Source organism: Bartonella sp. AP280QHHD (assembly GCF_042196125.1).
Taxonomy (GTDB): Bacteria; Pseudomonadota; Alphaproteobacteria; order Rhizobiales; family Rhizobiaceae; genus Bartonella.
In genome coordinates this window covers 236,339-284,806 of the sequence record NZ_JBHIPQ010000015.1, presented here as the reverse complement: position 1 = coordinate 284,806, position 48,468 = coordinate 236,339, and the positions used below count along the sequence as shown (strand labels likewise).

31 protein-coding genes and 3 pseudogenes (1 of these 34 running past the window's edge) are annotated in these 48,468 nt (G+C 39.4%); 19 read left to right on the top strand and 15 right to left on the bottom strand.

Translation table 11 applies throughout. The annotated features are described in order from the left end of the window. From ACFIMK_RS02305 to ACFIMK_RS02275, 7 genes are all read right to left on the bottom strand, one after another. A partial coding sequence (locus ACFIMK_RS02305; RefSeq protein WP_375682921.1) for a TrbC/VirB2 family protein occupies positions 1 to 227 on the bottom strand: 227 nt, incomplete at its 3' end. A 79-nt stretch (positions 228 to 306) separates the two neighbouring features. Then, positions 307 to 627 (bottom strand): VirB2 family type IV secretion system major pilin TrwL, encoded by a 321-nt coding sequence (gene trwL, locus ACFIMK_RS02300; protein ID WP_375682920.1) that lies wholly within the window; start codon positions 625 to 627, stop codon positions 307 to 309. 78 nt (positions 628 to 705) lie between these two features. Continuing rightward, positions 706 to 1,020, bottom strand: coding sequence for a VirB2 family type IV secretion system major pilin TrwL (gene trwL / locus ACFIMK_RS02295; protein WP_375638243.1), 315 nt, complete (start codon positions 1,018 to 1,020; stop codon positions 706 to 708). 82 nt (positions 1,021 to 1,102) lie between these two features. Next, positions 1,103 to 1,426 (bottom strand): VirB2 family type IV secretion system major pilin TrwL, encoded by a 324-nt coding sequence (trwL, locus tag ACFIMK_RS02290; protein WP_375638244.1) that lies wholly within the window; start codon positions 1,424 to 1,426, stop codon positions 1,103 to 1,105. Then, entirely contained in the window at positions 1,389 to 1,688 is a 300-nt protein-coding gene (gene korA, locus ACFIMK_RS02285; RefSeq protein WP_375613158.1) for a KorA family transcriptional regulator, read from the bottom strand. The genes trwL (ACFIMK_RS02290) and korA overlap by 38 nt, the downstream gene beginning before the upstream one ends. Before the next feature lie 117 nt (positions 1,689 to 1,805). Continuing rightward, positions 1,806 to 2,435, bottom strand: coding sequence for a TrwN protein (locus ACFIMK_RS02280; protein WP_375613159.1), 630 nt, complete (start codon positions 2,433 to 2,435; stop codon positions 1,806 to 1,808). Next, positions 2,435 to 3,049, bottom strand: a complete 615-nt coding sequence (locus tag ACFIMK_RS02275; protein WP_375638245.1) for a hypothetical protein — start codon at positions 3,047 to 3,049, stop codon at positions 2,435 to 2,437. The genes ACFIMK_RS02280 and ACFIMK_RS02275 overlap by 1 nt, the downstream gene beginning before the upstream one ends. A gap of 128 nt (positions 3,050 to 3,177) precedes the next feature. On the opposite strand from ACFIMK_RS02275, the gene ACFIMK_RS02270 reads away from it, so the two are divergent. After that, entirely contained in the window at positions 3,178 to 3,465 is a 288-nt protein-coding gene (locus ACFIMK_RS02270) for an H-NS family nucleoid-associated regulatory protein (protein WP_015857007.1), read from the top strand. A 1,573-nt stretch (positions 3,466 to 5,038) separates the two neighbouring features. Here the strand turns inward: ACFIMK_RS02270 and ACFIMK_RS02265 are convergent. Further along, positions 5,039 to 6,316, bottom strand: coding sequence for a ubiquinone biosynthesis hydroxylase (locus ACFIMK_RS02265; protein ID WP_375682919.1), 1,278 nt, complete (start codon positions 6,314 to 6,316; stop codon positions 5,039 to 5,041). 743 nt (positions 6,317 to 7,059) lie between these two features. Between ACFIMK_RS02265 and ACFIMK_RS02260 the strand changes: the two genes are divergently transcribed. The 7 genes and pseudogenes from ACFIMK_RS02260 to ACFIMK_RS02230 all read left to right on the top strand — a co-directional run bounded on the left by ACFIMK_RS02260 (position 7,060) and on the right by ACFIMK_RS02230 (position 16,819). Next, a complete protein-coding gene (locus tag ACFIMK_RS02260; protein ID WP_375638247.1) occupies positions 7,060 to 9,501 on the top strand; it encodes a DNA translocase FtsK 4TM domain-containing protein in 2,442 nt (813 codons plus the stop codon). A gap of 721 nt (positions 9,502 to 10,222) precedes the next feature. Next, positions 10,223 to 10,483: pseudogene (locus ACFIMK_RS02255) on the top strand (DNA translocase FtsK); the annotation flags it as partial. A gap of 121 nt (positions 10,484 to 10,604) precedes the next feature. Next, the gene (locus tag ACFIMK_RS02250; protein WP_375682658.1) at positions 10,605 to 11,213 is read left to right on the top strand and encodes an outer membrane lipoprotein carrier protein LolA; all 609 of its coding nucleotides are present in this window, start codon (positions 10,605 to 10,607) and stop codon (positions 11,211 to 11,213) included. Between the two features lie 33 nt (positions 11,214 to 11,246). Beyond that, a complete protein-coding gene (locus tag ACFIMK_RS02245; protein ID WP_375682657.1) occupies positions 11,247 to 12,062 on the top strand; it encodes an exodeoxyribonuclease III in 816 nt (271 codons plus the stop codon). Between the two features lie 61 nt (positions 12,063 to 12,123). Next, positions 12,124 to 13,604 (top strand): annotated as a pseudogene (locus ACFIMK_RS02240) (efflux transporter outer membrane subunit). Continuing rightward, positions 13,601 to 14,827 carry an efflux RND transporter periplasmic adaptor subunit gene (locus tag ACFIMK_RS02235; protein ID WP_375638250.1) on the top strand — a complete coding sequence of 409 codons (1,227 nt, stop codon included), beginning with the start codon at positions 13,601 to 13,603 and terminating at the stop codon, positions 14,825 to 14,827. The pseudogene ACFIMK_RS02240 and the gene ACFIMK_RS02235 overlap by 4 nt, the downstream one beginning before the upstream one ends. Before the next feature lie 3 nt (positions 14,828 to 14,830). Continuing rightward, entirely contained in the window at positions 14,831 to 16,819 is a 1,989-nt protein-coding gene (locus tag ACFIMK_RS02230; RefSeq protein ID WP_375682918.1) for a MacB family efflux pump subunit, read from the top strand. Between the two features lie 1,177 nt (positions 16,820 to 17,996). Here the strand turns inward: ACFIMK_RS02230 and ACFIMK_RS02225 are convergent. Further along, positions 17,997 to 18,183 (bottom strand): annotated as a pseudogene (locus ACFIMK_RS02225) (integrase); the annotation flags it as partial. 726 nt (positions 18,184 to 18,909) lie between these two features. On the opposite strand from ACFIMK_RS02225, the gene ACFIMK_RS02220 reads away from it, so the two are divergent. Beyond that, on the top strand, positions 18,910 to 23,868 hold the full coding sequence (locus ACFIMK_RS02220) for a DEAD/DEAH box helicase (RefSeq protein ID WP_375682917.1): 4,959 nt from the start codon (positions 18,910 to 18,912) through the stop codon (positions 23,866 to 23,868). Between the two features lie 1,355 nt (positions 23,869 to 25,223). On the opposite strand, the gene ACFIMK_RS02215 is transcribed toward ACFIMK_RS02220, so the two are convergent. The 5 genes from ACFIMK_RS02215 to ACFIMK_RS02195 form a co-directional block, all read right to left on the bottom strand. Then, positions 25,224 to 25,892, bottom strand: a complete 669-nt coding sequence (locus ACFIMK_RS02215) for a YdcF family protein (protein WP_375632077.1) — start codon at positions 25,890 to 25,892, stop codon at positions 25,224 to 25,226. A gap of 4 nt (positions 25,893 to 25,896) precedes the next feature. Continuing rightward, a complete protein-coding gene (locus ACFIMK_RS02210; protein WP_375611715.1) occupies positions 25,897 to 26,850 on the bottom strand; it encodes a cell division protein FtsX in 954 nt (317 codons plus the stop codon). After that, entirely contained in the window at positions 26,843 to 27,502 is a 660-nt protein-coding gene (gene ftsE / locus ACFIMK_RS02205) for a cell division ATP-binding protein FtsE (RefSeq protein ID WP_273723097.1), read from the bottom strand. Before ftsE ends, ACFIMK_RS02210 begins: the two co-directional genes overlap by 8 nt. A gap of 535 nt (positions 27,503 to 28,037) precedes the next feature. Further along, complete coding sequence (gene acs / locus ACFIMK_RS02200) at positions 28,038 to 29,981, bottom strand: acetate--CoA ligase (RefSeq protein ID WP_375682916.1); 1,944 nt, start codon at positions 29,979 to 29,981, stop codon at positions 28,038 to 28,040. A 2,005-nt stretch (positions 29,982 to 31,986) separates the two neighbouring features. Next, positions 31,987 to 32,676, bottom strand: a complete 690-nt coding sequence (locus ACFIMK_RS02195) for a YggS family pyridoxal phosphate-dependent enzyme (RefSeq protein ID WP_375682653.1) — start codon at positions 32,674 to 32,676, stop codon at positions 31,987 to 31,989. A gap of 166 nt (positions 32,677 to 32,842) precedes the next feature. On the opposite strand from ACFIMK_RS02195, the gene leuS reads away from it, so the two are divergent. Then, the gene (leuS, locus tag ACFIMK_RS02190; protein ID WP_375682915.1) at positions 32,843 to 35,485 is read left to right on the top strand and encodes a leucine--tRNA ligase; all 2,643 of its coding nucleotides are present in this window, start codon (positions 32,843 to 32,845) and stop codon (positions 35,483 to 35,485) included. After that, entirely contained in the window at positions 35,472 to 36,080 is a 609-nt protein-coding gene (gene lptE / locus ACFIMK_RS02185) for an LPS assembly lipoprotein LptE (RefSeq protein ID WP_375628707.1), read from the top strand. The genes leuS and lptE overlap by 14 nt, the downstream gene beginning before the upstream one ends. Here lptE and fsa read toward each other — a convergent pair. After that, the gene (gene fsa, locus ACFIMK_RS02180) at positions 36,077 to 36,730 is read right to left on the bottom strand and encodes a fructose-6-phosphate aldolase (protein ID WP_375668291.1); all 654 of its coding nucleotides are present in this window, start codon (positions 36,728 to 36,730) and stop codon (positions 36,077 to 36,079) included. The two genes, lptE and fsa, sit on opposite strands and share 4 nt — an antisense overlap. Positions 36,731 to 37,880: 1,150 nt before the next feature. Here fsa and ACFIMK_RS02175 point away from each other — a divergent pair. From ACFIMK_RS02175 to ACFIMK_RS02140, 8 genes are all read left to right on the top strand, one after another. Next, positions 37,881 to 40,076: a primosomal protein N' gene (locus ACFIMK_RS02175; RefSeq protein WP_375682914.1), complete on the top strand. Its 2,196-nt coding sequence runs from the start codon at positions 37,881 to 37,883 to the stop codon at positions 40,074 to 40,076. 930 nt (positions 40,077 to 41,006) lie between these two features. Continuing rightward, complete coding sequence (gene atpH / locus ACFIMK_RS02170) at positions 41,007 to 41,588, top strand: ATP synthase F1 subunit delta (protein WP_375638257.1); 582 nt, start codon at positions 41,007 to 41,009, stop codon at positions 41,586 to 41,588. After that, a complete protein-coding gene (gene atpA / locus ACFIMK_RS02165; protein WP_375611722.1) occupies positions 41,588 to 43,123 on the top strand; it encodes a F0F1 ATP synthase subunit alpha in 1,536 nt (511 codons plus the stop codon). The genes atpH and atpA overlap by 1 nt, the downstream gene beginning before the upstream one ends. A gap of 20 nt (positions 43,124 to 43,143) precedes the next feature. Further along, positions 43,144 to 44,055 (top strand): F0F1 ATP synthase subunit gamma, encoded by a 912-nt coding sequence (locus ACFIMK_RS02160; protein ID WP_375611723.1) that lies wholly within the window; start codon positions 43,144 to 43,146, stop codon positions 44,053 to 44,055. Between the two features lie 19 nt (positions 44,056 to 44,074). Continuing rightward, on the top strand, positions 44,075 to 45,700 hold the full coding sequence (atpD, locus tag ACFIMK_RS02155; RefSeq protein ID WP_375638258.1) for a F0F1 ATP synthase subunit beta: 1,626 nt from the start codon (positions 44,075 to 44,077) through the stop codon (positions 45,698 to 45,700). Positions 45,701 to 45,808: 108 nt separating this feature from the next. Further along, on the top strand, positions 45,809 to 46,225 hold the full coding sequence (locus ACFIMK_RS02150) for a F0F1 ATP synthase subunit epsilon (protein ID WP_375638259.1): 417 nt from the start codon (positions 45,809 to 45,811) through the stop codon (positions 46,223 to 46,225). Positions 46,226 to 46,247: 22 nt separating this feature from the next. After that, entirely contained in the window at positions 46,248 to 47,876 is a 1,629-nt protein-coding gene (locus ACFIMK_RS02145) for an MFS transporter (protein WP_375638260.1), read from the top strand. Between the two features lie 30 nt (positions 47,877 to 47,906). Beyond that, positions 47,907 to 48,468, top strand: partial view of an HlyD family secretion protein gene (locus ACFIMK_RS02140; RefSeq protein ID WP_375611727.1) — the 5' portion only. 446 nt of this gene lie beyond the right edge of the window; 562 of the gene's 1,008 nt are visible here — the first part of the coding sequence; its start codon is at positions 47,907 to 47,909; the stop codon falls past the right edge of the window.

The window sequence follows — 48,468 nt, the reverse complement described above, 5'->3', positions numbered from 1 at the left end:
CGGCCTGCGTAACCAATTGCTAAGCATAAAAGTATAACAGCAGCAGCGACAGGAATAATCACTTTTAAATCTGTCTGTAAAGCTGTTAGAGCGTCCGATGCATTTGTTAAAACCGATGGTTTGGCTTGTGCATGAGCAGAACTATTTATAAAGAACGCAATCATAGCAGCAGAAAATGCGATGATTTTGTTGTTACTTTTCGATTGAATACTAATTAATTTTTGCATATTTGACTCTTATTAAAATCTAGATAATATTTTTATATGAACAAACATATTGTATTTTATAATTTATATAATGCTATTATTACGCTGTTTTAAATAGTAGTGAAACAAGTTGGGCTGCAGAACCTGCGATGACAACACCGATTGCCCACCGTACAAATGTGTCTTTTCCGATGTAGCGTCCTGCATAACCAATTGCTAAGCACAACAGTATAACGGCAGCAGCGATAGGGATAATCACTTTTAAATCTGTCTGTAAATCTGTTAGAGCGTTCGATGCATTTGTTAAAACCTTTGCGCTGGCGGCGTAAGCAGAACTATCCATAAAAAACGCAGCCACAGCAGCAGAAAATGCGATGATTTTGTTGTTACTTTTCGGTTTCAGATTAATTAAACTTTGCATATCTCACTCTTATTAAAATTCTAGATAATATTTTTTATATAAATAAACATATTGTATTTATAACTAATGCTATTGTTACTATTTTGTAAATAGCAGAGTAACAAGTTGGGTTGCTGAACCTGCGATAACGACCCCGATTGCCCACCGTACAAATGTGTCTTTTCCGATGTAGCGTCCTGCATAGCCAATTGCTAAACATAAAAGTATAACAGCAGCAGCAATAGGGATAATTGCTTTCAAGTCTTTCTGTAAAGCTGTTAGAGCGTTCGATGCATTTGTTAAAACGGATGGTTGGGCATAAGCAGAATTATTCATAAAGAACGCAGTCACAGCAGCAGAAAATGCGATGATTTTGTTGTTACTTTTCGATTTGAGATTAATTAAATTTTGCATATCTCACTCTTATTAAAATTCTAAATAATATTTTTATACAAATAAACATATTGTATTTTATAATTTATAATTAATACCATTATTACGCTGTTTTAAATAGCAGTGAAACAAGTTGGGCTGCTGAACCTGCGATAACGACCCCGATTGCCCACCGTACAAATGTGTCTTTTCCGATGTAGCGTCCTGCATAACCAATTGCTAAGCATAATAGTATAATAGCAGCAGCAATAGGTATAATTTTTTCAATATCGCCTTGTAAACCCTTTAGAGCTGTCTCCGCATTTTTTAAAGTTTTTGCTTGGGCTTGTGCATGAGCTGAACTACCCATAAAAAACACAGTTAAAGCTGCAGACAATGCAGCAATTTTATTACGAGCTGTTGTGTGAAGAATATTTAATTGTTTCATGTTCTTTATCCTGATTAAGATTAAAACTCCCACAAATGACCCCTCTTTCATGAAGAAACTTAAAGAGATATTTTGGATCAGCCCAAGTTCTTAGTTTTCCTCTTTGTGTAAGTAATGTATATTTATTTGGCTTTCCGGTAATTGGATCATCAGAAATAAATGTGAAATACCATTCTCTTTCTGAAAGCATCACGACTGTAATCTCACGTGCTGCTTTTTGACTAAATGCCATATCAACGCTGTTTTGTTCTATCATTTTCATTATCTTTGCCCTCAATTAGAAGAGATTTTGTTCAATCTTACTAATTAGAGCTTTAACATTTTCTTATCTACCTTTCATTATAATATCCTATCAAAATTCTAGGTTTTCGTGAAAATATCAGTCATCACTCAGTGATCTTCTCGATGAAGAAAAATCTTCAGCTGAAAAAGCATCTCTGGCGCTACTTTCTTTATGTGTAAATGCATCTTCTTCTCCTTTTGAAGAGAGAGAAAGAGAATCTACTTTAGTTGTCTGTTCTGGTTCTTCTTTTTTAAGCTTTACAGGCTCCTGCAAGTCTTCATTTCCTCGTACAGCAGCTTTTACTCCAATATATGAAGTAACTTTTTGCATACGGGTGTGGCTTGAGTTTTCTGTATTGTAAAAATTCAGCACAGACTGCAAAGTCGCTTTTTCAAAGACGCACTTTGATGTTGTTTGTTCATAGCAGTAAGTTAAAGCGCTTTGTGCAGCTGTAAGATTTCTGCAAAAATCAAATGCATCAAAAAGAGAAAACAATTTCACATTTCCAACACCAATTTGCCCTAAAATTATGTTAAAATTATGTTCACTCTGTTCAGCTGTTGCGATTGTTTCCTTAAGCTGAGATGATTGATAGAAGAAGTTATCTTTATCATCTGTTACATAGACATTGTCCCGCGCTTCTTGTTTGGCGATAACTGAAAATGCTATGGGGGGCGTATTGGATATGTATGCAGCAGCAAAAAATGTGAAATCTGGAACAATCATTAGCAATACACCTTATTACGAAGAATTTTATTAATACAAATGCTAATTCTGTGTTGTGCTTTTTCTCGTTGTCTTTTGATTTTATAAATTTGCAGAATGAGATTGTTTAGCTTAGAATATTCCTTGTGATTATTGCTTTGTTTTCTTCTAAGAATATTTCTAATATATGCGAATATCCAACCAACAAGATAAAAGTGTGGAATAAAATAGAGCACATTACGCCAACCAATATTATTCGAATCACGAAGAAAGGCGCTGCTTTTAAAAAATAATAATCTTTGATACTGTATTGAAGCTGCTTGTTTTATATAATCCTCTAGTTGCAAAAATCTTTTCAAAAAAAATTTATACGAAGTAAAAAGCCGTTGTGTATGAGGGGAGGTTTTCTTGTCATAATGAACTACACTATCATTATACAGAGAGGGCTTGTTCTTTGTTGCATATTGCCATAACTTATAGAGTGACGATTTATATTTACTTTTGACTACTGATTCATAAGATTCAGAGAGGTGTGATGGCGCTTGAGCACTGCATTTAGTAGTTTCAGCAATTGAACTGAAAAAAGATGCAGTGGTGGTAACTGATATACCAATAAACAGCTCTTTGTGGTCCAAAGCACATCTCCGTCAAAGTGATATATGTATCGTAATTTTAATTTCGATAATAAATAGACAGAAATTGTCTATAATTGTGTTTAAAATATGGCAAGAAAAGATTCTTTTTTGCAAGGGGAGTAATTAAGGTGAATGATCTCAAAAATATGAATTTTGATGAGCTACAAGAGATGCGTACACAAATCGATGTGGAATTAAAAAAACGGCAAGCAAAGGAAAAGCAAAATGCGCGACGAAAAATTCTTGAAATTGCTAATGCCCATGGAATTGATATCGCTGATCTTGTGAGCAAAGAGCGCCATTATAGAAATCCCAATAACCAATGGGAATTATGGAATGGGCGTGGACGTAGACCTAAGTGGATTAAAGAGTGGTTGGAGAATGGGTATACACTTGATGAACTCGAAGTAACGTAACACGTGTGCGATCTTTACAAGATAAGGGAATACCAAGGAATGTAAATGCAAGAAGTATGCTCTTTTGGGTAATTTAATTGTATAAATATACTGAACGAATATATTAAAGTATTGAGTTACCAAATACAATGATAGGGAGCGTGAACAATTTATTTAAATGCAAAAGGTCTTGTTGTCATAATCTGGCAAGCATAATGATGATGCCAGATTGGAATATTGTAATTGCTTTTGGCATGTGAGAGAGGGGGGATATTTTACTTCTTTTTATCGTTTCATTAACGTTGCTCTTTTTAGTCTATGTAAATAAATAGTTTTATTGATTATTTACAAAAATGGTCGAAATGAGAATAATTTATTGCATAGGGATTTTAACTCAATATGTAAAATGATAATTTTATCAATTAATATGTTAATAAATTAGCATACTTATATTTTTGAAATACTGTTCTGTAGAACAAGCCTGATGTTATAGATTTTGTTTGGTCTTTTTTCTGTAAGATTATATATGAGGCATTTACTTTATTTATCGTTCGTTTAGTTGAGATGAGTGAGTGTGTAGAAAAATGGAAAATTTCTATGGCTGTTATGGGTTTTATAGAATTTATGACATATTTCTGAGCGTTTGTGATTAAAATTCATTTATGAGCGTTTATGAATAATGAATAAAGAGTGTATTTGAAAATAAAAGGATTGGATCATTTCTATTGCGGTTTATCTTCTTTTATGGTGTAAAATAGGGGGGTATGCAGGTTTACAATTGTGTGTGATGGTATAGAGTGCGGAACACTTTGTTATATATCGGAATATTTTTTCTAAAATTGTGTGGTATTCCACAATAAGTTAAAGAGTTTGTCTGAGAAGCAGAATGCCCCAAACGGAATACATTTATGTTTCCAATTTACGCGCTTTTTTAAAAGAAAATTTTTCAATGCAACTAAGCTTATTTTATGGCGCTTCTCATGAATAGTATAACGTAAAAGCCCCTATGATCATATAAAATTCATTGTACACCACCATTTTTACTTCAATAAAAAGTATAAGCCGGCGTCCTTATACACTTTACTCGCCTCCAATATTGCTAAAGTCCTTAGTTCTTGAGAGAGGGAGGCTTTTGTCGCTTTGTTTAATTGTTTTATTTATACGACACTTTCGCTTGTGATGTGCAAGCGAATGATTTTGATTGCTTCAACATGAGAGAGATTTGAAATAAGGGTATTTTATGATCTTTAGATTTCTCACTCAATATGAGAACAATGAACTTATTATTATAAATAAAAGTGTTGTGTGCTAAAAAGTCTTGTTTATTTTATTATGCCGTGAAATGGCTTCTTTTAAGGTGTGGTGATATAAAGCAACAACCTCTTTGAGATATTAAACGTTTTTTTCAGTGCGTAGTGAATACTCTCATAATGTAGCTTGCTTGTCGAGTTTTATGTTAAGTGAAATATGGGAGGAGGAAGTCAAGAAAAAATTACTCGACAGGAATCCGGTTTGTAAACAGATTGGATGAGATAGGAATTTTTTGTTCTTTGAAGGAGGAAGGGAAAGGTTGTAAAATAGTATGAATTTTTTCTTAAAGTGGGAAGCCGCGTAGAAGACGTGGGGCATTTGGAGAGAGTCCGGCAGCTTCTTGAATGAAGTATTTTTTTATTTTTGGTGCTTGATTAATGATTCCAAGGCCGGTATCGCGGAGCATCCGTAAAAGAAGGCTATCATTAGAAAAGAGTTTATTAAGCCAATCATTGCTTAAAGCCATACGGACAATTTCAAAACGTCTCCAGCTTTGATAGCGCTCTAAAGCCGTGAGGGAGCCAATGTCAAGACCTAGTCGTGCTGTTTCAATAATCACTTCAGCCAGCGCAGCGCTATCGCGTAATCCTAAATTGAGTCCTTGTCCTGCAATGGGGTGGATGGTATGGGCGGCATCGCCAACGAGAGCAAAACGTGGTTTAACGCATTGACGTGTTAAAGAAAGGCTCAAAGGAAAAGCTTGACGTTCGCCATTCCAAGAGAGTTTGCCTAATCGATGGCCAATACGTCTTTCGAGTTCTGTTTCAAAAATAAGTGCATCAGCTTTGAGATAATATTGCGCAGTTTTATGATCTTCATTCCACACAATGGCGGATCGGTTGCCTTTAAGAGGGAGAAGAGCAAAAGGACCGGCAGGTAAAAAATGTTGAATTGCTTGACCATTATGGGTTTTTTCATGTTCAACTGTGCAGATGATTGCTGTTTGTTTATAGGGATGAGAAAAGTTTTTAAGATCTGCTTTTTGGCGTAATTTCGAATGGGCTCCGTCAGCTGCAATAAGCAATTTTGTTTGCCAAACCTCTTCATTATTTAAAGTGACGGTTGTATGTTGGTCTTCTTGATGAAAATCAATGACACGGGTGTTTGTAATAACAGGGATATTGAGATCTTTGACACGTTTTTTTAAAGTGTTGATGAGTTCTCTATGCTCTACCATAGCAGCAAAGGGCTCGCCGGGATTAATGTCGCCTTCAAAGGTTAAAAGAGTGGGTTTGACAGGATCATTTGTGCTTGTATCTGTGATGATCATTGAATGAATGGGTTGCGCATAGAGTTTTATAGATTCCCAACATTGTAATTGTTTTAACATACGAATAGAAGCAGCAGCAAGGGCAATGGTTCGTATGTTAGAAGCAGGGGGATCTCCTTGTGGAGCAGCATCAACGATTTTTATTTTCAGATTAGGGGCTGTTTGCTTGAGTGCTATCGCTAGGGCTAAACCGACAGCTGCCCCCCCTGCAATGAGCAGATCACATTGTTTAGTTTTATGAGATTTAATTTTTTTATTGGGTTGTACGTCTTTATTGCGATTAGAACACACAATACTTCTTCCATTGTTTATAGTTTGCTTTCTTTTAAAAAGAATATCTTTTTACATTGCCTAAAATATCTTAACTTTTACTTTTCTCTCTGCTTTACAAAAACGAGGTTTCTTTTTAGCGCCAATCTGATGACAGATTGGTTTTTCAGAGTTTTTCTGCTTAATCATTTATGTGATTCATCTTACAGATTTATCGGATAAGCTTTTTTAAATATCTTCTTCAATTCTTTTTACACTTGGTTGATAAAAAAGAAAACTAAAAATAAACAAAGATGGTCGTGTATTTTTTAAGTTGTGTGAGTTACTTCAGTATGCTTGTCCTGAAGGGGGACATTTCGTTAGTATGATAGATAAAAATAGATAAAAAATTGTGGTCATTCGTGATGGTTAAAACAGTATTCATATTTCGCCGTTATCATGATGTAGCGTAAAAAATATTATTTGTTTAAGAAGGTGCCTATAGCACCCATGTAACACTTTACACATAAGGTGTTTTTTGGTTGATCGTGTGATAAATATTCAGGGAGAGCTTTTTGTGCGCCTTATGAAGGATTATCTCTTAGGGTGGTGGTATATGAATGATATGAAGTGGTTAGAAGGTAGAACGCGCTAGATAAGAAGTCGGATTGTTTACAGGCTATTTGTTTACAAATTGGTACAGAGTTTAAGCTTCATCCTTTTTTAAGAGAGAGAGGGAGTTATAACTCTTTAAAATATAAAATTTTTGTATTTGGAATTGATAGATGCACCGAAGTTCTTCTCCTTATGATTCATTAGAAGTGCGAAATTCTCAAGGTTCGCGTCTTATTGAGATGTTTTTACGTCAGATAGGAGTATTTATTGGGCTCGGGCTTTTGGGCTTTATTATTTTTTGTGTGTTTGCTTTGGCGACGTGGAATGTTGCGGACCCATCTTTAACTCATGCAAGTACAAATGAGGTTACAAACCTTATGGGGTGGATGGGGGCAATTTTTTCAGATTTTATTATGCAGTTTTTTGGCTTGGCAAGTCTTTCTGTTTTGTTGCCACCGTTATTTTGGTCTTTTCTCTTGTTGGCGCAAAAGAATATCTACAATTTGACTTTACGCTTTTTTTTATGGGTGCTATCAACGATTTGTTTTTTAATTGCTTTTGCTCTTATGTCACCTATTGCTTCTTTTACTTATTGGCCATTGCCAATGGGATTGGGAGGGGTTTTAGGAGATAAAGTTTTAAGTGTTGCTTCTTCAGTCTTTCCTCTTTTTCTTTCTCCTCCTTACACGGTGTTTTTCAGTGTTGTTTTTATTCTTTTAGGTTTTTTCACCGCTGCTTTTGCTGGTAATGTAATATGGCGGCGTCGAACAAAGAAAAGAAAAGAAAAAAGCATTCCAAAAGACGAAATCGTTAATCCAGTCTTTGAGTTGGAAGAAGATACGGAATATGCCGCAGAGGAGGATCGTGAAAATCATGGTTTTTTTGCGACAACTTGTGGCGCTCTTTTGCATCTTTTTTATTTTTTACAAGCGCGTTTTTTTCGTTTATTCTGTTTCAAAAGGCGTTTTCAGAGTAAAGGGCAAGGAAAGCCATTTGATCGGATTGAGCCAACTTTTTTAGGTGAAAAAGTAAAGTGTGAGGAAAATCAAAATAAAGCCTATGTTTCTCCTGTTAAAAATCGAAAGTCTTTAACAGCTTCTTCAAAGGGTGGTTTTGTTCTTCCTCTTGTAGATTATCTTTCGGTTCCACCACCGTCTGTTAAGGATGCAAAACTTTCTCCTGCTGTTTTAAGAGCAAATTCTCAGGAGCTTGAAGGGGTTTTGTTAGATTTTGGAGTCAAAGGAAAAATTATAGATGCTTGTCCTGGACCGGTGGTAACTTTGTACGAATTTGAACCGGCTGCAGGCATTAAGTCCTCCCGTATCATTGGTTTGGCAGATGATATTGCACGCTCGATGCGTGCGATTTCGGCGCGTGTTGCGGTGGTTCCAGGACGTAATGTTATTGGAATAGAATTGCCCAATGCAAAGCGTGAGATGGTTTATTTACGAGAAATGTTGCAGGCGCAAGAATTTATTGACAGCAAAGCAAAGCTAGGACTTGCTTTGGGTAAGACAATCGGGGGGGAAGCTGTTGTTGCAGATTTAGCAAAAATGCCCCATCTTTTGGTTGCTGGTACAACAGGATCGGGAAAGTCTGTTGCTATCAATACAATGATTTTATCATTGCTTTATCGTATGACACCTGAACAATGTCGTCTCATTATGGTGGACCCGAAAATGCTTGAGCTTTCGGTTTATGATGGCATTCCCCATTTATTAACACCCGTGGTGACAGATCCTAAAAAAGCCGTGATTGCTTTAAAGTGGGCTGTTCGTGAAATGGAAGAACGCTATAGTAAAATGTCAAAACTAGGCGTTCGTAATATTGATGGGTTTAATGCACGTCTTAGGGAAGCTGCAAGTCAGGGAGAGACAATGGTGCGGACAATTCAAGTTGGATTTGATCGTGAGACTGGTGAGCCTCTTTATGAAACGGAAACACTTGATTTTAGTCCTATGCCCTATATTGTTGTCATTATTGATGAAATGGCTGATTTGATGATGGTTGCTGGTAAAGATATTGAAGGAGCGGTTCAACGTTTAGCACAAATGGCACGTGCTGCCGGTATCCATGTAATTATGGCGACACAGCGTCCTTCTGTCGATGTTATTACTGGGACGATCAAAGCCAATTTTCCTACACGTATTTCTTTTTCTGTGAGTTCAAAAATTGATAGCCGAACAATTTTAGGCGAACAGGGGGCCGAGCAATTATTGGGACAAGGAGATATGCTCTTTATGATGGGAGGAGGACGTATTCAGCGTGTGCATGGGCCTTTTGTTGCGGATGATGAAGTGGAGCAGGTTGTTGCGCATCTCAAAGCGCAAGCACGACCGGATTATTTAGAAACAATTACGCAAGAAGTTGAAGAGGATGGTGCTGATGTTTCTTTGTCTTCTCCTTCAGAAGATGATCCCTATAGTCAAGCTGTTGCTATTGTGCTTCGTGATCGTAAGGCTTCGACCTCTTATATTCAACGCCGTTTAGGCATTGGTTATAACCGCGCTGCGACATTGATTGAGAGGATGGAAGAAGAAGGTATTATTAGTCCAGCAAATCACGCAGGGAAACGAGAAATTTTAGTGCCTGCTGAAGAAGAGCGCTTTTGAAAAATCTTTATAGTTGTTTTTTATAATACCTTATAAAATAAGTGTTTATCCTATTGTATCGTAGAAAGTCTGCATTTTCATATACCAGCTCTCAATTTGCGATAGCTCCTTGGTACTTGAGACTCCTTATAAGGGGATTCTTTATCTTATATAACTTTTATCCATACACCAACCTTGTTTGTAACGTGCAAGCAAATGATTTGAATTGATTCAATATGAGAGAGTATGTGATGAGAGAATCTTATTGTCTTTGGCGTTATGATTTAAGTTAAAAAGATAAATTATTATAAATCAATATCTTGGTATAAAATAATGTTATTGCGAGTATAGGGGTGTAAAAGCATGTAAGACTTGATATTTTAGTGTCTTTTTAAGTGCGTTCTAAATATTTAGGGCAAGGCTGATCTGTCGAGTCTTAATATAAAAGAATTATATGGAGTGGGAAGCTAAGTGAAATTTGCTAAACTCCAAACTGTTTACAGAGTGGTTCGGATGAAGATTTTTATTCTTTTGGGTGGGAAGGAAGTCAAAAAAGCATTTTTGACACTTAAAAGAGCTTTCAGGTTCGCGAGTAATATGTTTAGTCCTTAATCCATTATGTATTGACTATAATTTATGTTGCTTCATAGATTAGGGGTGGGAAAGAATATATTATGCGTTTAGAAAATCAGCAGAAAATCAGGAAAATTTGATGATTTCGGAAACATAAACGCAGACTGGTTATTTGGAAACGATACCGCAAGAAATAAAAAAGGATGTTTCTTTAGCTTTTTCTTTAGTAGATGATTCCTATTGTCAAGCTGTTGCTATTATGCTTCGTGATCGTAAGGCTTCAACTTCTTATATTCAATGTTGTTTAGGCATTGGTTATAATCGTGCCGCCACATTGATCGAAAGGATGGAAGAAGAAGGCACCATTAGTCCAGCTAATGATATGGGTAAGCGAAAAGTTTTGGAGACTGTCGAAGAAGAATACTTTTAAAAATCTTTTGATATTTTTTTCAAACAATATCTTTATCTTATAAAGAAGGGTATTTATTCGTCGTTGATCACTTAAGTTATGAATTATAAAGTCAATTAAGTATTGCTTGGGAGCATTTTTTATGAAAACGTCTTTTTTACTGCAAAGAAGAGTCTTTGGGTTGGTGGGAATTATTATCTTTTGGTGTTTAACTGTTCCTGTTTTTTCGCAAGCATCTAATAAAGTGATAAAGGCGCAAAATGTTGTGAATCACTTTGCGGCAATCAAAACAATGACAGGTGATTTTATTCAGTTTAGTCCAAAGGGAAAAATGTCTCAGGGGACATTTTATTTAGAGCGCCCAGGGAAAATTCGTTTCATTTACAAAAAAATGCCTTTACAGATTATTTCAGATGGCCAATTTGTGGGTATTAACAATCGGGCTTTGAATACTTGGAACTTTTCACAACTTTCGCAAACGCCAATGAAATTTTTGTTGGATGATAAAATTGATGTATCTTCTGGGCGCTTGTTCGCATTTCGCGAAGATCCAGGGGCTGTAACGATTGTTCTGCGTGATAAAACGATTGGGGCAGGGCAAATAAGGATGGTTTTTGATTCTAAAGGCTCTGCTTTGCGGCAGTGGACAATTGTTGACCAACAAAATTTGGAAACTACTGTGCAGGTTATGAATGTGCGGACAGACGTCCGGTTCGCTAATGGGATGTTTGCACTTCCTTCGAATAAATGAAGAAAGAGTGTTACGTCATTGGGATTAAAACAAATGTTCTTTCGTATTGCGACTTGGAATATTAATTCTATTCGTTTGCGTCTTGCACAGGTTTTTCAGTATTTGGAACTCTTTTCCACAGATGTTTTGTGTCTACAGGAAACAAAATGTCCAGATGCTTTATTTCCAGTGGAGGCTTTTGAAGCAGCGGGTTATAAGCATATCGCATTGAGTGGACAAAAATCTTATAACGGGGTGGCTATTGTTTCTCGTTTGCCTTTTAAAAAGGTAGAAAAGCGTTTTTTTTGCCAAAACCAAGATTGCCGTTATATCTCAGTTATTGTGGAAGCCCATGGGAGAAGCTTGCGGATTCATAATTTTTATGTTCCTGCTGGGGGAGATATCCCTGATGCTGATGTGAATGAAAAGTTTCGTCATAAGCTTGATTTTTTAGAAGAAATGTCCTCCATTCGTGCGGATCAAGGCGATGGTCTTTCTTCTCTTTTGGTGGGAGATTTAAATATTGCTCCTTTGGCAGAGGATGTTTGGTCTCATCAGCAATTGTTGAAGGTTGTAAGCCATACTCCCATTGAAACCGAGCGTTTACAGGATTTGTGTTGTCAAGGTGGATGGGTTGATCTGATGCGGTTGCATATTCCTGTTCCTACCAAGCTTTACACATGGTGGAGTTATCGTGCTCGCGATTGGGCATTTACTGATTATGGGCGGCGGCTTGACCATGTTTGGTCTTCTCAAGATTTAGCCCCTTTTGTTGTAGATCTTTCGATTTTTCGTGATGCGCGCGGATGGGAACGTCCTTCAGATCATATTCCTGTGCAAACTGTATTTGATTTTTCACGTCAAGTTTGAAATAAGAGGTAAATAAAGTATTAATATTAAATAATGATTCTGAAAGAATGCGGGAGACTGGATGTATATCAGAAATCTCAAATGGGGCGCTTCTCGTGGATTATTTTTTAGTGTCTTGTTGTGTTTGCTTTTGTCAGGATGTATGGTTGGTCCTAATTACCAGAAAACATCTTTTCGTGTTCCAGCAGTTTGGGGAGAAAAATCTGCACAGACTGCACGGCAGCCCGTTGCGCTTGCCGGATGGTGGCGGCATTTGAATGATCCTGTTCTAGATGCGTTAATGGATTACGCGATTTCTGGAAATAATAATGTTGCTGTTGCCAAAGCTCGGGTACGTGAGGCGCGTGCGGGTTTAGGACAGGTTGTGGGAACTCTTTTGCCAAATGTGTCCAATTCAATTTCAGGAACCCGTAGTCGTTCTGGACAGTCTGATGCATTGTTAAACCAGTATAGTAGTGGTTTTGATGCAAGCTGGGAGCTTGATTTTTTTGGTGGGCATAAACGTGCGGTTGAAGCAGCGCGTTATGGCCTTGATGCGGCTGTGGAAGATATGCGCGCTACCATGGTGACATTACTAGGAGATGTGGCAACAAATTATGTGCAAATGCGTGGCTGGCAACAAAAGTTGTTTATTGTGCGGCAAATTGCTGTATCACAACGTAAAACTTATGAACTGATGCGCGCTAGATTAACAGCTGGTGATGTTTCTGAGCTTGATGTTTCAAATGCGCAAGCACAAATGGCAAATACAGAAGCAGATATATCACAGATGGAAGCGAATTTAGCAATGAGCGTTCATCGCCTTTCTGTCTTAACTGGTCGTGTGCCTACGGCATTGAAGGATCTTTTACAAAAAAATGCTAAGCATGCAAAGATTCCACAACCACGCTGGCCGATACCAGCAGGAATTCCAGCCGATATTTTGTTAACACGTCCAGATTTGCGACGGGCAGAGCGTCAATATGCGCAAGCGACAGCACGGATTGGTCAACGTGAAGCAGATCGTTATCCATCACTTACTTTAACAGGTAATATTTCGACAGCAGCAACGGCAATTGATCAATTATGGAAAAATTCAACGATTGGCTGGTCTTTTGGACCTGGTCTTCGTTTTCCTCTTTTTAATGGAGGTCAGGTCGAGGCTTCTATTGCGGTAGCGCGCGCGCAGCGTGATCAAGCTTTTATTACTTATCGAGCTGCTGTGTTGGAAGCTTTAGAAGATGTAGAAAATGCGCTTGTAAGATTAACGAAGGAACATCAACGCTTAGAAAAGCTAATCGTTGCGAATAAAGCTTCTCTTCATTCCTTAAAACTTTCACGGAACCTTTTTGAGAATGGAAATACTAGTTTTCTTGAATTGTTAAATGCTGATCGCTCTTATTATTCTGCACAAATGGCGCTTAAAGATAGCCGTGTTTCTTTGGTTACGCAATATATCACGTTGATGAAAGCATTGGGGGGGGCTGGGATGGCGTTGTTGATGTATCGCGTCCAGAAGTCGTTGATAATGCACCTCGTTCGCGTGCAAAGGTAGGGAAATGAAAAAAAACTTACTCAAAAATTTCATTACAAAACACAAAAAACTTTCCTTCTTTTTAACTGCTATATTTCTCATTCTCTTGTTGTTATGGTTACGTTCTGTTTTTTTTGGAACATCTACTCCAACTTATATAACAGCGGTGGTGAAACGTGGGGATATTGAGGAAAGTGTTTTAGCTTCTGGTCTTGTACGTCCTTACCGGTTGGTGGCTGTTGGTGCGCGAGCAACAGGGCGTGTGGTGTCAATGCATGTTTCCCCTGGGAGTGTTGTGAAAGAAGGCGATCTCTTGGCAGAAATTGATCCTACAGATCAGGAAAATGATTTAAAAAGAAAAAAAGCAGCATTATCGCATTATTATGCGAGTTTGATAGAACAAGAAGCCTATCTTTCTCTTGCACAGAAAAATTTAGAGCGTCAGAAAAAAATGATTGAAACACGTGCGGTTTCACGTGCGAACCTCGATGAGGCTACGACACAGGTGAAAATACGCGAGGCGCAAATTGAACAACTTCGTCAGCAGATTGTGCAAGCACAAATTGATGTGGAGAGTGCAGAGGTTAATTTAGGTTATACACGCATCACTGCCCCTTCAGCGGGAACGGTTTTGGCAACAGTTGTGGAAGAAGGGCAGAATGTGAATGCGGTTCAGTCGGCGCCAACGATTGTTATTTTGGGTGATTTATCAAAGATGACGATCAAGGCGCAAATCTCAGAAGCAGATGTTCTTAAAGTCCGAGCTGGACAACCACTTTATTTTACAGTTCTAGGTAATTCACAGCGTCGTTATGAAGGCGTTTTAGAAAAAGTAGAGCCGGCTCCTGAAGCAATTCGTGCTGATGTGAGTATTAATCCTGGTATGGTGAGTGGTTCTAGTGCTTTAATATCATCGGCTATCTATTACAATGGAATTCTACATGTTGATAATGCGGACAATTTTTTGCGAACCTATATGACTGCTCAAGTTCATATTATCTTAGGGCGCGCGCAGAATGTCTTGTTGGTTCCAAGTGATGCTTTACGCGATGAGACAAGAGAGCGTAAAGCATGGGTTTCTGTTTTGGTGGGGGAAAATAAGGTGGTTACTAAACAGGTGAGCGTTGGGTTGAATAATAAGGTTATGGCAGAGATTGTTTCAGGACTTAACGAGGGTGATGTCGTCGTCACTAGTTCGTCTGATGGAGTGATGCCAGAGTCTTCTCACATGCACAGCGAAGACGAGAGTTAAAGCATGAGCACAAATCAAGCAGATGCTGTCTTCGTCTTGGAAAATATTGTGCGCAAATTTCCTGCGGGCGAAGCGTTTGTTACCGTTTTGAAAAACATCAATCTTACCATTAAACGTGGTGAAATGGTGGCAATTGTAGGTGCTTCCGGTTCAGGTAAATCGACCTTGATGAATATTTTAGGCTGTCTTGATCGTCCAACTTCTGGTCGTTATTGGATCTCTGGTAAAGAAACAGCTTCCCTTTCTGCGGATGAATTGTCGGCTTTGCGACGTAATCATTTTGGTTTTATTTTTCAGCGTTACCATTTGTTGAATGAATTGACAGCTCTTGGTAATGTTGAAATTCCGGCTATTTATGCGGGATGTGCCGTGGAAGCAAGGAAACAGCGGGCACAGGATCTTTTAACGCGTTTGGGCATGGGTGATCGGATAAATCATCGTCCAAATCAGCTTTCTGGTGGTCAGCAACAACGTGTTTCTATTGCTCGGGCGCTCATGAATAATGCGGAGGTCATTCTTGCAGATGAACCAACTGGTGCATTGGACAAAAAGAGTGGGCAAGAAGTATTGCATATTTTGGATGAACTTCATCAAGAGGGGCGTACCATTATCATTGTAACCCATGATATGCAGGTGGCTGAAAGAGCAGAGCGTATTATCGAAATCAGTGATGGGGAAATTATTGCTGATAAGCAGTCAAGGGTTGCAAAAACAAAAGTTGGTGGAAAATCTCTTCAGGAACAACAAAATCTAAAAGGCCAACAAAAACTGGGCTTTTTTCGTTCTTTTGTTGAGCGATTCCGTGAGGCGTTTGTGATGGCTCTGTTGGCAATGAATGCACATCGCATGCGGACTTTTCTAACAATGCTTGGGGTGATTATCGGTATTGGGGCGATTATTGCTATGGTGGCTTTAGGGAATGGTACACGAGAGAAAATTCTGGAAAATTTTAAAAGTTTGGGTACTAATACATTAACCATTTTTCCTGGTAAAAGTTTTTCTGATCCACAAGCAGAAAAAATAACCAGTTTGGTTGAAGCTGATGCAGAAGCCTTGTCTGGATTACCTTATGTTTCTGGTGTAACACCACAGATTTCAGCAAGCTCGAAAGTGCGTTTTGGTGCAATTGAAGTCAATGCTGTCATTGCGGGGGTGGGAGAACAATTTTTTCAGACACAGGGGCTCAAAGTTTTCAAAGGACAGTTTTTTGATCAAAAAAGTGTCCATGATCGGGCGGTTGATCTCGTGATCGAGAAAGAAGCATTGTCTGTTCTTTTCCCCCATAGCCATGAAAGCCCCCTTGGAAAGGTGGTGAATGTGGGTAATGTTCCTGCGCGTATTATTGGTGTTGTTGATTCGCAAAATAATGCAAGTGGAGATACATCAAATACTTTACAGCTTTATTTACCCTATACAACAGTGCAGACGCGTTTTCTTGGTACAACAGAAGTTCGTGCAATTATTGTTAGGATTGCTGATGATATTGATTCATATTTAGCGGAGACCATGATAAAACGTTTTCTCATTATGCGGCATGGCGGGGAGGATTTTTTCATTAGAAATTCTGAATTTTTCCGTGAACGTGTTATGGAGAGTACAAATATTTTAACACTTTTAATTTCTTCAATTGCAGCTATTTCCCTGGTTGTGGGGGGTATAGGGGTGATGAATATTATGTTGGTCACTGTTTCTGAGCGGATCAATGAAATCGGCGTGCGTATGGCAGTTGGTGCACGGCAAAGTGATATTTTACAGCAATTTCTCATTGAAGCGATTTTGGTTTGTGTGATTGGTGGTGGTTTGGGAATCTTGCTTGGACTTTCTATAGGTGGCTTGTTTCTTCTGTTTAAGGCACCTATTCATTTGGTTTATACTATTGAATCGATCATTATGTCTCTTACTTTTTCAACCCTCATAGGAATATGTTTTGGCTTTTCTCCAGCGCGGCAAGCTTCACGGCTTGACCCTGTTGTCGCTCTTTCACGCGATTAAGCTTTATCAATTGGGGCATGTTTGTTCGTGATGCTTTCCACTTGGATGAAGCATTTATGAAGCGAAACATGAATGGAAAAAGTTTAGCATTATTTGCTGCTCTATTTTAGAAAACGCTTTGTTCATTAAGTGGAGCGTACCACTAGAGGTGAACGTTTTATAGGGCACCCCATCATGTGAGATATGGTAGGCATATAAGCCTTCTTGAGGCATTAAATGTTTTGAGAATGCATGATGAATATTTTAAATCTTTCTTGTCGAGTCTTATGGAAGTAAATCCTATTAAGGAGAAATTAAATAGAACCCGTTAGAATGAGATTGCTTGCAGACTGAATTTTGTTAAAAATTCTCGTCTTCTGAGATGTGAAGAGGAGGACAAATAAAATATACTGCGCGACGATTCTTAAGATTTAACCTAAAAAGAGGCGGGGGAAGTGAATAGTATATCTGCTAACAAACAAAAGAACAAAAAAGAAGGTTGATGCCAAAAACAGCTTAAACCTCCGTTCTTCCAAAAAAATGAACTGGTATCGAGATAGTTGAGCAGTTTAAGAGGTTTCGTTTAGTCTTTTTAAGATTTTCGGAAAAGAGGTTATGAGGATTTCTCACTTTTAGTTTTGCAGAAGGTGGTGCAAATTATAGGTGTTTAGGTTTATGCAAATAAATTATGATCGTGCTCAAGTTTTAAAATGTGACCTAAGACACAGCCATTTTCTGTTCCTTTATGCGAGTAACTTAGCTTTCTTTAGAATATTTTGTTTAAGGCATCGCTTTTTTCTGCCTTATCTCATGATTTTGGAGCTGAAGGATAAACAAGCCATTTGAGTTTCTAGGGTAAGGATGCCGTCAGATACTCGGTAGGGGGCGTGATCTTAAGAACTAATACCGTGAGATGCGGGTTTGATTTCATGAGTTTGGTGAGGACAACAAAAAGTTTGAGAGGCGGATAGCTTCTTATTTTGAATGATGTATGAATGAAAGGGGCTTTCATTTATTGAAAAAGAATAAGCTCATATTCAGCAGATGTGAGATGAAGTAAGAGCATCGTAATACCAAGCTGCAGTTATGCTGCTAAAGAACATAATGGCGCTAGTGATGAGCAATGGTATGTCTAGTTGGTATGGTATTCTTCCTCCTGCTACAAGTTCGATACAGAGCGCCATTGTGTTGCACATTAACACTCTTGTTTTAAAGAAACATTTTTCAAGGTATCCAAGCCTATTTTGCGACGCTGTTCATGGTAAATCTATTGAGCACCTCCATCTTTACGCTTATGAAGTAATAAGCCGGCACCATCATTATATTTGCCAGCTCGTGGGTGTTGCGATAGACCTTGCATTAAGGCGGCGGTTCATAAGAGCCATTTTTAGTCATTTCTTGTACAGTTTTTCTCCACACACTCATCCCGCTTGTGATGTGCAAGCGGGTGGTTTTGATTGATTCAAGATAAACAGATTTGAAATGAGAAAATCTTACGTTATTCAGAGTTCTAATTTAATATGAATGACGCTATATTATCATTATAAATCAATATATTGTACATATAAAAAAGAATTCTAAAACCACCCGCTATAAAGTATAAGAAGCGAATAATTAGTCTACGAAAGAACAAAAGACAAAGAAATATTTCAAAAATCAATATTTTGAATATCACGACTAATATTTTGCGTATTATAGTGAACTTATATGCATGATCGTTCGTAAAATGCGCTGTTTTGTGTGTGGAGTTTCTTCCTTGGTGTCTTGTGTGTTCGCAGGTGTCCTATCCATTTCCTCCTCTCATTCTTAAGCTAAATCCTAAAATTATTGCGCACTTTATTGTGTATTCTTAACAAAAGGCAAAAAATATTTTCAAAATCATCACGCCTTACCGTTTATTTCCATAGGGATATAGACATCAATAAATGCGTCATATGATTTGGGGGATACTCAAAAAGATCAAAAGATTCTCTCTTGTTTAATTAAGCATAGAAGAAATATCTTAAAATCAAGCAATTTTAAGCTTTTTTTAAGTTTTTTGGGTAGAACAAGAGGCATTAATGAATTGGTTTAGATTCGATAGTTGAAGGTATTTTTCATTGGGGAGAAGCATGACGCTGCAATCGCTTTTACAGAGCTATCGTGATGAAGCGCGTACCGAACGAGATAAAGGTACATATTTTGAGCGTTTTGCTCTTGCTTATCTGACACATGATCCTCTTCAGTCTGGGTGTTATGAGAAGGTTCAAACCTTTAAAGATTGGGCTCATGAAAATGATTGGGATGGTCGTGATACTGGTATCGATCTTGTGGCAAAGCTTCGTGATGGAGGGGGTTTTGCGGCAATCCAATGTAAATTTTATGATGCAGCCTATCGAATTAAAAAAGCAGATATTGATAGTTTTATTTCGGCATCAGGGAAAGCTCCATTCAAGCGGCGTGTTATTATAGATAGTACTGAAAGTACTTGGAGTGATAACGCTGAAACAATGATACGGGGGCAGGATATTCCTGTTATACGGATTAATCTTTCCGATATACAACAAAGTCCGATCCGTTGGGAAACTTTTGCAGCCCAGGGCAAAGTTGTTTTGGAGGATAAAAAGAAAATCCGTCCACATCAATTGGAAGCATTGCGTGATGTGCGTGCTGGGCTTGCTCAAGCAGATCGGGGGAAGCTTATTATGGCTTGTGGTACTGGTAAGACATTTACCAGTCTTAAAATTGCTGAGGATTTGGCGGGTGAAGGCAAGTTTGTTTTGTTTCTTGTTCCTTCCTTGGCACTGATGTCACAGACGGTTCGTGAATGGACAACGGATGCAGGAATCGGATTGAGATCTTTTGCTGTTTGTTCCGATACACAAGTGGGAAAGCGTCGTAAAAATAGTGATGATGTTGCTGAAATTGATGTGTTTGATCTTGCTTTTCCGGCGACAACCGATGCTGCTAAACTTGCAGAACAGGTGGCGAAGAGTGTTGCAGATAAGATGACCGTGGTGTTTGCAACCTATCAATCTATTCAGGTGATTGCTGATGCTCAGAAAAACTATGGTTTGCCAACATTTGATCTTATCATTTGTGATGAAGCGCACCGTACAACAGGGGCAACGCTGGTGGGCGAGGATGAATCCAATTTTGTTAAGGTGCATTCCAATGATGTTATTCGTGCCAAGAAACGCCTTTATATGACAGCGACACCACGTATTTTTGGTGATAACGCAAAAAGTCGCGCGAATGAAGTTAATGCTGTTCTTGCTTCTATGGATGATGAAAAACTTTTTGGTAAAACACTTTTTTATCGGGGTTTTTCATGGGCAGTACAAAATGATCTTTTAACAGATTATAAGGTTATTGTCTTAGCAATGGACGAAAAATTGGTCAGTTCCGCTGTTCAGAAGCGCCTTAGTGATAGCGATACTGAGCTTATTCTTGATGATGCAACAAAGATTATTGGCTGTTATAAGGCTTTGACAAAACAAAATATGAAGGCTGATGTTGGTGCGGATTTATATCCTATGCATCGTGCTTTAGCGTTTTGTAAAACTATTAAAAGTTCTGAACTTGTGCGTGATGAGTTTTCTACGGTTGTTAGAGAATATCTTGATTATACGAAAGAGGATACAGAAAATGAGCATTTTCTGAAGTGTGAAATTGAGCATGTTGATGGCACTTTTAATGCGAAGGATCGTGGTGCATTACTTGACTGGTTGAAAGCTGATAGTGGTGAGGATGTTTGTCGTATTTTGACCAATGCTCGGTGTTTGTCTGAGGGAGTGGATGTTCCGGCTCTTGATGCGATCATGTTTTTAAATCCACGCAAAAGCCAGATTGATGTTGTGCAAGCGGTTGGGCGGGTGATGCGTCGCTCTGAAGGTAAAAAGATGGGATATGTCATTTTGCCAATTGGTATTCCTCCTGATACTCCAGTGGAACAGGCTTTGAACAACAATGATAAATATCGGGTTATCTGGCAAATTTTAAATGCTTTGCGTGCGCATGATGATCGTTTTGATGCGACGATTAATAAGGCATCCCTCGGGCAAGATATCAGCAATGTGATTGAGATTATTGGTGTCACGCAGAGCACTGAGTTACAGGCTGTTACGGCTGTTGTAGACAATCTTCCGGTTCGCTCACAGCCTGCACGAGCGGGAATTGGAAGTCTGGAGCATGATTGCTTTCTTACAGAGCAGGTAAACGAGGAGCTTTCTTTCTGCGTAGATGAACTTTCTCGTGCGATTTTGGCAAAGATTGTCAAGAAATGTGGGACACGTGATTATTGGGAGGATTGGGCGAGCAATATTGCTGAAATTGCTAAGAATCATATCACGCGCTTAACAGGCATTCTGGCAGAGCCAAATACTGAGGCGCGTCAAGCCTTTGACAGGTTTGTGGCAGAACTGCGTGATGACTTAAATGATGCTGTTACAGAAGCTGATGCGATTGAGATGTTGGCACAGCATATTATCACGCGTCCTGTCTTTCAGGTGTTGTTTGAAGGCTATCAGTTCACACGTGAGAATCCTGTCTCGCGTGCTATGCAGCGTATGCTTGATGTGCTTGATGAGGCAAATCTTGATAAGGAATCCAAAGATCTGGAAAAATTTTACGCAAGTGTAAAATTACGAGCCAGTGGCATTACGGATCCAAAAGCAAAACAGAGGTTGATTGTAGAGCTTTATGATAAGTTTTTTCGTTATGCTTTTCCACGCACTGTAGAAAAATTAGGCATTGTTTATACCCCCGTCGAGGTTGTGGATTTTATTTTGCACTCTGTCAATGATGTATTAGAGCAAGAATTTGGGCAAACGCTTGGCTCATCGGGTGTGCACATCATGGATCCCTTTACTGGAACGGGGACTTTTATCACACGGCTTTTACAATCGGGTTTGATAAAACTAGAGGAGATGAAACACAAATTTTGTCGTGAAATTCATGCCAATGAAATCGTGCTTTTAGCCTATTATATTGCAGCCATTAATATTGAGACGACCTATCATGGTCTGATGGGGGGCGATTATGTTCCGTTTGAGGGAATTTGTTTGACCGATACATTCCAGCTTTATGAGCAAGAAAAAGACCTGATCAGTGATTTGCTGGTGGATAACAGTACACGTCGGGCGCACCAGAAGGAACTGGATATTCGTGTTATTGTTGGCAACCCCCCTTATTCTTCTGGACAAAAAAGTGAAAACGACAATGCGCAGAATATTGGCTATCCTAAATTGGATCGTCGCATTCGTGAAACTTATGCTGCTCAATCCAAAGCAAGCAATGTTAATGGACTTTATGACAGTTATATTCGTGCCATTCGTTGGGCAAGTGATCGCATAAAAGACTGTGGTGTTATTGGTTTTGTGACAAATTCAGGTTTTATCAATGGATATTCTACGAGTGGATTACGAAAAGAATTGAATGAAGAATTTTCGAGCATTTATGTTTTCAATTTGCGTGGTGATATTCGCAAAAATATGATGAGCAAAGGAGCTGCTCGAGAAGGGCAAAATGTTTTCGGAAGTGGAAGTATGGCAGGAATCGCTGTGACACTATTTATTAAAAATCCAAATGTCACGGAGCATTGCAAAATTCACTATTACAATATTGGTGATAATCTCACGACAAAGGAGAAATTATCTCAACTTCAGCGGTTGGGTAGTGTTGGCGGTATCAAGCGTGAACACGGCTGGCAGATGATTACGCCAGATGAATATGGCGATTGGCTGAATCAGCGCAACAGTGATTTTAAAAAATTTCTGGCCTTAGGTGATAAGAAAGGCAGTGATAAAAAGCTCTTTGAAACGTTTTCTCGTGGGATTATAACTACTCGCGATGCCTGGGCATATAATTCAAGCCGTGAAAATCTAGCGAAGAATATGCGTAACACGATAACTTTCTATAACAATGAAGTGGAACGTTTTAATAATGTTTATGCGCATTCTGACCGCAAAGCACGTGCAAATGCTGTGAACGATTTTGTTGATACAGATACCCAAAAAATCAGTTGGAGCAGTAGTCTTAAAGAGGAATTGGTAAGAGGAAAGTTTTCTGAATTTGAAAGTAATTGCTTAGTTCAAAGTCTTTATCGTCCTTTTACACAACAATGGCTTTATTATAACCGTACTTTTAACGAAAGAGTATATCAAATGCCGCGTATATTCCCTATGAAGCAAGCGGTTGAAAACAGAGTAATACAAGTTACGGGAGTTGGAGCAAGCAGTGGATTTTCTGTTCTGATGACTAAGAATTTATCTAATCTTCATGCAATGGATACTGGTCAATGTTTTCCACGGTATGTTTATGAAGATGTTGCACCCTTAGGAGCTAAAAAAGGGAATCAGGTTCATTTGTTTGCAAATTTTGCAGAGGAAAGCAAAGAAACTGGTTTAGAGCGGCGTGATGCTCTTACGGATGAAGGGTTGGCTTATTTTAAGGCAGCTTATCCTGGCGAAATGATAACAAAGGATGATTTGTTTTATTATGTTTACGGGATTTTGCATTCTGAAGATTATCGTGCTCGTTATGCGCATAATTTATCTAAACAATTGCCGCGTATTCCAACAGTTAAAAAGGTAGAGGATTTTTGGGCTTTTGTTACAGCGGGGCGCAAGCTTGGTGATTTGCATATGAATTATGAAGAGATTGAACCCTATCCCGTTACCTATAAACAGGGAGATCCAAGAACTTGGGTGATTTCTGATGAGAAGAGTTTTTATCGTGTTGAGGCGATGAAATTTGCTGGTAAGCGTGGTGCTATTGATAAAAGCACAGTGATTTATAATGCGCATATCACGATGCAGAATATTCCTCTTGAAGCTTATGAGTATGTGATCAATGGCAGGCCTGCTCTTGAATGGGTTATGGAGCGGCAGGTTGTCAAAACGGATAAAGCGAGTGGGATTGTGAATGATGCCAATCGCTATGCTGTTGAAACGGTGGGTAATCCAGCTTATCCATTGGAATTGTTTCAGCGGGTTATTACTGTAAGCTTGGAAACAATGAAAATTGTGCGCAACCTGCCAAAATTGGAAGTGAGAGAAACTGAAAAGGTTAAATTATCCATTGTGCGGTAAAAAAGTGTTGAGTCGTAACAAACTGGCACTATCATACACCTTGCCAGCTCGTGGGTATTGCGACAGCCCTTGGCACTTGAGACAAGTCCATAAGAGGCATGTCTTTCTTGTACAGTTTTACGCTGCGCAGGCTCTCTTCCTTTGTGATGTGCAAGTCCTATGTGATGTGCAAGAAAATGGTTTTGATTGATTCAATAGAGAACAGATTTGAAATGAGAGAATCTGGTGATATTGAGAGCTCTCATTCAAGTTGTAGCGTAATAAATTTTCATTATAAATCAATATATTGTATGTGATAAAGCACCTTAGGCAGTGAGGTCGCTAAAATTATGACGCATGAGCTTTAGCGGCAGTGATGAATATTCTCAGGCAGGGTTTTCTTATCGAGCTTTATGTGAGTAAACCATATAAATGGAGAAGCTGAGTGGAACCTGTCCAGAGAAAGTGGATTGTTTACAAATCGTTGCTAATAAGAATCGTCGCCTTTTGAGATGTTGAGAGGAAATGACAATTCTCATGAAATCTGTCTTTTGAGGTGTTCTGATATTGAAGTGAGCAGGTGGAACGCGTTAGACAAGAAGCTGAGTTATTATTGTTTACAGATCAATAGAGTTTAAAAGTTTTCGTTCTTTTTGGGAGAGGAAACCAGACAAAAGGTGATCTTAGAGAGCGAAATGATTTCAAAAAAGATTGCGATAAAAAACGTAGGGTATTTGTCGCGGTGTGCGTTTTGAGCTTATTCCTATCTGTGATCTAAAATGCTCTTATGAAGATGCTTTTTAGAATAAGAGATTGTTACTAATATATTGACTTATAATGATAGTTTAATGTTCTCTCTGTTAAATGAGAAATCTAAGTATTATAAATTTTCTTATTTTAAATCTATTAAAATTACTTCTTTGCATGTCATATGAGGTTGGTATGTTCGTGTTTAAGAAAGGCGTAATGCATGCCTCTTACCAATCATCCCAAGAGGTTTAAGAGCTATCGTAATACTTGGGGGGTGGCAAAATATAGGGTGGGGCGGTTTGCATTTTTTATGAAGGGTAAGACAGTGGTGTAAATAGATTTTTATGACAAGTCTGGAGATCTTATGGCTGTCTGGGGGCTCTATTTACAAGAGCTTATATATTGGGATGGTATGTACAGATCCGCGCTGTGAGATATGTTTGGGATGTAAGAGATGTTTTGGGTGAACGTGCAAATACAGTGACACGTGCATTGGGATGTTCTGCGTTGTATGAGGATAAGCTCTGTCGAGCTTTTATAGAGGCAACTCGTGTGGAAGGGTATGAAAGAAAGGTATGAAGAGGTTCGTGGGTGGCAAGGTTTTTAAAAAGTCAGAAGGATAAAGATTAGAATGCGGTTCTGATATAGACTTGGAGCGTTTTAATATATTGGAATATAAGAATGCGGATTTGATTGATCTGTTGTATTGCGCTTTCAGCATTGTTCTTTTTAACAGGATAGGCAATGAAATGGATATCAGGCATTAAATATTTAAGTTCTCGCATTGAGCGCCACACATGGTAATCATGGGTGACGATATAAAGGGTTTTATAGTGGTGTTTTTTGATCCAATCGGCGCTTTCTTTAGCATTTCCTCTGGTGTTAATCGCTTGATGCCCGATGTCAATACAACAGGAGATAAGCCGTGGGGTAATATGCATGTTGTGCATGAGACTTTTCAGATTGGTTGTGGTGTTTACGCCACTGATGAGGAGACGTGAACCAAGCCCCCTTTGTAAGAGATTAAGTCCTGTCTCTATTCGGTTTTCTCCGCCTGTAAGCACGATAATGGCATCCGCTTTGGGGAGAGGTGTTGGGGGAGAGAGTCGTTCAGTTTTTTCAGAAAAAATAATAAAACCGCCCCAGAAAATTAAAACAATGATTGAAAGAGTAAGGGTTGTCGGTGGAAAATAGCGAAATAAAAAGCAGGGAGACCAATTATTATAGTGGGTCCGTTTTGGAAGAGGACGTTCTAAATTGTTTTGCGTCAATGAGTTGAAAGTATTGTAAGTCATAAAATTAAAATAAACCGTTTTCACATTGATCAATTTTTTTCAGTTGCGCTAAAATAGTCATGCGGTTTGTAAGGGTGGTGAGAAAAGAAACGAAAATAATAAGAAAAATGATTTTTCCGTAGGGGATGGAACTTATGGAAAGATGTCCAAACAAAGCTGTTACTTGGCTAGCTTCTACTCTTCCCAAGTTATAATTCGTCCAGAGACAAAAGGCTGAAAATAGAAATATGCTTGTGAGACCACCATATAAAGCACCACGCAGCGCAGTTTTAAAAAAATGCCAGTCAAATTGGCGAGCAATGAAAAGAGTTTCAGTACCAAGGAAATATAAGACATTGATAATATGTGTATTTTCTGCCAATGCATTGCGGGTGGCAAAAATGATGGTGAGGATAAGAGAGCCTAAAACCAATGCTAAAATTGAAAAACCAATGAAAACAGTGGTGTGTGCCATGGTCGCAAAACGATGAACCCAAACACGGTGATCATCAAATTGACCTCCTGGAATTTGGGTTTTAATGGCGTGATTAATGGCTGCAAAATTGATTTTTTCATCTCTCTTCAGGGTCACAATGATGAGGCGGGGAAGGGGTAGTTCATTGACATTGAAGCCTGTTCCAAGCCATGGCTCCAGTAACTTTTCTGTAGCTTTTTGGTCAACAATTTTTGCATCTTGTACACCAGAAAATGTTTTAACCAATTGTACGGCATCACGGAGTGCTTTGTTGATATCAACATTGTCAATGGGGCGTATTTGTATTGTTGCTTCATAGCTAATCTGATTACTCCAATTTTGGGCGGCACGTTGGACCAAATCAACACCGATTAAGGTGAGGCTTGAAAGAAATGTCATAATAGCAATCACGGCAACTAATGCTTTTCCAGAAATATTACCACTGGGAATAATCGCTGTTGTATTTTTTTTATTGCTTGTAAAAATGGGGAAAGACTTATTCATGAATCGTCATCCGTCCGTTATGGAGAAGCATACGCCGTGCTGCAACTTGTTCCATTAAGGCAATATCATGGGTGGCAATGATAACAGCCGTTCCAAAACGGTTTAATTCAATAAACAAACGGAGGAGGCGTTTTGCCAAGGGCGGATCGACATTTCCGGTGGGTTCATCGGCAAGTAGAATTTCAGGTTGATCAATGAGTGCGCGTGCAATGGCTACCCTTTGTTTTTCCCCACCGGAAAGAACCGGTGGTAAAACATGAATATGATCTCCAAGACCTACCCAACAGAGAAGATCTTCCACTTCACTGCGATAGGTTGCTTCTTCTTGTCCTTTAATGCGTAAAGGTAAGGAGACATTTTCATAAGTGGTCATGTGGTCGAGTAAACGAAAATCTTGAAAAACCACCCCGATACGTTGTCGCAGCGCAGGGAGCTCTTGTCGTTTGAGTAATGCTGTGTCTGTTCCAAAGAGATCAATATGACCGCGGGTGGGTTTGAGTGCTAAAAACATAAGACGCATCAGCGACGTTTTCCCTGCTCCAGAGGCACCTGTGAGAAATTGAAATGATCCAGGAGGAATATGAAAGCTAATATCACGAAGGACCTCAGGGCCCATTCCATAGCGTAGGCCGACATTTTCAAAATGAATCACTTTTTATTATTACTCCTGATTTTATATTGCATCATTTATTCTAAAAACTCTTACTTTCATTGCTTTAGATTTTTGTTGTAAGCTTGTTTATTTTAGATTTCATGGTTTTCAATATTTTTTATACACCCTCGTTATAGATAAATATTTTTGCTCAAGAATATTATCACTTATACTTTCTTTTTTTAGCCTTATTTATGATTTTAGCAGGAATTTCAAAGGGATTCTAGCATAAACATCAGAACTATTTTTCCTTCTTACTCAGAGGCTTTTTTTGCATTGAGTGGACATTAGGTGATTTTAAAAAGCTATGTTGCTCTTTTTATCTTACTTTCTTATTCTTGTTCGCATCCCAATCCTGAGGTTTTTGCTTAAATTATTTCTTACCTGTTATGAAAAAAAGCGTTTGTTGTTAGAATGATTGAGCTTCTCGTGAATTGTTTTATTTTTTATTCTCCTCGGTGGTTTTCGTAATAATGCTGAGATAATTTTAGCAAAAAAAACAAAAACCACCGTATGTTGTATTGCGTCGTGTTTTTTAGTTTTGTCGGTTGGCAATCAGATCTTCAACAACTTGTGGTTCGGCAAGGGTTGAAATATCTCCGAGAGTATCAAAATCGTTTTCAGCGATTTTTCGTAAAATACGTCTCATAATTTTCCCTGATCGCGTTTTGGGAAGCTGCGGAGCAAACTGAATTTTATCCAATATGGCAATAGAGCCTATTTCTTGTCTCACATGCTTGATAAGGTCTTTTTGCAATTCTTCACTTGGCGCTGTTCCTTCCATGAGGGTCACAAAACTATAAATTCCTTGTCCTTTAATGGGATGCGGGTAACCCACAATAGCTGCTTCTGATACAGAGGGATGAGAAACAAGAGCTGATTCAATTTCAGCGGTTCCTAATCTGTGCCCCGAGACATTGAGAATGTCATCAACTCGTCCTGTGATCCAATAATAACCGTCGCTATCGCGCCTACAGCTATCGCCTGAAAAATATTTTCCTTTATAGGAGGAAAAATAAGTTTGAATAAAGCGTTCATGATCCTTATAAAGTGTGCGCATTTGTCCGGGCCATGAATCACTGATACAAAGAGTGCCTTCTGCTTCACCTTCTAAAACATTGCCTTGGGCATCAACAATTTGGGGTTGAACACCAAAGAAAGGACGTGTGGCCGATCCTGCTTTGAGGGGGGTTGCACCAGGCAAGGGTGTGATCATATGCCCTCCTGTTTCCGTTTGCCACCATGTATCGAGAATCGGACAACGGTCATTTCCAATTATATGATAAAACCATTCCCATGCTTCTGTGTTAATAGGTTCTCCTACTGTGCCTAAAAGACGCAACGACGTCCTGTCTGAGTGTTCAACAAACGAATTTCCTGCTCCCATTAAGGCGCGGATAGCTGTTGGTGCGGTGTAGAGTGTATTGACTTGATGCTTGTCGACAATTTCCCAGAATCTGCCTTTGTCAGGAAAGGTTGGTGTGCCTTCAAACATTAAAGTGGTCGCACCATTACATAAAGGTCCATAAACCAAGTAAGAATGGCCGGTTATCCAACCAATATCAGCCGTACACCAGTAAACTTCATCGGGGTGGTAATCAAAAACATATTGGTGAGTCATCGAGGCAAAAACAAGATAGCCTGCTGTGGTATGCAAAACACCTTTAGGTTTGCCGGTGGAGCCTGAAGTATAAAGAATAAAAAGCGGATCTTCAGCGTTCATTGGTTCTGGTGGACAAGCTGTTTTGGCATGAGCTATCTCTTCGTGGTACCAAAAATCACGCCCCTCTATCCATTGAATGGGTCCACAAGTCCGCCGTATAACCATGACTTGGTCCACATGCACGTTTTGGCGCGCTGCTATCTCAATAGCATGATCAACATTGTCTTTTAAGTTGATCCGTTTGCCGCCACGCAAGCCGTGATCAGCGGTAATCATAAAGGTTGATTCACAATCGACAAGGCGTCCTGCTATTGCTTCAGCAGAAAAGCCTGCAAAAATAACCGAATGAATGGCTCCAATGCGAGCACAAGCAAGCATAGCATAGGCTGCTTCGGGAATCATAGGAAGATAAATGGTTACTTTATCGCCTTTCTTAATGCCACGACTTTTCAAAAGATTAGCAAAACGACAAACATGTTCATAAAGCTCGTTATAGGTTATTTTTTTATCATGATAAGGATTATCTCCTTCCCAAATGAGCGCGATTTTGTCTCCATGGGTTTTCAGGTGGCGATCAATGCAATTATAGGCAACATTTGTTATCCCATCTTCGTACCATTGAATTGATACATCTCCGTTAAAAGAAGTGTTTTTTACTTTTGTAAAAGGTTTAAACCATTCAATGCGTTGACCATGTTTGGCCCAGAAGCTTTCTGGATCATTGATGCTTTCTCGATACCATTGTTGATAAGTTTCCTCATCGAGTAAAGTATTTTTTTTGATCTCTTCTGATATTGGATAAATTTTTTCAGTCATGTTTCCCTCTTTTTATTGTTTGGAAAAATCTGCCTCTGTATTTTTGTATGGTTATATTTGTGGCAGAGTTTTCCCAAAAGCTTTTCATTATGAGGTTAGACTAAATGACAAAGATTAGAATAGTCAATTTTTAAATCTGATACGTTTTTCTTAAAAAGGTATTTTATGCTTTTAAGATATTCAAATATGGCAAAGACTATTGCGGTATAGAGCTTTTTATAAACGCACAAAGATATTAAAAAAATATCCTATAAAGGAGAGGGAATGAGAATGCTTTTTAAAAGAATAAATTTACTAAATATTAATATAAACCAAAATATCTACATAAACTATCAAAAATAATGAACATAATTACTGTATATAATGTTGTTTTTATAGCTACTTTCCAACTGTAACCACCAATTTTTTTAAAACCAATAGCATATATAGGGATGAATACAAAGAGAATGCAAAACAGCCTTATTATTTCATAACGAATATTCATTATAAAAAATCCTAAATTATAATATGTTATAAATAATAGATATCCCTGAAAAATATTTTATCCAAAGATGTAGATATTTAACTTTGGTATATTCTTTCCAATATTTACAAAAATACTAATTTCAGAGATATCTTTGTCGCTATTCTCTATAAATTAGAACCAACATTCACGACCTTTTTCTATAAAGCCCAAAGATCATCTGCTAAGAATCCACCTGCGGCGCCTAAGAGTCTACCTGTAAATGCACCCGCTGGTCTTCCAGTTATACCACCTAGAATTGCTCTGCCTATTCCTCCATCAAAAGCTCCATGCCAACCCTCTTGCGCCTATGTGAGACATAAAATCATTAGTACTACATGTATTTCCATAAATGATAGGTGTTGAATCATGTATCGTATAAGTTAAACCTGAACCAAAATGTTTCAGTTTAATACTCCTAATATTATCTACATTAAAAATATTAATCATAATTATACATTTCAAATGTCTATCACGTATTTTTAGAGAAATTACAAATATAAACTTTAAAAATGGTGATAAAAATACTGTAATAAATAATAACTATATTGTATTAATACTTTTTTATGTGTGAAATCTTCTTCTTAAGAAGATAATAATATTACTTATAAATTTTTAAAATATAAGTAATGACACCATGTTTTTCTTAATTAAAGTTTAAATTTAGAAAAATTGCGTGTATGAAAAGTTGAAGTTTTTCTCTTTGTTTAAGAGAACGACAAAGGAATAACGGCGAAGGAATATCGTTATTGAAATCGGTTTCATTACCATTGTTTTGCCTGCATGTATTATGCGCATATGCTTGGGATTAGTTCTTTTATTTTTCAGGCGGATATTGACTGTATTTACGCTTTGTAGAGCATAGAAAGCCTCTATGCTATCGTTGATCTTATAGATTGCTAGCATGTTGTTTAGCGCGGCTCTTGGTGCTCTATTGGGTATTTGAGATGTTTATTTTGCTCAAGTGACTTACATGAAAGAGTTTTGTTATTGTATTATGCAGCCATAAGCCTCTTTTGCCTGCTTTACGCCATTGGCATGCGGGGAAATTGTTTACGCATGTTGGAGAAGTTAAGAGAATGCGTGATTTTCAATGAAAATCATTGCGATAATCGTATTCAATATTCTTTTGCTATTAGTGATTTTGCGACAGTTTTTTCATTCATGCTCAACGCCCCTCTTATCATTTTGCTTTTATATAAGGATTTATTTTTTATGTTGCTTTTGCTGGAGAGGCGTTCAGAGGGGAGTAAAGTAGAGCCAATATGCGAGAATATGAGAGCCAAATTGCAATGCTATCTTGAAGCTATTGTATGTGCCGGTGAGAAATTTGAGAAGACCAGCTTTTTTGCTTATTTTGCTAACAGGATGAAAGAGGGGCTAGAATCTTTTTTGCTAGAATTGCTCTTTTATTGATATTGAAGGAAATATTTTTTCTCATTTCTGCTGTTTTTGGCTTGTTCGTAGAATTTTCAATGGGAATTTATATGAGGGAAAATTGCTTTACACAGGGCGTTTTCCAAATAAAGCAGAGCCAATGCGAAGGACATTAGAGCCAAACTGTAGAGCGGTTTTGAAGTCACTGGACATGCCCATGGAAAGCTTTGGAAGACCTGCTTGTTTTGCTAATTTTGCCAAGAGCGCGAAATAGGGGCCGGGGTTTTCGTCGACAGGGGGAATGCCCATAAGTCCGATGATATCAAGTCCATAATTGTTTTTGCATTGGTTGACAAAAGATGTCGCTTCTTGCGGTGAGATACCACTTTTTTGCGGTTCTAAGCCAATGTTAACCTGAACATAGCAAGGAAGATGCCTTTTTTGCTTTTGCATTTCTTCCATCAAAACTTTGGCTATTTTTTCACGATCAACCGTTTGGATGACATCAAAAAGTTTGACAGCTTCAGCGGCTTTATTCGATTGTAGGGGACCGATGAGATGGAGTTTAATATTTTCAAATTGTTGACGTAAAGCAGGCCATTTTTGTGCTGCTTCTTGTACGCGGTTTTCTGCAAACAAAGATTGGCCTGCTTGCAAAAGGGGTCGTATATCAATAGCAGAAACAGTTTTTGAAACAGCGATAAGTTCAATTTCTTCTACAGGGCGTTGTAACTCTTGACATGTTTCAGCAATGTCTTTTTGAAGGTTTTGCCATGCTTCAACGGAAGGGGCATCAAGGGGTGTTTGTGTATTCATATTTTTGTGCTTTACCTTTTTTGTTCAAGAGTTGGTCGTTTTTTTTTAAAGTTTTATAAAATACTTAGGGAAATATTTCACGAAAATGTTGACGATGAGGTTAATCCATGGTCAAGCATAATAAAACAAGTTTTTGGTTCTGTTTTATTAAAAGAGTATAATGGGAATGACAATTGGACATTATAATATAGGCGAACGCTATAATCCACGTGCGAGAGAAAAAAAATGGCAAGAAATTTGGGATGAAAAGAAAATTTTTCAGACTCTTCAAGAAGATGCTCGTGAAAAATATTATGTTTTAGAAATGTTTCCTTATCCTTCTGGCCGTATTCACATGGGGCATGTGCGCAATTATGCCATGGGGGATGTGGTTGCACGCTATAAACGCGCCAAGGGGTTTAATGTGCTTCATCCCATGGGGTGGGATGCTTTTGGGATGCCGGCTGAAAATGCCGCTATGCAAAATAAAGTGCACCCTAAAACTTGGACCTATCAAAATATTGCGGTGATGCGTGGGCAATTAAAACAATTAGGGCTCTCGATAGATTGGACTCGGGAATTTGCGACTTGTGATGAGGAATATTACCACCGACAACAAATGTTGTTCCTTGATTTCTATCAAAAGGGGTTGGTAGCACGTAAAGTGGCTAAGGTGAATTGGGATCCTGTTGATCATACTGTTTTGGCCAATGAACAGGTTGTTGATGGGCGGGGATGGCGTTCTGGTGCGTTGGTTGAACAACGTGAGTTGACGCAGTGGTTTTTCAAAATTAGCGACTTTAGTGAAGATCTCTTGGCAGGGCTTGAAGAGCTGAACCAATGGCCGGAAAAAGTTCGCACCATGCAAAAAAACTGGATTGGAAAATCACAAGGTTTGCTGATTCGTTGGGCTTTAAAGTCGGCGGGTGATGCTGATGATGTTTGTGAGAAATTTGATGAGGTTGTTTGTTATTCAACGCGTCCTGATACACTGTTTGGCGCTTCCTTTTTGGCTCTGTCTGTTGATCATCCTATTGCACAAGCTTTGGCAAAAAAAGACAAAGCGTTGAGTGCTTTTATTGAAAATTGTCGGTGTGGGGGAACGACAACGGCAGCACTTGAAACAGCTGAAAAACAAGGGTTTCTCACGCCCCTTTTGGCTGTTCATCCTTTCGATTCAACAGTACATATTCCCGTTTATATCGCGAATTTTGTGCTTATGGACTATGGAACAGGGGTTGTTTTTGGTTGTCCAGCTCATGATCAGAGAGATTTCGATTTTGCGCGTAAATATGATCTTCCAATAAAACCCGTGGTTTTGCCAAAAGGAGAGCAAGCAGAAGATTTTGTCACACCTGAAACACCTTATACGGGTGATGGGGTGATGATCAATTCTAGTTTTTTGGATGGTTTGACACCCCGACAAGCTTTTGAAGAAGCTGCTAAAAAGCTTGAAAAACAAATGCTCAATGGGCAACCGCAAGGGAAGAAAACAGTGCAATTTCGTTTGCGTGATTGGGGGATTTCACGTCAACGTTATTGGGGGTGTCCCATTCCGATGATCCATTGTACAACTTGTGGGGTTGTTCCTGTTCCACGTGCCAATTTACCGGTTGTGTTGCCTGATGATGTTACTTTTGATCAACCAGGAAATCCTCTTGCACGACATGAAACATGGCAGAATGTTACTTGTCCTTCCTGTGGTCAACCTGCCAAACGCGAAACCGATACCATGGATACATTTGTTGACTCTTCTTGGTATTATGCACGCTTTACGGCTCCTTTTGCGCAGGAACCTGTCGACAAACAAGCAATCTCTGAATGGTTGCCTGTGCAACAATATATTGGTGGAATTGAGCATGCCATTTTGCATCTTCTTTATGCACGCTTTTTTATGCGTGCCATGAAATTGGTCGGTCATGTGACGGTAGATGAGCCTTTTAAGGGGCTTTTTACCCAAGGTATGGTGGTGCATGAAACCTATCGAGATGATCAAGGGTGGGTTTCTCCAGCAGAAATTTCGATTGTTGAAAAAGATGGAAAGCGGTGTGCTTATAAATTAACCGATCAAAGTGAAGTGACGATTGGTTTGATTGAGAAAATGTCAAAATCAAAAAAGAATGTCGTTGATCCTGATGATATTATTGCATCTTATGGCGCTGATACTGTGCGTTGGTTTGTGTTGTCAGATTCTCCTCCCGAGCGGGATGTCATTTGGACAGAATCTGGTGTTGAAGGTGCACATCGCTTTGTACAGCGTGTTTGGCGCCATGTGGCTGTGAGTGCTTCTATTTTAAAGGATGTGGCGCCTTGTGCAGGGCATCAGGGAGCGGCTTTGGAACTCTCAAAGGTCGCACATCGCACGCTCCACGCTGTAGAAGATGATTTGGAAAAATTCGCTTTTAATCGGGCTATTGCACGCCTTTATGAATTCTTGAATATTATGGCGCCGTTGTTAAATAGGATAGAAAGTGTTGACGATGAAATGAAAGCTTCTTTACGTCAAGCTATGGATTTTTTTCTTGCTATGATTGCACCCATGATGCCCCATTTAGCAGAAGAATGTCATGCTGCTTTAGGGGGAAAAAATTTAATATCTGCGCTTACTTGGCCTATTTATGATCCCACGTTAACCGTTGCGGAATGCTATACTTTGCCAGTACAAATTAATGGTAAAAAACGCGGTGAGGTGAGCGTTGCAGCAACTGCTGATGAGGTGATGATTAAAGAAGCGGTTTTGGCGTTAGATTTTGTAAAGGCGCAGCTAATTGAAAAGCCTGTGAAAAAAATCATTGTTGTTCCACAAAGGATTGTGAATGTCGTTTTTTAGAAGTTCTATTCTTGTCATTTTAGCTGGTGTATTCACACTGTTGTGTGGATGCAAAGTTGAACCGCTTTACCGTCAAGAGTTGCAGAGTGCAATGACAATGGATTCTGCTTCTTATGGGAATCCTGCTTCTGGATACCCTTCTGGACAAGCTTCTTTGGGATTAGCGCAAAAGCTTGCTTCTATTGTTGTGGAAGAACCTTCGGATCGTTTTGGACAAATGGTGCGCAACCATCTGCTTTTTCTTTTGTATGGAAATGGTGCTAAACCTTCTCTACCTGCTTATCAATTGGCATTACAGATATCCGTCTTTACAAGAGAATCTATGCAGATAGAGGTTGATTTCGAGAAAAAGAGAAAGGGACGACCTTCTGTTGGAACTGTTATGAGCAGAGCTTCTTACACTTTGCAGGATATGAAAAATACTCTTGTTGCAAAAGGAACAGCAATGATGAATGCATCTTTTGAGCGACTTCGTCAAGAATATGCAACGCTGCAAGCAGAAGAAGATGCAAAAAAACGTGTTGCGGAAGAGTTGGCTGAACAGATCTTTTTGTTACTTTCAAAAGATCTTTCCAATAAAAATTCTAGATATTAAGCAATATTTTGTCCTGTTTTTTTCCAGTCGTCGAGGAATATTTGCAACCCTTTGTCGGTGAGAGGGTGTTTGACCAGTGCTTTTAAGATTGCTGGTGGAACTGTTGCAATGTCAGCACCACTGAGTGCTGCTTCTTTGACATGATTAACGGTGCGGATTGAAGCGGCTAAGATTTGTGTTTCAAAGTTATAGTTATCATAAATTGTGCGAATTTCATGAAGCAGTTCACTTCCATCATTTCCACAATCATCAAGTCTACCAATAAAAGGTGAAACGAATGTTGCGCCTGCTTTGGCGGCTAATAAGGCTTGATTGGCAGAAAAACAAAGGGTGAGATTTGTTTTTAGTCCTGCTGCTGTGAGGGCTTTACAGGCTTTTAATCCATCGAGTGTTAAAGGAAGCTTGATACAAATATTGTCGGCAATCTTTGCTAAAACAGCTGCTTCTTTCATCATGTTTTCAAATTCTGTTGCTGCAACTTCAGCAGAAACAGGTCCGCTAACGAGAGCACAAATTTCTTTTGTAACATCAAGAATATTGCGTCCTGATTTTAGGATAAGAGAGGGATTGGTTGTGACACCATCAACAAGGCTTAAATTCTGTAACTCTTGAATTTCTTCAATATTGGCGCTATCCACAAAAAATTTCATCTCTAACCTCTTCTTTTTAGCTTTATCCTATTTTTTGTTATGCGCTATTGTTGACTGCAAAAGCAAGAGAAAGAATTAATATCTGTGTAAAGAACAAGAATGCTATGGTGTTAATCATGTACCCGTTTTCGGTAAAGAAATATGATTTATCGTTTCCACACCCATTTCATAGTGTTACTCGTGATAAGGTATAGAATTCATTGCGTACCAACATTTTTGCGTATTGGCATCTTTGCGTAGCGGTGTTTTTATATTTATGGAAATAAGCTAGCATTATCAAACACTTTGCTCATTTCCTATTTGCGATTGCTCTTGATATTTGAGAGTGCATCATAAGATACCTTCCTTTTTTAGGGGGTATGTTTAACTTTGTTTTTGATGAAAGCGGATGGATTTATTTTGTCGTAAAACACTGTTGAAGAACGCCTGTAAAATTTTACGCATGAAGGGTTTTTTTATGGTCAATTACATTGATTTATTCTGTGTTCTCCATTCTTCAACAATACGCTTTTGTGCTGCTTGTATTGTTGCTTGATTCTCAATCAAGCTGAAAGATGTATACACGTGTTTTCACGTTTTGGCACAAAGCCAAGGTGAATATTGTAACGGCTCCATTTGCAATATTATTCTCCCTATAATTAAAATCATGGGATACTCTTTCATCAATAAGGATTTACAAATGTTCCTCGATGGGGTTGAAATGAGAAAAATTCATCGTATTGAGGGTTTTATTACAATAGGTAAAATGATGATTATATCTTTATAAATCAGTTTGTTGAAGATAAATTGAGATATGAGGCGGTAAAAAAATAAAAGTGTGCGTTGGGAAGAAGTCATACTATGGGATCGCTTTGTTGAAGGATGCACTTAACCGATAGCATGTTGAATGCTTAATAGTGATGCGCTTTATTTGCACAGAAGAATGGCGCTGTTTTTTTTGCTATAGAGTTTTTTATTATAGACGATGAGATTGGTTCTTTTATTGGCACTTTGGTGATGAAATGAGTATTAAAAAGAATTTTTGTTAGAAAAGTGTTGTAATCGGGGGGATTGAATCCTGCAATGAATTTTATAAGAGTGTTTAAAGATTAAGGTTTAGGCCTGTTGGTGTTCAATAGGTCGTAGATTGGTTTAAAAGATGAATTCAAACATGATAGAGGAAAAGATTGTATCCGTATTGGTTCCTCTTCCTGTTGCTCACGCTTATAGTTATAAAGTTCCATCTTCTATGGAGGTGAACGTTGGTTCCTTTGTTCGGGTTCCGTTGATGGGGCGTGAGCTTTGCGGTTTTGTTGTGGACGTTGGAGAGCAGACAGCCGATGGGCAAGGGGCTGCACCTGTGGCGCGTGAAAAATTACGCTTTCTTCTTCATGTTTTTGATTGCCCCCCATTAAAGACAGAAATGATCACATTTTTGCGTTTTGTTAGTCGCTATACAATGGCACCTTTTGGTCTTGTTGCACGATTGGTTTTGTCTGTACCGGCTGCTTTAGAGCCGGAAGCGCAGATGCTGGGTTTGCGATATTGTGGTGGCAATGTAGAACGTCTCACACCAGCGCGATCACGGGTTTTGGAATTGGTGCGTAATGAGAAGATATGGACACGTTCTGGTCTGGCACATGCGGCTGGAACTTCGGTTTCTGTTGTTGAAGGTTTAAAAGCGCTAGGAATTTTTGAAGATGTTAAGGTTCCTGCTCCTGATCTTGTGGCAATGCCTGATCCTGATTTTTGTCCCCCTCAGTTGCAGGGAGCGCAAAATGAAGCAGCAACATTATTGCGGGAAGGTGTTTTATCTTCTCAGTTTCAAGTTTTTTTGCTTGATGGTGTGACTGGATCTGGAAAGACAGAAGTTTATTTTGAAGCGGTTGCTCAAGCCTTCAAAGGGGGTAAGCAGGTTTTAATTTTATTGCCGGAAATTGCTTTAACACAGCAGTTTTTAGATCGTTTTTATGCACGCTTTGGCGCTGCGGCAGCAGAATGGCATTCTGATTTGACGCCACGTCGTAGAGAACGCGTCTGGCGGCAAGTTGCAGAAGGGCGGGTGCGTGTCGTTGCGGGGGCTCGTTCGGCACTTTTTCTTCCCTTTCATGAGCTTGGCTTGATTGTTGTCGATGAAGAGCATGATAGCGCTTATAAACAAGAAGAGCGCATTTTTTATCATGCGCGTGATATGGCTGTTGCACGGGGCTCTTTTGAGCATTTTCCTGTTATTTTATCCTCAGCCACACCGTCGATTGAAAGCCAAGCCAATGTTTTAAAAGGGCGTTATCAAAAGGTGCATTTACCATCCCGTTTTAAAGAAGTCGCACTTCCACAGTTGCGGGTGGTTGATATGCGTCAAGGAGGGGTGCAAAAGGGGCGCTTTATTTCCTTTGCTCTTGAAAGAGCTTTAAAACAAACGCTTGATAAGGGTGAACAAGCTCTTCTTTTTCTTAATCGCCGTGGTTATGCACCTTTAACTTTATGCCGAATTTGCGGACATCGTTTTCATTGTAACGATTGTTCAAGTTGGTTGGTAGAACATCGCGCGCAAGGGCAACTGAAATGTCATCATTGTGGATATCATCAACCGCTTCCTGAAGCCTGTCCTGAATGTGGAACTTTAGATCATCTTGTAGCTTGTGGACCGGGTGTGGAAAGAATTGCAGAAGAAACAAAAATGCTTTTTCCACAGGCACGATCATTGATTCTTTCAACAGATCTTAAAGGAGGAATTGGGCAGTTGCGAAGCGAATTGCAAGCCATTGCCAATGGCGATGTGGACATTATTATTGGAACACAGTTGGTCGCTAAAGGACATCATTTTCCCAAGCTCTCTTTGGTTGGCGTTATTGATGCTGACCTTGGTCTTGCCAATGGCGATTTACGCGCAAGTGAACGTACCTATCAGCTGCTTTCTCAAGTTACCGGAAGAGCAGGGCGTGTGGGATTGAAAAGTTTAGGATTATTGCAAACTTATCAACCAGATCATCCGGTCATCAAAGCCTTACTTGCATGCCAGCCAGAAGATTTTTACACACGTGAGATTGCAGCGCGTCAGCATTATCATTTGCCCCCCTATGGGCGGCTTGCCTCTTTGATTGTGTCTGCACAACAGCGCCAAGCAGCAGAATATTATGCGCGCGCATTGCGTCAGGCAGCGCCACGGGAAAAAAATATCTCGGTTATGGGACCAGCAGAAGCGCCTTTGGCTTTGGTTCGGGGGCGTTATCGTTTTCGGCTTTTGCTGCAAGGACAGCGTTCTTTTGATATACAAGGGTTTATACGTGCAATGCTTAGCGGTACACCCAAAATGCCCAGTTCCGTTCGGGTTCAAATTGATATTGATCCGCAAAGTTTTTTCTAAAACCAGTATCGCATAAAGTGAAGGTCTCTTTGCTTAAGGTGCTTTACTTGAACTCTTATATTATTCAGAATAAGCATCCAGGCAGCAAAATATGATACATGTCCATTGCATTAAGTGGAGCCACGGGAAAAAATATCTTTGTTATAGAACCAGCAGAAGGGCCTCTCTTCTTCGAGGGCACTATCATTTCGGCTTTTACTTCTTTTTTGTATGAGGGACAGTATTCTTTTGATAGGCGGATTATAAGGGCTGAAAATGCTTAGGTGTACACCCAAAATACCCAATTCTATTCGCGTTCAAATTGATATTGATCTATGTTTCTTCTAAAATCAGTGCAATATAGTGCCATATAAAGTGAAGCTACGCGGGCTTAATGAAGGGCGTGATTTTGATAAAAAAATTTGAAAAGAGAGAATTTGTCGATATTTGAAGCTTATCCGGTATGAAAAATGATATATTATCATTATAAATCAATGTTTTCTTTAATTTTTAGGAGGATATTCATTGTTTTTTCTTTCTTATCAGTTTGAAATAATAGACTTTTTCAATCGCAGCTGCATCTCATTAAAGGTCTTGTGGTGATAAAGGGAGTGTTTTTTTATGGTGACAAGAGCGTTTGGTGGCAAGGGCATTTGAAGAAAAATCAAAGAGAGTGAAAAAATCGCTCAGAGAATGTCAAAAAGAGGCATAAAAAAACTGTGATGCCATCCTGTATATCTAAAAAAAATGCTTTTCAAAAATATTTTGAATATTTTATTAAAATTTTTAAAAAGCAGCGATTTGTGGTGTTGCGAGTCGGCTATGTCTATGCTAGAAACCAAGTGATTTTTGTTCTAGGTTTTAAGAAAAAGATTCTTAAGATTGAGAATGTCTGTTTCATTTCATCTGATAACTATCAGAGAGTCGCTCAAGGGAAAGAGGCGGTATTTCGTGTCGGATTCATTTTCTCTCATACCGCTGCTGTTGGTAGATCAACGCTATGCGCAAGCGCTTTTTGATTGCGTTCAAGAAGCCGGAAACGTTGAAAAGGTTGAAAAGGCAGTAGAGGATCTTTTGCTTGTTTTGGAGCATAAGGATTTAAAACGCTTTGTGCTTAGTCCATTCTTTTCAGTTAAAGAGCAAATTAAGGTGATGCAATCTGTTTGTGCAAACATCAAATTTGCTGATAAAAATGCAGGGCAGGTCATTGGTAATTTTTTACGCGTTATTGCCACAAACCGTAGGCTTAGTGCTGTATTTGGTATTTTACGTGCTTTCCAGCATTGTGTTGCACGCGCTCGTAGGCAGGTTACTGCGCAAATTGTTTCTGCGCGCGCCTTAAGTTCTCAACAAAGACAAGAGTTGTGTGAGGCTTTGGAAGGTGTTGTTGGAGGAAAAGTCTTGCTGCACATCGTTGTGGATCCAACAATTCTTGGTGGATTAATCGTTCGTGTGGGGTCGTCTCAAATTGATACGTCTCTTCTCACAAAATTGTCTTCACTTAAGCTTGCATTGAAAAAAGAGGTCAGCTGATGGATATTAGACCATCTGAAATTTCAAAAATTCTAAAAGAGCAAATCAAAAACTTTGACCAAAAGGCTGAGGTTTCAGAAATTGGTTGGGTTCTCTCTGTAGGGGATGGTATTGCTCGCGTTTATGGTTTGGATAATGTCCAAGCAGGGGAAATGGTCGCTTTTCCAAACGGTGTGCGTGGTATGGCACTCAATTTGGAAGTTGATAATGTTGGTGTGGTCATTTTTGGCTCAGATCGTGATATTCGTGAAGGTGATTGTGTAAAGCGGTTAGGTGCTATCGTCGATGTTCCTGTGGGTCCCGCTTTGCTTGGGCGTGTGGTTGATGCGTTGGGAAACCCTATCGATGGTAAGGGGCCCATTAAAGCAACAGAGCGTCGTCGTGTCGATGTTAAGGCTCCTGGAATTATTCCGCGTCAGTCTGTCCATGAACCGATGTCGACCGGATTGAAAGCGATTGACGCACTCATCCCTATTGGACGGGGGCAGCGTGAATTGGTGATTGGTGATCGCCAAACAGGAAAAACAGCAATTTTGCTCGATACATTTTTAAACCAAAAACCTTTTCATGAGACAGGGGCTGGACGAGAGCAAGACAAAGTTTATTGTATTTATGTGGCTATCGGTCAAAAACGTTCGACGGTGGCACAATTCGTTAAAGTTTTAGAAGAACGTGGAGCGCTGGAATATTCTATTATTGTTGCAGCGACCGCTTCTGATCCAGCACCACTGCAATTTATTGCACCTCTTGCTGGGTGTGCTATGGGTGAGTATTTCCGTGATAATGGGCAACATGCTTTGATTGGTTATGATGACTTATCAAAACAGGCGGTGGCGTATCGTCAAATGTCTCTTTTATTGCGTCGTCCTCCAGGTCGTGAAGCTTATCCGGGAGATGTTTTCTATCTGCATTCGCGTCTTTTAGAGCGGGCTGCGAAGTTGAATGCGGAAAATGGATCTGGGTCGTTGACAGCTTTGCCGGTTATTGAAACGCAAGCAAATGATGTTTCTGCCTATATTCCTACAAATGTGATTTCGATTACTGATGGGCAAATTTTTCTAGAGACTAATTTGTTTTATCAAGGAATTCGTCCTGCTGTAAATGTTGGTCTTTCTGTATCGCGTGTTGGTTCTGCTGCACAAATTAAGGCAATGAAGCAAGTTGCTGGCTCGATTAAAGGTGAATTGGCGCAATATCGTGAAATGGCAGCTTTTGCGCAGTTTGGCTCTGATTTGGATGCGTCAACCCAGCGTCTGTTAAATCGGGGTGCGCGTTTGACAGAGCTGTTGAAGCAGCCGCAATTTTCTCCGCTCAAAACAGAAGAACAGGTGGTGGTTATTTTCGCGGGTGTGAATGGCTATCTTGATGCTTTGGCGGTTTCTGATGTTGCGCGGTTTGAGCAGGGACTTTTAGTGCTGTTGCGTAGTGATTATCAAGATCTCTTAAAGGCAATTGCTGAGCAAAAGCAAATAACAGATGAGCTGAAAGATAAGTTGATAACTGTTCTTGATACTTATGCGAAAAATTTCTCGTGATGAATTGATGGAATGCTTGAATGGCTTCACTAAAAGATCTTAGAGACCGTATCGCTTCGGTTAAAGCAACACAAAAGATTACCAAAGCTATGCAAATGGTTGCAGCGGCAAGGTTGCATCGTGCTCAAGAGGCAGCGCAGTCTGCACGCCCTTATGCGAAGAGAATGGCTGATATTTTGACCAGTGTTGCTGCTGATGTAGATGGTGTTGATGCGCCTACTCTTATGCGTGGTACGGGGCGCGATGATGTGCATCTTTTGGTGGTGTGTACTGCTGAGCGCGGTTTGTGTGGTGCTTTTAATGTGCAAATTGCTCGTCGTGCACGTGAACAGATTAAGGCATTGTTGGCGGCTGATAAAATAGTAAAAATTATCACTGTGGGTAAAAAAGGCGCGGATATTTTATCGCGTGATTACAAAGGCTTGATAATTGATCATATCGATTTGCATGCTGTAAAGCGAATTGGTTTTGCAGAAGCAGTGATGATTAGTCAACGGATTGTTGATTTATTCAATGAAGGCGCTTTCGATGTTTGTACGCTGTTTTATTCTGAATTTGTTTCCGTAATTAATCAGCGTCCAACAGCTTTGGATTTGATTCCAATGGTTGCTCCAAAAGCAACTGTTAGGGCAATAGATATTGTGGAGCAAACCGATCATAACAAAGGTTCACAATCGATTGTTTATGAATATGAACCTGATGCTGCGTCTCTTTTAGAGGCCCTTGTACCACGTAATCTTTCGGTGCAAATCTTTCGGGCTTTGCTAGAAAATGTTGCTGGTGAAATGGGCGCCAAGATGACAGCTATGGATAATGCATCGCGCAATGCGGGTGAAATGATTAGTAAATTGACGGTGGCTTATAATCGTCAACGTCAAGCACAGATTACGACAGAATTGATCGAAATTATTGCGGGCGCTGAAGCGCTTTAAATGGAGAAGGTAAGAATTGATGGTAAAAGCAGTAACCTCAAGCAAAGGAACAGAAAAAGGTGAAAAAAAGAAACCAGCTGCTCGTTCCGGCGTGAAAAAAGCCGCTTCGAAATCTCAAGTGGATGTAAAGGCTTCCTCTGTACCTGCGCGTGATGCAGCTAAAGATACACCTGTAAAAAAAGATACATCCGCAAAAAAAGAAGAGCATGCAAAAGGCGCTGTTGGTGAAATCAAGCAGATTATTGGTGCTGTCGTTGATGTGCAATTTGAAGGTGAATTGCCAAATATTCTCAACGCTTTGGAAACAGAGAATTTAGGTAATCGCTTAGTATTAGAAGTTGCGCAGCATTTGGGTGAAAATACTGTGCGTACGATTGCTATGGATACGACTGATGGTTTGATGCGGGGCCAAAAGGTTGTGGATACAGGCACACAAATTAGCGTTCCTGTAGGAGAAGCAACGTTGGGACGTATTATGAATGTGATTGGGGAACCGGTGGATAATGTGGGACCAATCGCTTCAACCAAAACACGTTCTATTCACCAAGAGGCACCTGAATATGTTGAGCAATCGACTGTTTCGGAAATTCTCGTCACCGGTATTAAAGTCGTGGATTTGTTAGCCCCTTATTCTAAAGGGGGTAAAATTGGCTTGTTTGGTGGTGCTGGTGTTGGAAAAACCGTTCTCATTATGGAGCTTATAAACAATATTGCAAAGGCACATGGTGGCTATTCTGTATTTGCTGGTGTGGGAGAACGTACACGTGAAGGAAATGATCTTTATTATGAAATGATCGAAAGTCGCGTGAATGTGAATCCAAAAGAGAATAATGGTTCAACGGAAGGGTCAAAATGTGCTCTTGTTTACGGGCAAATGAATGAACCACCAGGAGCGCGTGCGCGTGTGGCTCTTTCAGGATTGACAATTGCAGAAAGTTTCCGTGATGAAGGACAAGATGTTCTCTTCTTTGTGGATAATATTTTCCGTTTCACGCAAGCAGGAGCTGAGGTATCTGCTCTTTTAGGGCGTATTCCTTCTGCTGTTGGGTATCAGCCTACCTTGGCAACGGATATGGGGGCGTTGCAAGAACGTATTACCAGTACAAAAACAGGCTCTATTACTTCCGTTCAGGCAATTTATGTTCCGGCAGATGACTTGACGGATCCGGCGCCGGCAGCGTCTTTTGCTCATTTGGATGCAACAACTGTTCTTTCGCGCTCTATTGCGGAAAAGGGGATTTATCCAGCGGTTGATCCGCTTGACTCTTTCTCGCGTATGTTGGATCCATTGATTGTGGGGGAAGAGCATTACACAGTTGCTTGTCAAGTACAAACCATTTTACAACGTTATAGAGCGCTTCAGGATATTATTGCTATTCTTGGAATGGATGAACTTTCTGAAGATGACAAGTTGCTGGTGGGGCGGGCGCGTAAAATTGAACGTTTCCTTTCACAACCTTTCCATGTTGCGGAAGCCTTTACTGGTTCACCGGGGAAACTCGTTCCTTTAGAAGAGACAATCAAAGGCTTTAAAGGTCTTTGTGCTGGCGATTATGATGATTTGCCAGAAGCTGCTTTTTATATGGTTGGTTCGATTGATGAAGCACTTGAAAAAGGAAAGCGTCTCATGGCAGAGGCTTCTTAGTAAGAGGCTTCTTATTCAAGAGAAAACTGTCATGGGTATTTTTCGTTAAAAAGGACGAGTCGTTGAAGAAAACAAAGAGTCCTTATATCGGGTATTGTGGAGACTTTTGTGGAAAACAATAGAGAAGAGCATTTTTTATTTGAGCTTATATCGCCTGAAAAAATTGTGTTTTCAGAGCAGGTCGTGTCTGTTGTTCTTCCTTCAGCCTCAGGTTATTTGACAGTTATGGCGCACCATGCGCCATTGGCGGCAAGTATTGTGTTGGGCAGTGTTCGTGTTCGCACCTCTTTGGGTGAAAAATTATTTGCTGTATGCGGGGGCGTTGCAAATATTACCTTTTCAGGCTGCTCTTTATTGGTAGAGCACGTTGTGGCTGTAGAGAATCTTTCTTTTGATGTATTAGAACAGCAGATTTTGCAGATTCAAGCGACGTTAGAAGGAGGGACAAGTGATGAGGACAATCATAAAATAGAGGCTTTTTTCCAGCAGTTGTCAGCTGATGGTGCTGTGTTGATAGAAGCGTAGCAGAGTTACAGGAAAAGATGACATGAGCGGAAAAAAGAGTACGGTTGTGTCTGCTAAAAGGAGTGCAAAACCTTTTCCTCATCCTGGTCGTGTCTTTGCGGGACCTTTGCCAAAGTGCTTTGTTTATATTTTTGCTTCTCTTATTTTGCAATGGGCTTATGGTTTAGGGGCTAATATTGTTCAGTCTAACATTGTCCATCTTACGGGTGATTTTCATGCAACTTTGGCCGAGACGACATGGCTGGTAGCGGCTTATATGGCGCCAAATGTGAGTGTAGCGATTATGTTGATCAAAATCCGCTATCAATTTGGGCTGCGCGCTTTTGCTGAATTATCAATTCTTGGCTTTGTTTTGGTTTGCGTGTTGCAGCTCTTTGTTACGGATTTGCGTTCTGCATTGATTATTCGCTTTTTTGCTGGGATTGCTGCTGCTCCTTTGGCTTCGCTTGCGCTGCTTTATATGATGGAGGCTTTTGCTCCAGCAAAGAAGTTTACTGTTGGTCTTAGTTTGAATTATATGAATGCGGCTTTAGCGGCACCTTTATCACGTTTGATTTCTCCTGATTTGCTGGAAAATGGTGGTTTTTCCAGTCTTTCCGCTCTGGAAATGGGGTTGGTTCTTATCAGCTTGGTCTGTATCTATACTTTGCCTCTTACTCCTGTTGTGCGTAGTAAGGTTATTCAAAAATTAGATTGGATAAGCTATGGTTTGATTGCTCTTGGTCTTGGATTAAATGCTGTGATCATGTCTGTTGGCATATTGTATTGGTGGTATGAAGCACCATGGATTGGTTGGGGGCTCGCACTTGCTATTTTCTCGTTGGCTATTGCTATTATTATTGAGCTTAATAGAGAAAAACCGTTGATTGATCTCCGTTGGATTTTCAGTAAAGAAATGGTCCAATCTGTTTTTATTTTATTTATTTTTCATGTTTTTTTATTGGAGCGGTCAAATTTGCCCGTAGGGTTTTTTAATCTTTTTGGTTTGCTCAATCGTGAGATGGCGCCCATGTATCTTGCGGTGACATTAGGGATTCTGTTAGGGGGGGCTGTTTGTGTCTTTTTTTTACGGGCGGGGCGTGAGGATTATTTTTATTTGTTGTCTTTGGGTTGTTTGGCGTTAGGAGCTTATTTAGATAGTCATGTAAACCATTTAACGCGCCCACAAGATATGATGTTGAGCCAAGGGTTGGTGAGTTTTAGTTATGCACTTTTTTTGCCTCCTGCTCTTTTCAAAGGGTTTGTGATCGCTGGTGAGCGAGGACCGCGTTACGTTTTAAGTTTTATTGCTGTTTTTTTGCTAACGCAAGTGACAGGGGGATTGATGGGGTCGGCTTTTTTTGGCAGCCTTCAGTTTTATTTTGCCCATAAGAACTTTGAGTCCTTAACACAAAATATTATTATTACTGATCCGCTTATTTCTGGTGAGATGAATACTTTATTTTCGCCTTCTTATGGTGTTTCTGTTCCCAATGGCTTGAGAAGTGAGCAGGGTACTTCTATGTTGATAGAGAAATTTAAGTTAACAGCAAATATTTTTGCTTATGATGACGTTTTTCGGCTTTATTTTTATATTTCAATGGTTGTATTCGTTATTTTTCTTGTCACAATGATTGTTAAGTCATGCTCTTTGCGTGCATTAGAAAAGTAGAGTAATGTCATAGAAAGAGGGGTGCAAAAAATGATAAAAAAATTACGGTCAAAAGCTACGATTGTTGCATTCCTATCGGGCATTACGGGTGTTTTGCTGATTTTGTGGGCTTGGAGGCTTCCTCCTTTTGTGAGTAACATTCAAATAACGGATAATGCTTCTATTAAGGGCAATGTTACTCTGGTTAGTTCACAGATCTCTGGGGTGATTGCACGGATTTATGTGCAAGATTATCAACGTGTTGAAAAGGGAATGCTGCTTTTTGAGCTCGATGATTCTCTTTTTCGGCAGCAGCTTGCACGGGCACAGGCTGTTCTCGATTCAAAAAATGCAAAACTGGCAAGTATTGAATTACAAGCACAGCTTTTGCAGGGCGAAATTAATACAGCAGAGGTGGAATTGGCGCGTTCACGAGCATTTTCCAATGTTGTTCCAGATAGTAAAAAGTTAGGTTTTGGTGATGCGGCAAGTTCTGTTTCTCGTCCTCTTTCACAACTCTTGACAGCTCTCGAAACAAAACGCCAATTGCAAAAACAATTGGATCTTGAACGGCAAAGTTTACAGTCAGAAATTGCGGGAGCGAAGGTGAGTG

Bases quoted from the DNA above. Each gene is read 5' to 3' on its own strand.
- trwL (WP_375682920.1), bottom strand. From the start codon at position 627: ATGCAAAGTTTAATTAATCTGAAACCGAAAAGTAACAACAAAATCATC.
- trwL (WP_375638243.1), bottom strand. From the start codon at position 1,020: ATGCAAAATTTAATTAATCTCAAATCGAAAAGTAACAACAAAATCATC.
- trwL (WP_375638244.1), bottom strand. From the start codon at position 1,426: ATGAAACAATTAAATATTCTTCACACAACAGCTCGTAATAAAATTGCT.
- korA (WP_375613158.1), bottom strand. From the start codon at position 1,688: ATGAAAATGATAGAACAAAACAGCGTTGATATGGCATTTAGTCAAAAA.
- ACFIMK_RS02280 (WP_375613159.1), bottom strand. From the start codon at position 2,435: ATGATTGTTCCAGATTTCACATTTTTTGCTGCTGCATACATATCCAAT.
- ACFIMK_RS02260 (WP_375638247.1), top strand. From the start codon at position 7,060: ATGCACCGAAGTTCTTCTCCTTATGATTCATTAGAAGTGCGAAATTCT.
- ACFIMK_RS02250 (WP_375682658.1), top strand. From the start codon at position 10,605: ATGAAAACGTCTTTTTTACTGCAAAGAAGAGTCTTTGGGTTGGTGGGA.
- ACFIMK_RS02245 (WP_375682657.1), top strand. From the start codon at position 11,247: ATGTTCTTTCGTATTGCGACTTGGAATATTAATTCTATTCGTTTGCGT.
- ACFIMK_RS02235 (WP_375638250.1), top strand. From the start codon at position 13,601: ATGAAAAAAAACTTACTCAAAAATTTCATTACAAAACACAAAAAACTT.
- ACFIMK_RS02230 (WP_375682918.1), top strand. From the start codon at position 14,831: ATGAGCACAAATCAAGCAGATGCTGTCTTCGTCTTGGAAAATATTGTG.
- ACFIMK_RS02220 (WP_375682917.1), top strand. From the start codon at position 18,910: ATGACGCTGCAATCGCTTTTACAGAGCTATCGTGATGAAGCGCGTACC.
- ACFIMK_RS02215 (WP_375632077.1), bottom strand. From the start codon at position 25,892: ATGACTTACAATACTTTCAACTCATTGACGCAAAACAATTTAGAACGT.
- ACFIMK_RS02210 (WP_375611715.1), bottom strand. From the start codon at position 26,850: ATGAATAAGTCTTTCCCCATTTTTACAAGCAATAAAAAAAATACAACA.
- acs (WP_375682916.1), bottom strand. From the start codon at position 29,981: ATGACTGAAAAAATTTATCCAATATCAGAAGAGATCAAAAAAAATACT.
- ACFIMK_RS02195 (WP_375682653.1), bottom strand. From the start codon at position 32,676: ATGAATACACAAACACCCCTTGATGCCCCTTCCGTTGAAGCATGGCAA.
- leuS (WP_375682915.1), top strand. From the start codon at position 32,843: ATGACAATTGGACATTATAATATAGGCGAACGCTATAATCCACGTGCG.
- lptE (WP_375628707.1), top strand. From the start codon at position 35,472: ATGTCGTTTTTTAGAAGTTCTATTCTTGTCATTTTAGCTGGTGTATTC.
- fsa (WP_375668291.1), bottom strand. From the start codon at position 36,730: ATGAAATTTTTTGTGGATAGCGCCAATATTGAAGAAATTCAAGAGTTA.
- ACFIMK_RS02175 (WP_375682914.1), top strand. From the start codon at position 37,881: ATGATAGAGGAAAAGATTGTATCCGTATTGGTTCCTCTTCCTGTTGCT.
- atpA (WP_375611722.1), top strand. From the start codon at position 41,588: ATGGATATTAGACCATCTGAAATTTCAAAAATTCTAAAAGAGCAAATC.
- ACFIMK_RS02160 (WP_375611723.1), top strand. From the start codon at position 43,144: ATGGCTTCACTAAAAGATCTTAGAGACCGTATCGCTTCGGTTAAAGCA.
- atpD (WP_375638258.1), top strand. From the start codon at position 44,075: ATGGTAAAAGCAGTAACCTCAAGCAAAGGAACAGAAAAAGGTGAAAAA.
- ACFIMK_RS02145 (WP_375638260.1), top strand. From the start codon at position 46,248: ATGAGCGGAAAAAAGAGTACGGTTGTGTCTGCTAAAAGGAGTGCAAAA.